Below are 56591 nucleotides of genomic sequence, written 5' to 3'. Positions count from 1 at the left end.
GACCGTCATGGTTCGCTACGATCGGGCCATGGAGTCGACGAAGCCGGAGAAGTCGCAGGAGCGGGCGCACCGCGTCGTCGTCCTCGCCCTCACCGGGCTGCTGCCCTTCGAGCTCGGCATCCCGCACCGGATCTTCGGGCGGGCCAAGGACCCGGCCGGGCGGCCGCTGTACGAGATCCTCACCTGCGGGCTCGAACCGGGGCCGGTGCGCACGGACGCCGACTTCGCGGTCCATGTCGAGCACGGCCCCGAACTGCTGGCCACCGCCGACACGGTGGTGGTGCCGGCCTCGTACGAGCTCGGCCCGGTGCACGAGGAGGGCCGGCTGAGCGAGGAGCTCGCGGCGGCACTCGCGCACATCCGGCCCGGCACCCGGCTGGTCTCCATCTGCACGGGCAGCTACGTCCTCGCCGCCGCCGGGTACCTGGACGGCCGCCCCGCCACCACCCACTGGGCCTCCGCCGAGCACTTCCAGCAGCTCTTCCCGGCCGTCCGGGTCGACCCGGACGTGCTCTACACCGACGACGGGGACGTGCTCACCTCGGCCGGCGTCGCCGCCGGTGTCGACCTGTGCCTGCACATCGTGCGCCGCGACCACGGCACGGCCGTCGCCAACGAGGTGGCCCGGCGGACGGTCGTACCGCCCCACCGGGAGGGCGGGCAGGCGCAGTTCATCGCGCGCCCGATGCCGGAGCCGCAGCTCGCCAGCACCACGGCGGCCCGCGCGTGGGTGCTGGACCGGCTGCACGAACCGCTCCGGCTGACCGACCTGGCCCGACAGGAGGCCATGTCGGTCCGGACCTTCACGCGCCGGTTCCGCGAGGAGTCGGGCGTCAGCCCCGGCCGGTGGATCGTCGGCCGGCGGGTGGAGCGGGCCCGGCAGCTGCTGGAGCAGACGGAGCTGCCGATGGAGCAGGTGGCGCGGGACAGCGGTTTCGGTACGGCCCAGTCGCTGCGCAAGCACGTGCAGGCGGCGCTGGGGGTGAGCCCGACGGCGTACCGCCGCACCTTCCGTACGGCAGGCGTGGCAGGCACGGCAGACGCGGCGGGTACCGCAGGTGCGGCGGGCGCGGTGGGTAACCTGCCATCTCCTGATGGGCCATCAGATGATGCCGGGGCCGTGCATTGACTTCTCCCGCCCCCCGCTCGTGAATGGCCCCCTGCGCCGGGCTCGGGCGCGCGGGAACCCAGGGGGCGGGCAGTGCTAACAGGGGCGCGCAAGCGGAGATGGTCGGCGGCCGTGGGCTTGGTCGTGCTGGCGGCCACGACCGGGGGCGCGCTCGGCGCACCCGCCGCCGCCGAGGGGGAGACGCCCCCGGGCCAGGTGGACTTCCCCACCCACTGCCCGGCACCCCAGGAGGCCGGGCTCCCGCCCGCGGACGGACCGACCACCGCGCGGATCGCCGTCGACAACCCGGCCCCACGGGTCGGCGACACCGTCACCGTCACCTACCAGGTGGTGCGCACCCCCGCCGGCAACCCGGTCGGCGGCGAACTCCCCGCCGACGTGCTGACCCCGACCGGCCGGATCGTGTTGGCCGGCGCGCAGAGCGGCGAGGTCACGGTGGTCGGGGCCAAACGCAACGACCCCGTCCCGGCGGGCGCGGCCCTCCCCGCCGTCACGATGACCGGCACCTTCACCGTCACCGCACCCGGCCAGACCACCCTCGCCCCGGGCGGTTACACCCTGCACACCAGCCACCTGCTGGACCTGGACACCGTCTGCACCGCCGACGCCGCGTCCGCCGCTCCCGTCGCCGCCCGCCTGACCGCGACCGAGCTGCCGACGGCCAACCTGCGCAGCGTCTTCCTCGGCGCCGCCCAGGGCAGGCCGGGCGCCAAGGTCGAGGTCACCGCCGCCGGCTTCCCGCCGGGCGCGGCCGTCACGGTCGCCGGGCGGGCCGGCGCCGCCGAGACCGCCGACCGGGTGAGCGCCACCGCCGACGAACGGGGCACCGCCCTGGTCGAGCTGCCCGTCACGGACAAGGCCACCACCGCGGTGATCGCCTACGAGGGCGCCGCCTGGTCGGCGCGCCAGGGCTCGGGCCCGGCGGCGTACACGGTCATCGACGCCGCCCCGGGGCCGGCCCCCGCCGTCCGGAAGGTCACGGCCACCGTCGAGTCGGGCGTCCTCGGCATGACCCAGACCGGCGAGGACATCACCCTCGGCGCCGTCCCGTACGGCGACGGCGGCGCCGCCCCCGGCCGGATCGGGACGGTCACCGTCACCGACGCCCGCGGTGGTCCGGCCGGCTGGTCCCTGATCGGCAAGGTCACCGACTTCACCGGACCCGGCGGGGTCCGCATCCCGGGCGCCTCCCTGTCCTGGACCCCGACGTGCGTGGCGGCGGCCGGCAGTCGCAGCGTCTGTACGGCGGGCAGCGCGGGCGTGGTCGGGCCGGAGGGGGCCCTCCTGGCCTCCACCCCCGACGCGGCGCCGGCCGGCGGCACCTTCACCGTCGACGCCACGGTGACCCTGCGGGTGCCGCCGTACACCCCGCCGGGCGCGTACACGGCGGTCCTGACCCTGACCCTGTCGTGACGGGCCGGACAGGACGGACGAGCCCACCGCTGCTCCGCCGTCTCCGGGGACTCCGCCCCGGACCCCGCGCATCGAACGTCGGCAGGGCTGTCTTCGGCGCCGCCCTGCTCGCCCTCGCCCTCGCCCCCGCCGGGACGGCGACGGCCGCCGACGACGGGCAGTGGTCCGTGTCGCCGGTCGCGAACACCGTCGGGCAGCGGCCCTCCTTCTACCTCGCCGCCGCGCCCGGCCGGTCCGTCGCCGACGCCGTCACCCTCACCAACCGCACCGACCGGCCCCGTACCTTCCGGCTGTACGTCGCCGACGCCTACAACACCGCCCGCGACGGAGGCTTCGCCGTGCGCGGCCCCGAGGAGCCGCGGCGGGCCACCGCCGCGTGGGCGAAGCTCGACCGGGAGCGCGTCACCGTCGCCGCCCACGGGTCGGTCGCCGTCGGCTTCACCCTCACCGTCCCCGACCGGGCGGAACCGGGAGACCACCCCGGCGCCGTCGTGGCCCTGGAGGAACGGCCGGCCGCCGCGAGGCCCGACGCCGGCCGGGGGATCGGCGTACAGCAGGCCGTCGCCGCCCGGCTGTACCTGCGGGTCACCGGCCCCACCGCCCCCGCCCTCACCGTCCGGGGCGTCACCGTGCGCCGTCGCGGCTCCGGAGCGGACATCTCGTACACGCTCACCAACATCGGCAATGTCACCCTCCGCCCCCGGGCCGGTCTCACCGCCACCGGTGTCCTCGGCCGCTCGCTCCTCGCCCGCGAGCTCGGCGGACTGCCCGCCGAGCTGCTGCCGGGTCAGGAAGTACGGCTCAGCGCCCGTTGGGAGGGCGCGCCCAGAGCGGAATGGGCCGAGGTCACCGTGCGCGCGCGGGCCGACGGAACCACAGCTCAGGGCCGTGCGGACCTCGCCGACCACCCCTCGTTCACGGCCGTGGCGGCCCTCGTCGCCGTGATCTGGTCGGCGCTGGGAGCCGCATCGGGGAGAATGGCCCGTATGAGCGATCGTTCCCCCGAGTCCACCGCCCCGCACCGTGCGGGGTTCGCCTGCTTCGTCGGCCGCCCCAACGCGGGGAAGTCGACCCTCACCAACGCACTCGTGGGCACCAAGGTCGCGATCACCTCCAACCGGCCGCAGACCACCCGCCACACCGTTCGCGGCATCGTGCACCGCCCCGACGCCCAGCTCGTCCTCGTCGACACGCCCGGCCTCCACAAGCCGCGCACCCTGCTCGGCGAGCGCCTCAACGACGTCGTACGGACCACCTGGGCCGAGGTCGACGTCATCGGCTTCTGCCTGCCGGCCGACCAGAAGCTCGGCCCCGGCGACAAGTTCATCGCCAAGGAGCTGGCGGGGATCAAGAAGACCCCCAAGATCGCCATCATCACCAAGACCGACCTGGTCGAGTCCAAGCAGCTGGCCGAGCAGCTCCTCGCCGTGCACCAGCTCGGCGCCGAGCTCGGCTTCGAGTGGGCCGAGATCGTTCCCGTCTCGGCCGTGGGCGACACCCAGGTCCAGCTGCTGGCCGACCTGATCGCGCCGCTGCTGCCGGAGAGCCCGCCGCTCTACCCGGAGGGCGACCTCACCGACGAGCCCGAGATGGTCATGGTCGCGGAGCTGATCCGCGAGGCCGCGCTGGAGGGCGTACGGGACGAGCTCCCGCACTCCATCGCCGTGGTCGTCGAGGAGATGATCCCGCGCGAGAACCGTCCGGCGGACCGCCCGCTGCTCGACATCCACGCCAACGTCTACATCGAGCGGCCGAGCCAGAAGGGCATCATCATCGGCCCGAAGGGCTCCCGCCTGAAGGAGGTCGGGATGAAGTCGCGCAAGCACATCGAGGCGCTGCTCGGCACCCCGGTCTTCCTCGACCTGCACGTGAAGGTCGCCAAGGACTGGCAGCGGGACCCCAAGCAGTTGCGCAAGCTGGGCTTCTGAGGCGGGCACGGCACGCCACGCCACGCCACGACGGAACGAACGACGACACGACGAACGGACGCCGCCCCGCAGGGGGCCGCGTCCGTTCGTCGTTCTGCCGTTCTGGTGTTCCGTCGTTCCGGCGCTCTGCCGTCGCGTTCGGCTACGCGGGCCGGCGCACCCGCACCACGTTGTCCGTACGGGTCCCGGGCGTGCCGTCGGGCTGGTTCTGGACCCGCTCGGTCTCCTCGGCCCGCAGTACCTCCCAGCCCGCCGTGATCGGCTCCAGCTGCGCGAGGACCTCCGCGGGCGTGGGGAAGTGCGCCTCCTCCCGCTCCTCCTGCCAGGGCGCCCAGCCCGCGTGACCGACCACCAGGAGGGTGCCGCCGGGTGCCACGGCCGAGGCGGCCGCGCGCAGGACGGCGTCCCGGGGGAAGTCCCCGTAGTTGTGCAGGAAGCAGGCCGAGACGAGGTCGAACTCCCCTTCCGGGAAGGACTCCGTCAGATCGTGCCGCGCGAAGGCGACCCGGTCCGCGACCCCGGCCTCCGCGGCGTGCTCGGCCGCGCGGCCGAGGGCGACCCCGGAGATGTCGGTCCCGGTGACCGTCCATCCGCCGCGAGCCAGCCAGACGGCGTCGGCGCCCTCCCCGCACCCGAGGTCCAGGGCCCGGCCGGGGGCGAGGGCGGACACCTCGTGCACCAGCATGGCGTTGGGCTCGCCGCTCCAGATCCGGTCGCTCTCCCCGTAGCGGCCGTCCCAGAACGCCTCGCCGGCGGGCGGTGCGTCCGCGGGGTAGTCGTGGGAGTGTGCGTGCGTGTGGGTGTGCTCGGTCATGGGTCCCTCTTCCAGTACGGGTGCCGGTACGGCCGATGCTCCGCCCGCCGAGGGACCTACGGCAAACTTTGTTGCCGACCTGGCAAAGAGCGGCGGATCACACCTCGGGTTCGGCGATCAGGGCCGTGGCGACGCGGCGGAAGCCGATGCGCGAGTAGACGCGGGCCACGTCCTCGTCGCCCGCCGAGAGGAAGACCGTACGGGCCCCGCGCTCCCGGGCCCGGGCGACGAGGGCGGCCGTGACCCCGAGGGCCAGGCCCTGGCGGCGGGCCGAGGGGAGGGTGCCGACGCCCACGACCTCCACGACGTCCCCGACCGGGTTGTACTGGCCGGCGCACAGCACCACGCCGTCCCGTACGGCCGCGGCCAGGGCCGTGGTGCCCGCCGCCAGCTTCCCGGAGACGCGCGCCCGGCCCTCCTCGGCCGCCGGCTCCGTCATCGCCGCCGCCAGTTCCGCGGGTCCGGCCTCGCCCACGGCCGTTCCCGGGGCCCCGAAGGCCAGGGCCGGGACCGTCACCGCGGCGGTCAGCAACGGGTCGTCGGCGTCGAGCAGCCGGACCTCCGGGTGCGGGGGAAGGGCCTCGGCCGCGGGGTCCAGGACCATCAGGGGGTGCGCGTGGACCCGTAGTCCCGCCGCCTCCACCGCCGCCCGGAGCGAGGGGCTGGTTTCGGCCACCCACTCGAAGGCCTCGGGCACCTTCAGCTCCCGTTGGCGCTCCCAGACCCGTTCCACGTCGGCCCGGGTCGCCTCGGTGCCGCCGAGCGTGGGCCGCGCGTAGTACGGCCAGCCCGTGCCCTCCTGGACGAAGAGGGTCAGCGGGCCGAAGTCCTCGGCGCGGGCACCGCCCACCCGCGGCACCGTGTCGTAGTACCGCTCCAGCTCGGACAGCGTCGAATCGATCATGTTGTCGGTCATTCGGCCATCCAAACAAAGCGGCGCCGACCGGGCACCTTCTTTCCTCAGGCACCCTCCTTCAGTACGCGTGAGATCAGTGCCCGTTGGGCGTCCGTCAGGTGCGGTTCCGCGCACGCCACCGTCCGACCGTCCACCGTGATCCGGTACGAGAAGCCGTCCCGTACCCGGTCCGCCGGGTCGGCGGGCGGGGCGGGCCGCAGCGCGAGCTGGGCCAGGGCCCGCCACTCGTCCTCGTCCGGCCGGCCCGCGGTGTCCATCTCGGCCCGGCGCTCGATGCCCGCGAAGCCGCCCGTCCGTATCACCTGAATGCGCATGGCAGCCCTCTACCCCGCGAGCGGGACACCCACCGCGGACCACGCCTTCTGGAGCGCCTGGTGCTCGGCGCCACCGTCCCCGTACCGGGTCACGGCCGCCGCCGTCGAGAGCCGCGCGAAGTCCGCGAAGTCCGCGTTCTCGGCGAGCTCCCCACCGGTCAGGGCGTCGTACCAGATCTGTCCGGCCCGCTCCCAGGCCTTGCCGCCCAGCTCGGTCGCCACGATGTAGAAGGCGTGGTTGGGGATGCCCGAGTTGATGTGGACGCCGCCGTTGTCGCTGTGGGTGTTCACGTAGTCGTCCATGGTGGCCGGCTGCGGGTCCTTGCCGAGCTCGTCGTCGTCGTACGCGGTGCCCGGCGCCTTCATCGAGCGCAGCGCGACGCCGGTGACATTCGGGCCGAGCAGCCCGGCCCCGATCAGCCAGTCGGCCTGCTCGGCGGTCTGCTCCAGCGAGTACTGCTTGATCAGTGAGCCGAAGACGTCGGACATCGACTCGTTCAGGGCACCGGACTGGCCGCGGTAGGTCAGGTTCGCCGTGTACTGGGTGACACCGTGGGTCAGCTCGTGCCCGATGACGTCCACCGACACGGTGAAGTCGAGGAAGAGGTCCCCGTCCCCGTCGCCGAAGACCATCTGCCGGCCGTCCCAGAAGGCGTTGTTGTAGTCCTCGCTGTAATGGACGGTCGCGTCCAGGGCGAGCCCGGCGTCGTCGATGGAGCGCCGCCCGAAGCCCTTGAGGAACAGTTCGTAGGTGGCCCCGAGCCCGGCGTAGGCGCGGTTGACGGTGGCGTCCTGGCTCAGCGGGCCGCCCTCGCCCCGGACCTTCTTCCCGGGCAGCCGGGTGCGGTGCTGGGCGTCGTAGATCGTCCGCTCCGGATCGTCGGAGGCCGTCACGGCGAGGGTGGGGACGACGCCCCGGACGGCGGTGACCCGGCGCCGGGTACGCAGCAGGGAGTCGCGTTCCAGGGTGCGCTGGGCGAGGTCGGCGCGGCGGGAGTCCTCGGAGCGGGCGGCCTTGTCGAGGAGGTGCGGCGGTACGACCGTGCAGAAGACGGGGTCGTGGCGGTGGGCGTGGGAGGCATCCATGCCGGAAATGTGGCAGTGGGTCATGACGCTGTCACTACCTGCGACCATGATTCATTCACTTGTCTGAAAGCGGTAACGCTGGATTGACGGAACAACCGGACCTGACGGGTGTGAACGAGGCTTGGCTCACATTTGGGGCAAATCGGACCCTCGGGTCTTGCATACTGAAACAGGTCCTCGCGCAACGGCGCGGCTCGGCTAGGCTCGGCCCATCATGCGTTTCGGGCTGCTTCTCCTTAGCTGCCGCGGCGAGGGTCTGTAGTCGTAGGCCGACCCCCTCCCCGCGGAGTTCGGTGTTGCGGTTTTCACTACCGCCGTCGGCCGTCCCAGCGAACTACACGCGGACACGCGAGGAGCCCAACGCCATGAGCCAGCAGCCTTTTGTCGGTCGCCCCACGCCCATCACGAACGCGACCCACACCCAGAAGACCTCCGGCATGCCGATCCACAAGTACGGCTCGTACGAGCAGGTGGACATCCCGGATCGCACCTGGCCGGACGCCCGCGTCAGCAAGGCCCCCCGCTGGCTCTCCACCGACCTGCGCGACGGCAACCAGTCGCTGATCGACCCGATGACCCCCGCCCGCAAGCGCGAGATGTTCGACCTGCTGGTGCGCATGGGCTACAAGGAGATCGAGGTCGGCTTCCCCTCCTCCGGCGAGACCGACTTCGCCTTCGTGCGCTCCATCATCGAAGAGGGCGCGATCCCGGACGACGTCACCATCTCCGTACTGACCCAGGCCCGCGAGGACCTGATCGAGCGGACCGTGGAGTCCCTGGTCGGCGCCAAGCGCGCCACCGTCCACCTGTACAACGCCACGGCCCCGACCTTCCGCCGGGTCGTCTTCCGCGGCTCCAAGGAGCAGATCAAGCAGATCGCCGTCGACGGCACCCGCCTGGTCATGGAGTACGCGGACAAGCTGCTGGGTCCCGAGACCACCTTCGGCTACCAGTACAGCCCGGAGATCTTCACCGACACCGAGCTGGACTTCGCCCTGGAGGTCTGCGAGGCCGTCTGTGACGTCTGGCAGCCGGCCGAGGGCCGCGAGATCATCCTGAACCTGCCCGCCACCGTGGAGCGCTCGACGCCGTCCACGCACGCGGACCGCTTCGAGTGGATGGCCCGCAACCTGACCCGCCGCGAGCACATCTGCATCTCCGTGCACCCGCACAACGACCGCGGCACCGCCGTCGCCGCCGCCGAACTGGCCCTGATGGCCGGCGCCGACCGCATCGAGGGCTGCCTGTTCGGGCAGGGCGAGCGCACCGGCAACGTCGACCTGATCACGCTGGGCATGAACCTGTTCTCCCAGGGCATCGACCCGCAGATCGACTTCTCGCAGATCGACGAGATCCGTCGCACCAGCGAGTACTGCAACCAGATGGAGGTCCACCCGCGCCACCCCTACGCGGGCGACCTGGTCTACACCGCCTTCTCCGGCTCCCACCAGGACGCCATCAAGAAGGGCTTCGACGCGATGGAGGCCGACGCGGCCGCCGCCGGCAAGACCGTCGACGACATCGAGTGGGCCGTGCCCTACCTGCCGATCGACCCGAAGGACGTCGGCCGCTCCTACGAGGCCGTCATCCGGGTCAACTCGCAGTCCGGCAAGGGCGGCATCGCCTACGTCCTGAAGAACGACCACAAGCTGGACCTGCCGCGCCGCATGCAGATCGAGTTCTCCCGGATCATCCAGGCCAAGACCGACTCCGAGGGCGGAGAGGTCACGCCGAAGGCGATCTGGTCGGTCTTCGAGGACGAGTACCTGCCCAACCCCGAGAACCCGTGGGGCCGCATCCAGCTGCGCTCCGGTTCGACGGCCACCGACAAGGACGGCACGGACACGCTGACCGTCGAGGCGGTCGTGGACGGTGTGGAGACGGTCCTGGACGGCACCGGCAACGGTCCGATCTCGGCCTTCTTCGACGCGCTGGCCGGCATCGGCATCGACGCCCGCCTGCTGGACTACACCGAACACACCATGAGCGAGGGCGCCTCCGCCGTGGCCGCCTCGTACATCGAGTGCGCGATCGACGGCCGTGTCCTGTGGGGCATCGGCATCGACGCCAACACCACCCGCGCCTCCCTGAAGGCGGTCATCTCCGCCGTCAACCGCGCGGGCCGCTGACCACTCGTACGTGAGCCCCGCCCCCCTTCCTCCGGGAAGGTGGGCGGGGCTTCGTCGTGCGGCTCAGCGGGCCAGGTAGCCCCCGTCCACCGGCAGGATCACGCCCGTCACGAACGAGGCCGCGTCCGAGGCCAGGAAGGCGATGACGCGGGCCACCTCCGCCGGCTCCCCGAGCCGGCCCATCGGGTGCGCCGCCTCGACCTCCGTCAGGTACTCCGGCCCGCCCGGCTCGTCCTTCAGCGCGATCACCCGCTCCGTACGGATGGTTCCCGGTGCCACCGCGTTGACCCGGATCCCGTGCGCCGCCCACTCCACCGCGAGGTGCTTGGTCAGCCCGGACGCCACGAACTTCGCGGGTCCGTACGCGGCCTGGCGGGCCTGCCCGGCCACCCCCGAGATCGACGACACGCAGACCAGGGCGCCACCGGGGCGCGGCTGCGCGGTCATCGCCTCGATGGCGTACTTGCAGGTCAGGAACATGCCGCGGCCGTCGACCGCCATGACGTGGTCCCAGTCCTCGGGACTGGTCTCCCGTACGTCGGAGAGGGGGAGCACCCCGGCGTTCGCCACGGCGACGTCCAGGCGCCCGTAGGCCTCGACGGCGGCCGTGACCATCGCGCGATTGGCCTGCGGATCGGCGACGTCACCGACGACCGCGGTGATCGCGTACCCCTCGCCGGCCAGTTCCGTACGCAGGGCCTCCACCCCGGGGCCGTCGATGTCGGCCGCGGTCACCCGGGCCCCGGACCGGGCCAGCAGCAGGGCCGTGGCCCGGCCGATCCCGCTCGCGGCGCCGGTGACCAGACAGGACTTCTCGTTCATGCGGCGAACCCTAGAGGGAGCGGGGAGCGGACGGGGGGACGCCGGGGACGCAGACCGGCCAAGTCCGGGGCGCGGGACATGTTGTCTTGTCACACGACTGACGCATCCTCATCGATGTGGCTAACATCACGCCAACCCGGCGATGTTGCCGGCAGGTTACGGAGGTGCGACGTGCTGCCAGTTCGGGGTGGGGACGGCCGGAAGCTGACGGTCTGGGGCACCCGTACCACCTGGAGCACCGTGGGCGACGGGGAGTTCTTCTGCCCGGCCTGCGGTGGCGACCGCAATTACCGCAGGCGGACCGGCAGGCGCCGGTTCACCGTCCTGGGGGTGCCGCTGCTGCCCCGCGGGCAGGCCGGTCCTGTCATCGAGTGCCAGGGCTGCCGCGCGCGCTTCGCCACCGACGTCCTGGACCACCTCACCACGACCCGGTTCACGGCCCTCCTGCGCGACGCCGTGCACACCGTGGCGCTGGCCGTGCTCACCGCGGGCGGGACGGCCTCGCGCAGCGCGCTGGAGGCCGCGGTGGGTGCCGTACGGGCCGCGGGCTTCCAGGAGTGCACCGAGGAGCAGCTGGAGTCCCTCGTGGAGGCGCTGTCCACGGACGAGGGGCGGCTCGGGCTGTACGACGTCCCGGAGTGCTGCGGGGCCGCGCTGTCGATAGAGCTCCACGAGGCACTGGAACCGCTGGCTCCGCACCTGGCCGGCCCGGGCCGCGAATCGATCCTGCTCCAGGGGGCCCGTATCGCGCTGGCGGACGGCCCGTACACCCCGGCCGAGCGCGAGGTGCTCGCCACGGTCGGCTCGGCGCTGCGGATCGACACGGACGAGGTGACCCGACTGCTGTCGGCGGTACGCGCTCCCTGAGGGGCCGTGTTCCACGGATCCACACGAGCGGCCCCGCGCGAATGCGTCGTGCGGGGCCCTTCCGTGTCCGACCCGTGGACCTCGGAGGGGTCCGTTCCGGCCGAAACGGCCCTCCGCGACGTAACGATCCGGCCTCACGGGGCCTGTTTCGGGACTGCGTGAACGTCATGTGAAGGCTGCGGGCGCACGCTCCGTGCCCGATGTGTCCACCAGTCGGACGGCCGGAACGGCGCCTTCGAGTGTGCCCCTTCGACGGCCGGCGAAGCCCATATCCGCACGTCATGGCGGATGTGTCGGACGGTCACGCGGCAGGAACGCCTGGCTCCGTGCCCCTGCGCGCATACCCCTGCCGAAGACTGCGCACCACTGGAGAAACCTACAGATCGGGCGGGCCTGAACGTCAACAGTTTGTCGAAGTCGACGATATGTGTGGCGCCCCCCACAGGCGTTCAATTCCGGTCACACGACAAGACGGCGCCGTTGACACAGCGCGGCTTCGATTCACCTCGACGTGAACGCACTGACAACCCTGGCGTACCAACGGGTTAGCGACCCACTACGCCCAGGGACAACCAGATCTCCTCTCACTTACCTACCTTGAAGGGCAAGGCTGAGATGGCACGTGTCGCCGCCCGGCTTTCCACCGACGGAGAGCAGAGCACGCACCCGGTCGACGAGGTGCTCCCCCTCCCCAAGCTCGCGCTGTACGGCTTCCAGCACGTACTCGCCTTCTACGCCGGCGCGGTGATCGTCCCGATCATCGTCGGCAACGCGCTGAAGCTGAGCCCTGAACAGCTGGTCTACCTGATCAACGCGGACCTCTTCACCTGCGGTATCGCCTCGATCATCCAGGCCTTGGGCGTCGGCCGGATCGGCGCGCGCCTGCCGCTGATCCAGGGCGTGACCTTCACCGCGGTCTCCCCGATGATCGCCATCGGCCTCGGGGCCGGCGGCGGTACCGCCGCCCTGCTGGTCATCTACGGCGCGGTGATCACCGCCGGTATCGCCACCTTCGCCTTCGCCTGGCTACCCGCCAAGGCGTTCCGGACGGTGATGCGGCTGTTCCCGCCGGTCGTGACCGGCACGGTGATCACGGTGCTGGGCATCGTCCTGATCCCGGTCGGCCTCAACGACGCGGCGGGCGGGCTCGGCAGCCCCGACTTCGGGGATCCGAAGAACTTCGCCTACGCCGGCGGCACGATGCTCTTCATCCTGATCCTGATGAAGATCGGCAAGCCGTTCCTCTCCAGCATCTCGATCCTCCTCGGCCTGGTCGTCGGCACCACCGTCGCCTTCCTGCTCGGCGACGCGAAGTTCGGCGACGTGGGCGACTCCGCGTGGATCGGCGTCACCACCCCCTTCCACTTCGGTGCCCCGAAGTTCGAGTGGTTCCCGATCGTCCTGATGCTCATCGTCATGCTGATCACCATGGTCGAGACGACCGGTGACACCTACGCCGTCGGTGACATCGTCGGCAAGGAGGTCGACAGCGAGACCGTGGCCCGCGCCCTGCGTGCCGACGGCGCCGCGACCGCCCTCGGCGGTGTCCTGAACTCCTTCCCGTACGTGGCCTTCGCCGAGAACGTCGGCCTGGTGCGGATGACGAAGGTGAAGAGCCGGTTCGTGGTGGTCGCCGCGGGTGTCTTCATGATCGTCCTGGGTCTGCTGCCCAAGGCCGCCGCGATCGTCGCCGCCGTCCCGCACGGAGTCCTCGGCGGCGCCGCCACCGTCATGTTCGCCATGGTCGCCCTGGCCGGTATCCAGACCCTGGCCAAGGTGGACCTGAAGGAGGAGAAGAACGCACTGATCGTCGGCGTCTCCCTCGCCTTCGCCCTGCTCCCCGCGACCGTCCCGGTCTTCTTCACCAAGCACATGGACCCGGACCTGTCCTCGCTGCTCAACAGCGGCGTGACGCTCGGTGCCACGGCCGCCATCGTCCTCAACCTGGTCTTCAACGGCCTGGGCAAGGAAGGCGCCCACGACGCCCCGAAGGTCGAACTGCCCGCCCAGGTGGCGGAGGCGGACAAGGAATCCGCGGCAGCCGTACCGGCTCAGGCGGGTGAGGGCGAAGCCGCCCGGACCCCGGCCTCCTGACCCTCCCAAGGGGTGACCCCGGCCGGGCCCCGCGCCCGGCCGGGGTCGCGGCCGTGCACGGCTGCGACACCGCGCCCGTGGCCGCGTCGCCGTACGGGACAATGGGCGCATGAGTCTGTTCCGCGACGACGGCATCGTGCTGCGCACCCAGAAGCTGGGTGAGGCGGACCGCATCATCACGCTGCTGACCCGCGGCCACGGCCGGGTGCGGGCCGTCGCCCGCGGGGTCCGGCGTACGAAGTCCAAGTTCGGCGCCCGGCTGGAACCTTTCTCCCACGCCGACGTGCAGTTCTTCGCCCGCGGCAGCGAACTGATCGGCCGCAGTCTGCCGCTCTGCACCCAGACCGAGATCATCGCCCCGTACGGCAACGGCATCGTCACCGACTACGCCCGCTACACCGCCGGCACCGCCATGCTGGAGACCGCCGAGCGGTTCACGGAGAACGAGGGCGAGCCCGCCGTGCAGCAGTACCTGCTGCTCGTCGGAGCCCTGCGCACCCTCTCCCGCGGCGAGCACGAGCCCCACCTCATCCTCGATGCCTTCCTGCTGCGCTCCCTCGCCGTCAACGGCTACGCGCCCAGTTTCGACGACTGCGCGAAGTGCGGCATCCACGGACCCAACCGGCACTTCTCCGTCGCCGCGGGCGGGGTCATATGCGGGGACTGCCGGGTGCCCGGCAGCGTCGTACCCTCATCTGAGGCCATCGCCCTGCTCAGCGCCCTGCTGACGGGCGACTGGGGGCATGCCGACGCGTGCGAGGCGCGTCACGTGCGGGAGGGCAGCGGGCTGGTCTCCGCCTATTTGCACTGGCATCTGGAGCGCGGGCTACGCTCCCTGCGATACGTCGAGAAATAGGAGCTGGACACATGGCACGACGCGGGATTCTGGGGCGCTCTCGCCGCGAGTACAAGGTTCCCGAGCCGCACCCGTCCGGCGCGGTCCCGCCGAAGATCCCCGGCGAGCTGGTCCCGAACCACGTGGCGATCGTCATGGACGGCAACGGCCGCTGGGCCAAGGAGCGCGGCCTGCCGCGCACCGAGGGCCACAAGGTCGGCGAGGGCGTCGTGCTCGACGTGCTCAAGGGCTGCCTGGAGATGGGCGTCAAGAACCTCTCCCTCTACGCCTTCTCGACGGAGAACTGGAAGCGCTCGCCCGACGAGGTCCGCTTCCTCATGAACTTCAACCGCGACGTCATCCGGCGCCGCCGCGACGAGATGAACGAGCTGGGCATCCGCATCCGCTGGGTCGGCCGTATGCCGAAGATGTGGAAGTCGGTCGTCCAGGAGCTCCAGGTCGCACAGGAGCAGACCGTCGACAACGACGCCATGACCCTGTACTTCTGCGTCAACTACGGCGGCCGCGCGGAGATCGCGGACGCGGCGCAGGCCATCGCCCGCGATGTCGCCGCCGGCAAGCTGGACCCGTCGAAGGTCAACGAGAAGACCTTCGCCAAGTACATCTACTACCCGGACATGCCGGACGTGGACCTGTTCCTGCGCCCGAGCGGCGAGCAGCGCACCTCCAACTACCTGCTCTGGCAGAGCGCGTACGCCGAGATGGTCTACCAGGACGTGCTGTGGCCCGACTTCGACCGCCGTGACCTGTGGCGGGCCTGCCTGGAGTACGCCCAGCGCGACCGCCGCTTCGGCGGGGCCGTCCCCAACCAGGGGGAGCCGGGCACCTCCGCCTGAGCGTCGTCTACGCTCCCGTGCCATGCACTTGGACGAAGATCACACGCAGCGGACGCAGGACACGGAGTCGGCCGTATTCGTGTACCTGCCGACGCTCGAGGACTTTCAGGGGGCCATCCGGGCCCGCGCCCGTAGGACGGGGGCGGGCCGGGTGGAGACGGCCCTGCCCCCGCTGCTCACGACCTGCCTGATGCTGGGATTCGGCGTGTCCCGCGGGTTCCTGCCGGTCGTCCTCGCGGTGAGCCTGGTGCTGGCACTGGGCGCCGGGCTGTTCGGCGCCGCGCGCACCCGGCGTGGCATGGCGCGCCGGCTCCACGCGGCGATGGCCACGTACGGGCAGTGCCGCACGGAGGTCGACGAGCGGGGCGCCGCGACCACGGGCGAGACCATGTCCTACACGGCCGACTGGAAGCTGTACACGCACTACACGGAGACCCCGGAGCTCTTCGTCCTGCTCGGGGGCCATCGCGCGAGCTGCCTCGCGCTGCTGCCGAAGCGGGGAGCCCAGGAGCCGGCCGACGTCGATCGGCTGCGGGGGATCCTCGACCGGAACCTGCGGAAGCTCTAGGCCGCCTAGCCGGCGGCCGCGCAGTCGGCGCAGGTGCCGAAGATCTCGACCGTGTGGGCCACGTTCACGTAGCCGTGCTCGGCCGCGATGGACTCCGCCCACTTCTCCACGGCCGGACCCTCCACCTCGACGGCCTTGCCGCACTTGCGGCAGACCAGGTGATGGTGGTGGTCGCCGGTGGAGCAGCGGCGGTAGACGGACTCGCCGTCGCTGGTGCGCAGGACGTCGACCTCGCCGGCGTCCGCGAGCGACTGGAGGGTGCGGTAGACGGTGGTCAGGCCCACGGAGTCGCCACGGTGCTTGAGCATGTCGTGGAGTTCCTGGGCGCTGCGGAACTCGTCCACCTCGTCCAGCGCCGCGGCGACCGCCGCCCGCTGCCGGGTGGATCGTCCTCGTACTGGCGCGGTATTCATCTCGCCAGGCGCAGTCGCCACCGGTTCCTCCTCGTATCGGCCTCGGCCCATTGTGCCAGGCGGCCGACCTTTCTAGACCTTCACATCGTCCCTCGTGCAGACCTCTTCGGTGGCGGCGCGGGCCGCCCGTGCCCGTCGCCTCGCCAGTGGCGTCGACACGGCCGTCGTCACGACGAAGACGCCGATGGCGAGCAGCACGATCGCCGCGCCGGAGGGTGCGTCGAGGTAGTACGTGGCGGTCACGCCGCTGAGCGAGACCAGCACGCCGATCAGCATGGCCAGCGACAGCGTCGCGGCGAAGCCCCGGGTGACCCGCTGGGCGGCCGCGACGGGGACCACCATCATGGCGCTGACCAGCAGCAGGCCCACGATCCGCATCGCCACCGTGACGGTGAGGGCGGCCGTGACGGCCATCAGGAGGTTCAGCGCCCGCACCGGCATGCCGGTGACCCGGGCGAACTCCTCGTCCTGGCTGATGGCGAACAACTGGCGGCGCAGTCCGACGGTGACGGCGAGGACGAACACGGCGAGGATCACCGCGGTCCAGACGTCCTGCGGCGCGACCGAGGTGATACCGCCGAAGAGGTAGCTGTTCAGGGTGGCCGTGGAGCCGCCCGCGAGGTGCATGATCATGATGCCGCCCGCCAGGCCGCCGTAGAAGAGCATGGCGAGGGCGACGTCGCCGCTGGTCTTCCCGCGGGAGCGGATGTACTCCATGCCGACCGCGCCGACGACGGCGACGACGGAGGCCATCCACACCGGGCTGGTGTTCAGCAGGAAGCCGAGGCCGACGCCGGTGAGGGCCACGTGGCCGATGCCGTCGCCGATGACCGCCTGGCGGCGCTGGACGAGGTACGTGCCGATCGCGGGCGCGGTGAGGCCGACGATGGCGGCTGCGATCAGGGCCCGCTGCATGAAGGCGTATTCGAAGAGGTCCATCAGCTCAGCAGTCCCGTCCGCAGGGGCTCGGCGTCGTGCGCCGCGTGGGGGTGTACGTGGTCGTGGCCGGGCAGCGCGTGCTGTCCCACGGCCTCCGGGGGCGGCCCGTCGTGGACCACACAGCCGTCGCGCAGGACGACGGCCCGGTCGATCAGGGGCTCCAGCGGGCCCAGTTCGTGCAGGACGAGCAGGAGGGTGGTGCCGAGGGCCTTCTGCGCGCGCAGGGCGTTCGCGAGGACCTCCTGGTTGGCGAGGTCCACGCCCGCCATCGGCTCGTCCATGATCAGCAGTTCGGGTTCGACGGCGAGCGCCCGGGCGATGAGCACCCGCTGGTGCTGGCCGCCGGAGAGGGCGTTGACCGAGGAGGAGGCGTACTGCTCCATGTCGAGCAGGGCCAGAGCGCGCTCGACCGCGGCCTTGTCGGCCTTGCGCAGGATCCCGAAGCGGGAGCGGGCCAGCCGGCCGGCGGAAACGACCTCGCGGACGGTGGCGGGGACCCCACCGGCCGCCGTGGTGCGCTGCGGGACGTACCCGATGCGCGACCACGAGCGGAAGCGCTTGAACTCGGTGCCGAAGAGGGACAGCTCGCCGTCGGTCAGGGGGACCTGGCCGACCACGGCGCGCACGGCCGTGGACTTGCCGGAGCCGTTGGCGCCGAGCAGGGCGACGACCTCGCCGGGTCGGACGGTCAGGTCGACGCCGCGCAGCACGGGGCGCGAGCCGAGCGAGGCCGTGGCCCCGCGCAGGGATATGACGGGCTGGTCCGCTGACTGTGCCGGCGTCGACTGCATGGCTCGCGCCTCCGTTGCTGCTGTCATCTACTTGGCTCCGAGCGCCTTCTGGAGGTTCTTCAGGTTGGACCGCATGACCTCGAAGTAGTCAGCGCCCTGGGACTTGTCGGTGATTCCTTCGAGCGGGTCCAGGACGTCGGTCCTCAGACCGGTGTCCGCCGCCAGGGTCCGGGCCGTCTTGTCGCTGGCCAGGGTCTCGAAGAACACGGTGGAGACATTCTCCTGCTTGGCGAGGCCCTGGAGTTCCTTCATCCGGGCCGGGCTCGGCTCGGACTCGGGGTCGACGCCGGAGATGGCCTCCTGGTCGAGGCCGTAGCGCTCGGCGAGGTAGCCGAAGGCGGAGTGGGTGGTGACGAAGGTCTTGGAGGCCGTGTTCTTCAGACCGTCCTTGAACTCCGAGTCCAGCGCGGTCAGTTTGCCGACCAGCTCGTCGGTGTTCTTCCTGTAGTCCGCGGCGTGCTCGGGGTCGGCCTTCTCCAGGGCGGCACCGACCCCCTTGGCGATCTCCGCGTACTTGGTGGGGTCGAGCCAGACGTGCGGGTCCCGGCCTGCCTCGCCGTGGTCGTGGTCATGGTCGTGTCCCTCGCCCTCGGCGTGGCCCTCGGCGCCGTGGTCGTGGCCGGCCGAGCCGTGGACCTTCAGCTCGGTCAGGGTCGCGGCGTCGACGACGTTCTTCACGCCGGACAGGGCGACGGCCTTGTCGACGGCGGGCTGCAGGCTCTTGAGGTAGACGACGACGTCGGCCTCGCCGAGCCGCCCGGTCTGCTTCGGAGTGATCTCCAGGTCGTGCGGTTCGACGCCGGGCTTGGTCAGGCTGTCGACCTTCACGTGGTCCTTGCCGATCTGCTCGGCGAGGAAGGCCATGGGGTAGAACGATGCCGTCACGCCGACCTTGCCGTCCTTGCCGCCGCCGGTGCCGGCAGCGGCTCCGGAGCAGGCGGTCAGGGCCGTGGCGCCGAGGGCGACGGCTCCGGCAAGGGCGGCGGTGGGTATGAGGCGGCGTACGTTCATGACATCCATTTTCATCAAAGATGGAAACGATTGTCAACAACCCAGGTGGGAGGCCCGGGGGGCCGGACCTGGAACGGGAACCGATTTGAAAGCGGGGGTGCGGGCGCCGGTAATCTAAAGACTTCGCCGTTCGTCCTCGTAATGAAGAGAGCACCGTGGCCGCCGACAAGATCGAAACCATCGTCAGCCTGAGCAAGCGCCGTGGCTTCGTTTTCCCGTGCAGTGAGATCTACGGCGGCTCCAAGGCCGCCTGGGACTACGGCCCGCTCGGTGTCGAGCTCAAGGAGAACATCAAGCGCCAGTGGTGGAAGGCCATGGTCACCGGGCGTGAGGACATCGTCGGTATCGACTCCTCCGTGATCCTGGCCCCCGAGGTGTGGGTGGCCTCCGGCCACGTCGCCACCTTCTCGGACCCGCTGACCGAGTGCACGTCCTGCCACAAGCGTCACCGCGCGGACCACCTTGAAGAGGCGTACGAGGCCAAGCACGGCCGTATGCCCGCCAATGGTCTTGCCGACATCAACTGCCCCAACTGTGGTGTGAAGGGCCAGTTCACCGAGCCCAAGCAGTTCTCCGGCATGCTGGAGACCCACCTCGGCCCGACCCAGGACACCGGCTCGAAGGCGTACCTGCGCCCCGAGACCGCCCAGGGCATCTTCACCAACTTCGCCGTGGTGCAGACCACTTCGCGCAAGAAGCCGCCCTTCGGCATCGCGCAGATGGGCAAGTCCTTCCGCAACGAGATCACTCCGGGCAACTTCATCTTCCGCACCCGCGAGTTCGAGCAGATGGAGATGGAGTTCTTCGTCAAGCCGGGCGAGGACGAGCAGTGGCAGGAGTACTGGATGCAGGAGCGGTGGAACTGGTACCGCGACCTCGGCATCCGCGAGGAGAACATCCGCTGGTACGACCACCCGAAGGAGAAGCTGTCCCACTACTCGAAGCGCACCGCCGACATCGAGTACCGCTTCAACTTCGGTGGTAACGAGTTCTCGGAGCTCGAAGGCGTCGCCAACCGCACCGACTACGACCTCAAGGCCCACTCGGCGGCCTCGGGTGCGAACCTCACCTACCACGACCAGGAGTCGGGTGAGCGCTACACCCCGTACGTCATCGAGCCGGCCGCCGGTGTCAACCGCGCCATGCTCGCCTTCATGCTCGACGCGTACAACGAGGACGAGGCCCCCAACGCCAAGGGCGTCATGGAGAAGCGCACCGTGATGCGCCTCGACCCGCGCCTGGCCCCGATCAAGGTCGCCGTCCTGCCGCTGTCGCGCAACGCGCAGCTGTCGCCGAAGGCCAAGGGCCTCGCCGCCGACCTGCGCAAGAACTGGAACATCGAGTTCGACGACGCGGGTGCCATCGGCCGCCGCTACCGTCGCCAGGACGAGATCGGTACGCCGTTCTGCGTCACCGTCGACTTCGACACCCTGGACGACAACGCGGTGACCGTGCGCGAGCGCGACACCATGAAGCAAGAGCGCGTCTCCCTGGACCAGATCCAGGCCTACCTCGGCAGCCGTCTGCTCGGCTGCTAGGTCCTGCCGTACGAAGACCGGTGGCCCGGTGCGCTCGCAGCGCACCGGGCCACCGGTCTTTTCGCGGGGTGGGGCGGGGTGGGGCGGGATGGGGTCAGGAGGTCGCCGCGGCCTCGGCGGCGCGGCGCTCTCCCTCGGCCTGGGACCGCTTCCCGTACAGGGCGGTCCATACGCCGAGCGCGCCCAGCACCACGTAGATCATGATCGGACTGACCACCACCATGGTCTTGGTGGGCAGTAGGTAGGCGAGGACGACGCGGACGAGGGCCTCGGCGACGTAGGTGACGCCCCACACCAGCGTCATCCGGTTCATGGTGGTGCGGAAGCCCTCGTACTGCCACAGGCCGTTCCACCAGGCGGTGCTCTCCGGGGTGCCGTCGGTGGCGAACTTACGGCCGAAGTAGAACATCAGCGGGCGCGGCGCGAGCAGCGTCCCGAGGCAGAGCAGCCCGAACAGCCCGGTGACCCCCGAGTCCTTGATGAGCAGGGCGCGGGCCGAGTGCGCGCCGACCAGCGAGACGACGGCGGTGATCACCAGGAACACCATGGTGACGACGGCGAACTCGTCGAGCTTGCGCCGCCAGGCCACGCTGATAACGCTGTCGAGCACCGGCCAGGCGCTGCTGATCAGCAGCGCGGAGAACTCGCTCATGCCGTGGTCCTCGGTCAGCACGTTGTACGTGATGATCGGCGCGACCACGTTGAGCCCGATGGTCAGGATCCAACCGAGGGCGGCCGCACCACCCGAGCGCTTCGGAGGTGCCGGCCGTGCGTCTTGAGTTGCTGGTGTGGACAAGATTCCCCCTGGGGCGTGCCTGATGACGTGCGGTAGGGGGACCGTAAGGACTTTGACGGGACGCGAACAACCCAGAAGGTCCAAAATGATCATCAAATCGTCCGGACCGACTGCTTCCGGATGCCGGCCGGCCCGCGTCAGGCGCGCAGACCCCGGAGCACGAGGGCGGTGACCGCCTCGAACTCTGTGATGATCGTCGGCGAGAGCCAGTCGGCCGCGTACTGCGGGTCGTGGAAGCGACCGGTGGCGTCGAACACCGCGCGGGCCGCCGCCGGTACGTCGTCGGCGGCGAGCGAGCCCGCCGCGACGCCCTCGGCGATGATCCGGCCCAGCTGGTCGATCAGCTCGGTCAGATGCGCGTCGACCACGCCGCTGTTCTCGGCGAGCAGCACGGTGTAGGTGGCGAACAGCTCCGGGTCGTCGCCCGCCTTGTGGCGCTTGGCCGCGAAGAGGGCCTCCAGCCACGCCTCCAGCTTGGAGGAGGCGCTCCCGGTGGGAGCCGAGGCGATCTCCTCCAGCATGACCACGCTCCTGGCGAGCCAGCGGTCCGTGACGGCCTCGCGCAGCGCCGCCTTCGACGGGAAGTGCCGATACACGCTGCCGTGGCTGACGCCCAGGGCGCGGGCCACGTCCACCACGGTCGCCTTCGTGGGACCGAAGCGGCGCAGCACCTCCTCGGTGGTCGCGAGGATGCGCTCGGGAGTCAGGGGCTCGGCAGCAGCGGGGGACATGGGTACGACCGTACCGTCAGCTCAGTGCTCACTGTCGAGGTGGGCCATCTGGGCCGCCGGATACCTCTCCCCGGCCGCCGAGCCCGCCGGGACGGCCTCCTCGACGGCGGCCAGGTCGGCGGCGTCGAGGGTGACGTTCATGGCACCCAGTGCCTCGGCGAGCCGGTCCCGACGCCGGGCGCCCACCAGCGGCACGATGTCGACCCCGTGCCGCGGTCCCTGCGCGAGCACCCAGGCGATCGCGGTCTGGGCGACGCTCACGCCCTTGCCCTCGGCCACCTTGCGCAGCGCGTCCACGAGGTCGAGGTTCCGGTCGAGATTGTCGCCCTGGAAGCGGGGGCTCATGCCGCGGAAGTCGCCCGGGGCCAGTGCGCGGTCTCGGGTGAAGTGGCCACTGATCAGGCCGCGGGACAGCACCCCGTACGCGGTGATCCCGATGCCGAGCTCGCGGGCGGTCGGCAGGATCTCGGCCTCGATGCCGCGGGAGATCAGTGAGTACTCGATCTGGAGGTCGGAGATCGGGGCCACGGCGGCGGCCCGGCGCAGGGTGTCGGCGCCGACCTCCGAGAGGCCGATGTGGCGTACGTGCCCCGCCTCGACCGCTTCGGCGATGGCTCCGACGGTCTCCTCGATCGGCACGTCCGGGTCCACGCGCGCGATCCGGTAGATGTCGATGTGGTCCCGGCCGAGCCGCTGGAGCGAGTAGGCCAGGAAGTTCTTGACGGCCTCCGGCCGGCCGTCGTAGCCGGTGAAGCCGCCCTCGACCGTACGCAGCGCGCCGAACTTGACGCTGGTCAGCGCCCGATCGCGGGCCTCGGCGGGGGCCGTGCGCAGGGCCTCGCTGATCAGCAGTTCGTTGTGCCCCATGCCGTAGAAGTCGCCGGTGTCCAACAGCGTGTGCGTGCCGTCGGGGGCGGCGTCCAGGTAGGCGTGGATGGTCGCGATGGATTCGGCGCGATCCGCCTCGCCGTAAAGGGCGGACATCCCCATGCAGCCCAGCCCGAGCGGGAAGACGGTGGGGCCGGTGCTGCCGAGGGTGCGGCGGTCGGTGGTCGCGCTGAAGGAGGTGTTCTCGTTCTTCGTCATGGAACGAGAATGGCATGACGAGTGACAGATTTCAATATCTGTCACTCGTCAGTGTCGGGATCCGGCGATATGGGTGGTGAGGGTGTCCGGCGACTCGGGCGGAGCCGGCCGCGCGCAGGACGAACGCCGCCCTCGACGGGGTGCGAGGGTCGAGAACGGCATCTTCACGGGTGCGTGTCGACCGCAGGCCGGTCGGCCGACCCGGCCGGCGGGACGGCCTTCAGCCGCGCGGCGAACCCGTCGTCGCCGGGGCGCCGGCCGACTCCTCCAGGGTGCGGGCGGTCCGCTCCGCCGTCGCCCGGGCCCACGCGCCGCTCGTCGCCGCGCCCACGATCAGGACGAGCAGCCCGCAGATCGTGATGATCCACCAGGCCGGCTGGGCCGCCCCGGAGAAATCGGAGCCGTTCGCCAGCCCGGCCGCGAGCACCGAGCCGATCACCGCCACGCCCAAGGTGCCGCCGGTCTGCCGGCTGGTGGAGGCGATGGCGGCCGCGACCCCGGCCTGGGAGCGGGGCATCCCGGACACCGCCGTATTGGTGATCGGCGCGTTCACCATGCCGAAGCCCAGCCCGAACAGCATGTACCCGGCGAACAGCAGCGGGTTGGACGTCTCGGCCTCGAACAGGGCGAACAGCAGCCCGCTCGACGCCATCGCCACGCCCGCGATCAGCAGGCAGATCCGCGGCCCACGACTGCCCACCAGCCGCCCGGCCAGCGGCGCGAAGAGCACGGTCAGGCCGGCCATCGGCAGCATGTAGAGCCCGGCGTGCAGGGCGCTGAGCCCCCGTACGTCCTGGAGGTACAGCGTGTTCAGGAAGAGGAAGCCGGCCAGCCCGGCGAAGGCGCTGATCGCGATCACGGTCGAGCCGCTGAAGGGCGCGCTCCGGAAGAACCGGAGATCGATCAGCGGCTCCTTGCAGCGGGGCTCGTGGATCAGCAGCCCCAGGAACGCCGCGACGGCCACCACCGCGCACCCCATGATCAACGGCGAGCGCCAGCCGGCGGCCGGGGCCTCGATGATCCCGTACGTCAGACTGCCCAGCAGGGCGATGACCAGCACCTGGCCCAGTGGGTCCGGGCGGCGCGGCCGGGCCGCCCTGGACTCGGTGATGTGCCGCAGGGTCAGCACCAACGCCGCCAGACCGATCGGCAGGTTGATCAGGAAGATCGAGCGCCAGCCCACGGAGTCCACCAGCACCCCGCCGATCAAGGGGCCGGCCGCCATGGAGATGCCCCCGACCGCACCCCACACACCGATGGCCCGGGCCCGCTCCGCGGGATCGGTGAAGGTGTTGGTGATGATCGACATCGCCACGGGGTTGAGCATCGCGCCGCCGACCGCCTGGACCATCCGGAAGACGATGAGCCAGTTGAGGCTGGGAGCCAGCGAGCAGAGCAGCGAGCCGCCGGTGAAGGCCACCAGACCGGCGACGAACACCTTGCGGCGCCCGATCCGGTCCGCCGTCGAGCCCGCGAGCATCAGCAGCGAGGCCAGCACCAGGGTGTAGGCGTCGATGCTCCACTGCAGCCCCGCGACCGAGGCGTCCAGGTCGCGGCGCATCGAGGGCAGCGCGACGTTGAGCACGGTGTTGTCGAGACTGACGATCAGCAGGCTCATGCAGCAGATCGCGAGGACGAGCGTGCGCTGCCGGGGACTCGGCTCGATCATGCGCCGATGCTACGTCCCCCTCACCCCCTCGGCATGCGGGACAATGGGCGGATGACCACGCTCCCTCCGCCGCTCGCGATCGGCCCGCACACCGTGCAGCCCCCGGTGGTGCTCGCACCCATGGCCGGCATCACCAATGCCCCGTTCCGTACCCTCTGCCGGGAGTTCTCGGGCGGCAAGGGGCTGTTCGTGAGCGAGATGATCACGACCCGCGCCCTGGTCGAGCGCAACGAGAAGACCATGCAGCTGATCCACTTCGACGAGACCGAGAAGCCTCGCTCGATTCAGCTGTACGGGGTGGACCCGACCACGGTCGGCAAGGCGGTCCGCATGATCGTCGAAGAGGACCGCGCCGACCACATCGACCTCAACTTCGGCTGCCCCGTCCCCAAGGTGACCCGCAAGGGCGGCGGCTCGGCCCTCCCGTACAAGCGCAACCTGCTGCGCGCGATCCTGCGCGAGGCCGTCGCGGGCGCCGGTGACCTGCCGGTCACGATGAAGATGCGCAAGGGCATCAACGACGAGCACCTCACCTACCTCGACGCGGGCCGCATCGCCGTCGAGGAGGGCGTCACCGCCATAGCCCTGCACGGCCGGACCACCGCCCAGCACTACGGCGGCACCGCCGACTGGGACGCCATCGCGCGGCTCAAGGAGCACGTGCCGGAGATCCCCGTGCTCGGCAACGGTGACATCTGGTGCGCCGAGGACGCGCTGCGCATGGTCCGCGAGACCGGCTGCGACGGCGTGGTCGTGGGCCGTGGCTGCCTGGGGCGGCCGTGGCTGTTCAACGACCTGGTGGCGGCCTTCGAGGGGCGCCCCGAGGACTTCCACAAGCCCACCCTGCGCGAGGTGGCCACCACCATGCACCGCCACGCCCAGCTGCTGGGGGAGTGGATCGGCGACGAGGCGCGCGGGGTGATCGACTTCCGTAAGCACGTGGCCTGGTACCTCAAGGGCTTCTCGGTGGGCTCGGAGATGCGCAAGAAGCTCGCCGTCACCTCCTCCCTGGCCGAGTTGGACGCTCATCTGAGCGAGCTCGATCTGGATCAAGCATGGCCGGACAGCGCGGACGGGCCTCGCGGTCGGACGTCCGGAAACAACCGAGTTGTCCTGCCGGACGGCTGGCTGAAGGACCCGTACGACTGCGCGGGTGTGAGCGAGGACGCTGAACTGGACACCTCCGGAGGCTGACAAATCGCCCTCCGTGGTGCGTGATATACGCCACGCATGGGAAGGGTTTCGCTCAGATGAGCACAGAAGTCACGGGTAAGACTTTCAAAGGGTGGCACTGGGTGCCACCCTTTGTGCGTTCAATACTTGAATGCAAATGTATCGATGATCGCTCATCCGAGCGTGATCAGGCCTCAGAAGGCCCCTCACCCTTCGGGATGTGAAGGCTGTTCGTACTTTCTGATTACCCATGAGTTACTTTCGATCTGCTGGCGCACGGGTGGTTACAGCCGTATGACGACCAAGTGGACGTACCCAGAAGCCTTCGATCTGGGTATGTTCCTGGCCGTCAGGGCAGCCACCGAGCCTCGAGGAGTCGAGACCCGTGTCGGAAAACAAAGATCAGAAGTTCGTCTACGACTTCACCGAGGGCAACCGCGACCTCAAGGACCTTCTCGGCGGCAAGGGTGCCAACCTCGCCGAGATGACCAACCTGGGTCTGCCGGTCCCTCCCGGCTTCACCATCACCACCGAGGCCTGCAAGGTCTACCTCGAGAGCGGCACGGCCCCCGCCGAGCTGCGCGAAGAGGTCAGCGCCCACCTTGCGGCCCTCGAGGCGAAGATGGGCAAGAAGCTCGGACAGTCGGACGACCCGCTGCTGGTCTCCGTGCGCTCCGGTGCGAAGTTCTCGATGCCCGGCATGATGGACACCGTCCTGAACATCGGTCTCTCCGACGACTCCGTGAAGGGCCTCGCCTCCCAGGCCGGTAACGAGCGCTTCGCGTGGGACTCGTACCGCCGCCTCATCCAGATGTTCGGCAAGACCGTCCTGGACGTCGACGGCGAGCTCTTCGAGGAAGCCCTCGACGAGGCCAAGGCCGCCAAGAAGGTCACCGTCGACACCGACCTCGACGCCGCCGACCTGAAGAAGCTGGTCACCCGCTTCAAGAAGATCGTCGCCAAGCAGGCCGGCCGCGACTTCCCGCAGGACGCCCGCGAGCAGCTCGACCTCGCCGTCGAGGCCGTCTTCAACTCGTGGAACACCGACCGCGCCAAGCTCTACCGCCGCCAGGAGCGCATCCCCAGCGACCTGGGCACCGCGGTCAACGTCTGCTCCATGGTCTTCGGCAACCTGGGCCCCGACTCCGGCACCGGCGTCGCCTTCACCCGCGACCCCGCCAGCGGTCACGCCGGCGTGTACGGCGACTACCTGCAGAACGCCCAGGGCGAGGACGTCGTCGCGGGTATCCGCAACACCGTGCCGCTCGCGGACCTGGAGGCCATCGACAAGGCCTCGTACGACCAGCTCATGACGATCATGACGACGCTGGAGACCCACTACAAGGATCTCTGCGACATCGAGTTCACCATCGAGCGCGGCCAGCTGTGGATGCTCCAGACCCGTGTCGGCAAGCGCACCGCCGGCGCCGCCTTCCGCATCGCCACCCAGCTCGTGGACCAGGGCCTGATCGACGAGGCCGAGGCCCTCCAGCGGGTCAGCGGCCACCAGCTCGCGCAGCTGATGTTCCCGCGCTTCGACGAGGGCGCCAAGACCACCCTGCTCGGCCGCGGCATCGCCGCCTCCCCGGGCGCGGCGGTCGGCAAGGCCGTCTTCGACTCGTACACGGCCGTCAAGTGGTCCCGCTCCGGCGAGAAGGTCATCCTGATCCGCCGCGAGACCAACCCGGACGACCTGGACGGCATGATCGCCTCCGAGGGCATCCTGACCTCGCGCGGCGGCAAGACCTCGCACGCCGCCGTCGTCGCCCGCGGCATGGGCAAGACCTGTGTCTGCGGCGCCGAGGAGCTCGACGTCGACACCAAGCGCCGCCGCATGACGGTCGGCGAGACGGTCATCGAAGAGGGCGACGTCGTCTCCATCGACGGCTCCACCGGCAAGGTCTACCTCGGTGAGGTACCCGTCGTACCGTCCCCGGTCGTCGAGTACTTCGAGGGCCGCATGCATGCCGGCGCCGACGACGCCGACGAACTCGTCGCCGCCGTGCACCGGATCATGGCCTACGCGGACCGCGTCCGCCGCCTGCGGGTGCGCGCCAACGCCGACAACGCCGAGGACGCGCTCCGTGCCCGCCGCTTCGGCGCCCAGGGCATCGGCCTGTGCCGCACCGAGCACATGTTCCTCGGCGAGCGCCGTGAACTCGTGGAGCGACTGATCCTCGCGGACACCGACGAGGAGCGCGAGGCGGCACTCAGTGCCCTCCTCCCGCTGCAGAAGAAGGACTTCGTCGAGCTCTTCGAGGCGATGGACGGCCTGCCCGTCACCGTCCGCCTCCTGGACCCGCCGCTGCACGAGTTCCTGCCCGACATCACCGAGCTGTCGGTCCGCGTCGCCCTCGCCGAGTCCCGCAAGGACCCCAACGAGAACGACCTGCGCCTGCTCCAGGCCGTGCACAAGCTGCACGAGCAGAACCCGATGCTGGGTCTGCGCGGCGTCCGTCTCGGCCTGGTCATCCCCGGCCTGTTCAAGATGCAGGTCCGGGCGATCGCCGAGGCCGCCGCCGAGCGCAAGAACGCCAAGGGCGACCCGCGCGCCGAGATCATGGTCCCGCTCGTCGGCACCGTCCAGGAGCTGGAGATCGTCCGCGACGAGGCCGACGCGGTCATCGCCGAGGTCGAGGCCGCCACCGGCACCGAGCTCAAGCTGACCATCGGCACGATGATCGAGCTGCCGCGCGCCGCGCTGACCGCCGACCAGATCGCCGAGGCCGCGCAGTTCTTCTCCTTCGGCACGAACGACCTGACCCAGACGGTGTGGGGCTTCTCCCGCGACGACGTCGAGGCCAGCTTCTTCACCGCCTACCTGGAGAAGGGCATCTTCGGGGTCTCGCCCTTCGAGACCATCGACAAGGACGGCGTCGGCTCCCTCGTGCGCCACGCGGCCAAGCTGGGCCGGGCCACCCGACCCGACCTCAAGCTCGGCGTCTGCGGCGAGCACGGTGGCGACCCCGAGTCCGTCCACTTCTTCCACGAGGTCGGCCTCGACTACGTCTCCTGCTCGCCCTTCCGGATTCCGGTGGCGCGCCTGGAGGCCGGCCGCGCCGCCGCCGAGGCGAAGGGCAGCGACAGCCGCTGACCCCTGGCCCGCCAAGGGCCCCATAGACCGCGCCTGTCCCCGGGTTCCCTGACTGCCCGGGGGCGGGCGCGCCTATTTTTGTTGTTCAACAAATCTTTACGCCAGCAGGCGGTGGACGGATCCCCACCCGTCCACCGCCGCTGTCATTCTGCCGGGCACGTCGGCGCTTCCCGGTGCGACCGACCGCCAGGCCCCGCAAAGCCCCCCACGGCCTTCGCGGAGCGTTTCGGTCGCACCGGAGTGTGCCCGGCGGAGTACAGGATTTCGGTTGTCACGCCCCCGCCGAAAGGGGTTTCAACTGTGGCCGAAAGGGCGTGGTGACAACGTGTGACGGCGTGCATACTCATGGGGCGGGGGGATTGCGGTTGCACAGGTGGGGGTTCGGTGCTGCGTATCCATTTCACTGGAGTGGACCTGGCACGCGTACGGATGGCAGGGCGTCCCGATGCGTTGTGGGAAACGATTCTCAGCTTTCATCGCTTAAGAGACCGGCGCGATGCCCGGTTGTTCGGTGAATGGCGTACGGAAACCCGGAGCAGGTTGAATAGTGAAACACGCACGCTCGGTATGCTCATACCGAGTCGCGGTTATTTCCCCGATTTCTTGACCCCTGTGGAGGGGCAGTACGGGTGGGACCTGGGCCTCGACGCGCTGCGCGGGATCCGTCCCGAGCGCATGCGGCGCGAGCTGCAGTTGCTGGGCGCCGGGGCGCCGATGACGCCGCGGCTACGGGAGTTCATGGACGGCGGTGACAAGCAGCTGCCGCGGCTCATGGGCGAGCTGCGGGCGTACCACCGGGCCGCCGTGGAGCCGTACTGGACGCATATCCAGGCCCAGATCGAGGCCGAGCGCGCCGCGCGCGGTCGGGCCCTGCTGGACGGCGGCGCGGACGAGCTGCTGGACTCGCTGCCGCCGATGCTGCGCTGGCGGGCTCCGGTGCTGGAATGCGATTACCCGGTGGACCGGGACGTACGGCTGCGGGGGCGCGGGCTGCTTCTCCAGCCCTCCTTCTTCTGCCGACGCACCGCGGTGACCCTGCACGATCCGGAGCTGCCGCCGGTGCTGGTCTACCCGGCCGCCGCGCAGCTGGCCTCGGCGCCCGCGGGCGGGGAGGCGGCCCGGCCGGTGGAGGAGCAGCGCCAGCGCACGCTGGGCAAGCTGGTGGGGCACACGAGGTCGGTGGTGCTGCGGGCCATAGGGGACGGGGCGACCACCAGCGAGCTGGCCCGCCGGGCCGGGGTCTCGCTGGCCTCGGCGAGCCAGCACGCCTGCGTGATGCGGGAGGCGGGGCTGGTGACCACGCTGCGGCGGGGGAACGCGGTGCTGCACACCGTGACGCCGCTGGGGGCCGCGCTGCTGAAGGGTGGGGCGGTGGCGTCGTGAACGCGGCCGCCGCACCCCTGCGGGGTTGCCCGTGGGGGTGCGGCGGTTGTGCGGGTGCCGGTCCGTTGCGGGGGCGCTGCCCCCGAGCCCCCGCGCCTCAAACGCCGGCGGGGCTGGAGAGGCCGGCGGGGCTGGGGAGAGCGGGGCTGGGAGGGTCAGGTGCGGAAGGGGCCCGTGACCTCGTAGGTGATGCCGCCCGAGGAGCTTCCGCTCGTGCCGCGCTGGCTGGAGAAGTAGAGGCGGTTGCCGGCGGGGGAGAAGGCGGGGCCGGTGATCTCGGAGGAGGACTGGCCGGTGATCCGCAGGAAGGGCGCCACCACGTCGTCCGGGGTGATCACACAGATCTCCATGTTGCCGCCGTCCTCGGCGACGTACAGGTCGCCGTAGGAGGACCCGGTGACGTTGTCCACGCCGGTCAGCGGGGCCGCGCCGCCGGGCACGAGCGAGTCGTCGTAGGCCAGCTCGTACGTGCTGTTGGTGAGGTTCAGCTGCCAGACCCGGTTGTCGCCCTTCGTGGTGAACCAGACGGTGTCGTTGGCGTAGTGGCAGCCCTCGCCGCCGTTGAACTTCTTCGAGCCCGAGACCTGGCTGCGGGTCGCGGTCGGCGACCCGTCCGGGTCCGGGACGTTCTGCCAGGTGAAGGAGCCCGAGGTGGCGGTGCCGGCCTTCAGGACCTGGAGGGTGCCGGAGGAGAGGTTGCCCCAGGTGGTCGGGATGAAGCGGTAGAAGCAGCCGCTGGTCTCGTCCTCGGTCAGGTAGATGACCTGGCGCACCGGGTCGGCGGCGGCCGCCTCGTGCTTGAACCGGCCCATCGCGGGGCGCTGCACGGCCGCGTTCACCCCGTACGGGTCGGTCTCGTAGACGAAGCCGCGGTCGACCTCCTCGCAGGACAGCCAGGTGTTCCAGGGGGTCTTGCCGCCCGCGCAGTTCTGCCGGGTGTTGGAGAGGATCCGGTAGGCGCCGGTGACGGTGCCGGAGGAGTTGAACTTCACCGCGCTCGCGCCGCCGGAGGGGTTGATCTCCGAGTTGGACACGTAGATCCAGCCCGAGCCGTCGACGAAGCAGGCACCGCCGTCAGGAGCGCTGTGCCAGGTGTACGAGGTACCGCTGACGGTCTGGCCCGAGCGGGCGATGACCCGGCTGGAGAAGCCGCTGGGGAGCATGAGGCCGTTGGCGTCGGCCGCGCCGAGCGCCCCGTACGGGCCGGCACCCGGCTGGGCGGGGGCGGCGTAGGCGGCCCCGTGCATCAACGTGCCGCCGAAGGCGGCGGCCGACGAACCGATCACCGCACCGCGCAGGAAGGTACGACGTTCCACGGTCACTCCTGTGGGAGGAAGGCCCCGCGGCCGGTCGGACGCGGGGGCGCACGCGTCGAGGAACCTAGGAGCCGCCAGTTGCCGTGGCCCCAACTCCCCATGACGCATGAGCGACCGCTTGACGGACACTTCCCTGACCTGCGGTTTCGTGGTCAGAAAAGAAAAATCGAAAAAACTTCGTGGGGGAGCGATGAGTTTCCGGGGGACCCGGGGTCTACCTCTCGACAGCAACGAGCAGTACCGAGCAGTACCGAGAGAAGAGAGACCTCGATGTCCGCCACCATGATCTTCGTCAACCTGCCGGTCAAGGACCTGGACGCCAGCAAGACCTTCTGGAGCAAGCTGGGCTACTCCTTCAACGCCCAGTTCACCGACGAGAACTGCGCCTCGATGGTCATCAGCGACACCATCGTCGCGATGCTCCTGACCGAGGCCCGCTACAAGGACTTCACCCACAAGGAGATCGCGGACGCCACGAAGACGTCCGAGGTGCTGATCTGCCTGAGCGCCGAGAGCCGCACCGCGGTCGACGAGCTGGTGGACGGGGCCCTGGCGGCCGGCGCCACCGAGCCCCGCCCCGCCCAGGACCACGGCGTCATGTACGGCCGCGCCTTCGACGACCTCGACGGGCACACCTGGGAGATCATGTGGATGGACCCGTCGATGGTCCAGAGCTGATCACGCGCCACCCCGCGGTACGCCAGGTCGTACGGTCACGAGGTCATGAGGTCACCAGGTCACGAGGTCACGAGGTCACGGCGGTTCGCACCGGGTAGGTCCGGACCGCCGTCTCCTCGTCGTCCAGGCAGCGCCCCGACTCCAGGTCGAAGCGCTGCTTGAGCAGCGGGGAGGCCACGAAGGGTCGCCCTCCGGCCGTCCCCACCAGCCCGCGCGAGAGCACCTGCGCGCCGGTGAAGGGGTCCTGGTTGCCGATGGCGTACGGGCGCCCCGCGCGGTCGACGAACACCGCGGCCTGGCTCCCGTCCGGCAGCAGCGCCGCCACCCCGCGCCCGGGGATGAGCGCGGACAGCTCGCACACCGTCAGCCAGCCCTGCGCCACCTTCAGTTCCACGGTCATCGGACGGGTCCTCCTATGGTCAGGACGGCCAGGTCGGGCTTGACCTGGTCACGCTCCGGGACGAACTTCACGGTCGGGTCGGGGGCGCCGGGCGCGTTGACGAAGGACACGAACCGGCGCAGCCGCTCCGGGTCCTGGAGCGTCTCGGCCCACTCGTCCCGGTAGTGCGCCACGTGGTCGGCCATCAGGGCCTCCAGCTCCGCGCACAGCCCGAGCGAGTCGTGCACGACCACGTCCCGCAGGTGGGCCAGGCCCCCCTCCAACCGCTCCAGCCAGGTAGAGGTCCGCTCCAGCCGGTCCGCGGTGCGGATGTAGAACATCAGGAACCGGTCGATCAGTCGGACCAGTTCCGCGTCCGACAGGTCCTGGGCCAGCAGGTCGGCGTGGCGCGGGGTGGCCCCGCCGTTGCCGCCCACGTACAGGTTCCAGCCACTCGCCGTCGCGATGACGCCGAAGTCCTTGCTCTGCGCCTCCGCGCACTCGCGGGCGCAGCCGGAGACCGCCGACTTGAGCTTGTGCGGGGAGCGCAGCCCCCGGTAGCGCAGCTCCAGGTCGATGGCCATCCGGACGCTGTCCTGGACCCCGTAGCGGCACCAGGTCTGCCCCACGCAGGACTTCACCGTGCGCAGCGCCTTCCCGTACGCGTGCCCGGACTCGAACCCGGCGTCGACGAGCCGCGCCCAGATCCGCGGGAGCTGGTCCACGCTCGCCCCGAAGAGGTCGATCCGCTGCCCGCCGGTGATCTTCGTGTAGAGGCCGAAGTCGCGGGCCACCTCGCCGATCACGATCAGCTTGTCGGGGGTGATCTCGCCGCCGGGGATGCGCGGGACGACCGAGTAGGAGCCGTTGCGCTGCATGTTCGCGAGGAAGTGGTCGTTGGTGTCCTGGAGGGCGGCCTGCTCCCCGTCCAGGACGTAGCCGCTCGCGCCGAGGGTCGGGGCGAGTGAGGCGATGATCGAGCCGACGGTGGGCTTGCAGACCTCGCAGCCGTCGCCGCCCCGGGCCGCCGGGCGGCCGTGCCCGTCGAGGATCTCCCGGTACGAGGTCAGCCGGCGGGTGCGGACGATCTCGTAGAGCTCGGCGCGGGTGAAGGGGAAGCAGCCGCACAGTCCCTTGTCGGTGGCGGCGGGCAGCAGCTGTCCGATCACCTTGACGCAGCTGCCGCAGCCGGTGCCCGCCTTGGTGCACTTCTTGACCTCGGCGAGGGTGGCGCAGGCGGCGATGGCCTTCTTGGTGACGTTGTGGCAGGAGCAGATCACCGCGTGGTCGGGGAGCGAGGACGGGCCGAGCGCGACCGGGGCGCCGACCCCGGCGGGCAGCACCAGCTGCTCGGGGGACACGGGCGGGACGCTTCCGGTGAGCGGGCGCAGCAGGCCGTAGGAGTCCGCGTCGCCGACCAGCACCCCGCCGAGGAGGACGCCGTCGGGGGAGACGACCAGCTTCTTGTAGATCCCGGAGCGGGAGTCGGACCAGACGACGTCGAGGCTGTCCGGGGTGGTGCCGTGGGCGTCGCCGAAGGAGGCCACGTCCACGCCGAGGAGCTTGAGCTTGGTGGAGAGGTCGGCTCCGGTGAATTCCTTCTCGCGGCCGAGCAGATCGTCGGCGGCCGTCTCGGCCATCTCGTAGCCGGGCGCGACCAGTCCGTAGACGCGGCCGTCGACGGCGAGGGCGCACTCGCCGATGGCGTAGACGTGCGCGTCGGAGGTACGGCAGCGGGCGTCGACCGCGATGCCGCCGCGCTCGCCGACGTCGAGTCCGGCGTCGCGGGCCAGCTGGTCGCGGGGGCGGACGCCGGCGGAGAAGACGACGAGGTCGGTGTCGACGACCGAGCCGTCGGACAGCCGCATGCCGCTGACGTGGCCGTCCTCGCCGGTCACCACCTCCTGGGTGCCGACGCCGGTGTGGACGGTGAGCCCCATGGACTCGATGGTGCGCAGCAGGGCGGCGCCGCCGCCCTCGTCGACCTGTACGGGCATCAGGCGCGGGGCGAACTCGACGACGCGGGTGGCCAGGCCCAGCCCCTGGAGGGCGCCGGCGGCCTCCAGCCCGAGGAGACCGCCGCCGACGACCGCGCCGGAGCTCCTGGTCTTCGCGTACTCCTCGATCGCGAGCAGGTCCTCGATCGTGCGGTAGACGAAGCAGCCGGGGGCGTCCTTGCCCGGGACCGGTGGCACGAAGGGATAGCTGCCGGTGGCCAGCACCAGGACGTCGTACGGGAACACCTGCCCGGATCGGGAGGTGACCGTACGGGCGGCCCGGTCGATGTGCTCGGCGGGGTCGTCGAGGTGGAGGGCGATGCCGTGCTCCGCCATGAACCCGGCGGGCGTCATGGACAGGTCCTCGGCGGTGCTGCCGGAGAAGTACGAGGTCAGGTGCACGCGGTCGTAGGCGGGCCGGGGCTCCTCGCAGAGCACGGTGATCCGGTGCGTGGCGGTGGCTCCGCGCTCGGCGAGTGCTTCGAGGTAGTGCTGGCCGACCATGCCGTGCCCGATGAGCACGATCGTGGGCAGGGGCTCGGTCATGTCAGTGGCCTCCGTCGTCGGTGAGCAGGTGGAACAGGTCGTGCGGTGGTTCCTCGCCCTCCCAGGTGCGGGCGAGGGCCCCCACGGTGGAGAGCTCGCCGAGCAGTACGCCGCCGACGAGGCGGTCGCCCCGCAGGACGACCTTGCGGTAGGTGCGGCGGGTGGCGTCGGCGAGGCGGACCACGTCGTCGCCGGGCCGGGGGGTGGTCTCGCCGAAGGCGGCGAGATCGAGGGAGCGGTCCGCGTCGGTGGTGAGGGTGAGGCGGGTGAGGGCGCGGGTGCCGGTGTACCGCGCGGGCTCGCCGGTGAGGACCGCGGCCAGGGTGTCGGCCTGTTCCAGGGCGGCGCCCGCGAGGCCGTACACCTGGCCGGCGTGCTCGGCGCAGTCGCCGACGGCGTGGATGCGGGGGTCGCTGGTGCGGAGGTGGTCGTCGACCACGATGCCGGTGCGGACGTCCAGCCCGGCGGCCCGGGCGAGGCCGACGCGGGGACGTACGCCGCAGGCGAGGACGACGAGGTCGGCGTCGAGGCGGTAGCCGTCGGCGAGTTCGACCCCGGTGACCTTGCGCGGAGTTTCCGTTCCGCCCCGCCGTTTCCCGGGCTCCGCCCGGACCCGGTCCTCGGACGCCGGACGGGCCGAAGAACCAGCCCCGCCGGCGTTCGAGGCGCGGGGTCCGGGGCGCAGCCCCGGCAGCGGACCCGCGGGCGACCCCGTCGTGAGCAGGCCGCGGACCCGGCATTCCGTGTGGATCTCGACGCCGAGGTCGGTCAGGTGCGTGTGGAGCAGGGCGGAGGCGTCCGCGTCCAGCTGGCGTTCCATCAGGCGCTCGCCCTGCTGCGCCAGGACCACCTGCGCGCCCCGCGCGGCGAGCGCACGGGTCGCCGAGACGCCCAGCAGGCCCCCGCCGATCACCACCACGCGTGTCCCCGGCCCTACGGCCGCCGACAGGGCCAGGCAGTCGTCCATCGTGCGGAAGGCGTGCACCCCGTCCGGGAGGTCCCGTCCCTCCGGTTCGAACAGTCCGCGCAGCGGCGGGAGCACCGCGTTCGAACCGGTCGCCAGCACCAGCGTGTCGTACCGGGCCACCGTGCCGTCGTCGCAGTGCACGGCCCGCTCGTCGCGGTCCACGCGCACCGCCCGGACCCCCCGCCGCAGCGCCGGGCCGGGTGCCGGCAGGGCCGTCACCTCCGGTGCGTACCGGCCCGCGAGGACCTCGGCGAGCAGGACCCGGTTGTACGGGACGTGGGTCTCCTCGCCGAGGACGGTCACCGCCGCGGCCGGGCCGAGCCGCTGCGCGAGCCGTAGGCCCGCGAGGCCGCCGCCGATCACCACCACACGCTTGTCCGAGGTCATGCCACGAGCGTGCGGGGCCGCTGTTTCCCCACGACATCGCCTCTGTTACCCGGACGGAACGCCGACCTCAGCGCCGGGGTTAAGGGTCGGTGAGGCTTTCCTCAAGGCGGCCTTAAGGATCATCAGGGCCGCCGTCCGCGCCCTTAGCGTGCTCCGTATGCGAGATGCGGCGGTGCGGGTGAGGGGCGGGATGTCGGCCGGTGCGGGGGTGGTGACCCTGCTGTGGGCGGCGCAGGTACGGCCCTCGGCCCGGCCCGACGCGCTGTTCGCCACCGCCGCGCACCTGTCCGGCCTGCTCGCCGGTTACGGGGTCCTGGTGCTGCTGTTCCTGATGGCCCGGGTACCCGCCGTGGAGCACGGGGTCGGCGTCGACCGGCTCGCCCGCTGGCACGCCTTCGGCGGCCGGTACGTCCTGCTGCTCGTCTTCGGGCACGGGCTCTTCGCCCTGCTCGGCTATGCCGTGCACGAGGGTACCGACGTGGTCTCCGCCGTCTCGGAGCTGCTCGGCTACCCCGCGCTCGCCGCCGCCGCGGCCGGGACCGTCCTCCTGGTCGCGGTCGGCGTGACCTCCGCCCGGGCGGTACGCCGCCGGGTGCCGCACGAAACCTGGCGCGGGGTGCACCTGCTCGTCCACCTGGCCGCCGCCCTCGCCTTCGGGCACCAGCTCGCGGGACCCGATCTGGCCGCGGTCGGCTGGTTCTGGGCGCTCGCCCACAGTGTGGTCGCCGTCCTGCTGGTCTGGTACCGCGCCGTGGTCCCCGTTCGGCAGGCCCTGCGGCACGCGCTACGGGTCGCGGACGTCCGGGTCGAGGGGCCCGGGGTGGTCTCCGTCGTCATGTACGGGCAGCACCTGGCGGAACTGCGCGCGGAGCCGGGCCAGTTCCTGCGCTGGCGGTTCCTCCAGCGGCGGCTGTGGCACACGGCCCTGCCGTTCTCGCTGTCCGCGCCGGTCCGCGGCAACGCCCTGCGGATCACCGTGAAGGGGCTCGGCGGCCACTCCCGGCGGATCCGCCGGCTGCGTCCCGGGACGCGGGTGCTGGCCACCGGGCCGTTCGGCGCACTCACCGCCGCCCGGCGGACCAGGCCCAAGGTGCTGCTGATCGCGGGCGGGGTCGGGATCACCCCGATGCGGGCCCTGTTCGAGACGCTGCCCGGGGGCCCCGGGGACATCACGCTGCTCTATCGGGCAGGAGCCGAGGAGCACCTCGTGCTGCGGGCCGAGCTGGAGGCCATCGCCGCCGAGCGGCAGGCCGGTCTGCACTATCTGCTCGGGCCGTCCGGCGCGGCCTACGATCCGCTGGCCCCGCAGGCGCTGACCGACCTGGTGCCGGACCTGGCCGAGCACGACGTGTACCTGTGCGGGCCGCCGGGGATGGCCGAGGCGACCCGGGCCGCGCTGCTGCGGGCCGGGGTGCCGGCCGGTCGTATCCATGTCGAGTGCTTCAGCTTCTGAGCCGCGCACCCCGCACCCCCCTTGCCTGTCCTTCCCGCGTTCCTCCGAGGAGTCACCGCCCCATGCGTCACCCGTTGCACGTCGCCTTCCCCGTACCTGCCGGCGCCGAGGCTCCGGTGGCGGCGGTGGCCCGGCATCGCAAGCCGCGGCGCCCCTCGCCGGTGCGGGCAGCGCTGGCCGCGTTGGCCTCGGTACCGCCCGCGCGGCGGCTGGCGGCGGGGTTGGGGGCGGCCGGTGTGCTGGCCGCGAGCGTGCTGACGGCGGTCGTGGACCCGGCGGCTCCGGTGGCCCCGGACCGGGTGCCGGCCAGGCAAAGCTCAACCTTTGCGCAACTTTCCGGAGATTGATGCCCACTGCACCCAACAGCTCCATAAGGTCGGGTCGTGCCTGACATATCAACGACCATGATCGTCGTCCTGTGCGTGGCCGCGGCCGCCGCCGGTTGGATCGACGCGGTGGTGGGCGGCGGCGGTTTGCTGCTCCTGCCCGCGCTCCTGCTCGGACTGCCGAACGCCCATCCCGCCACCGTCCTCGGGACCAACAAGGCCGTGGCCATCGTCGGAACCGCCGGGGCGGCCGTGACCTACGCCCGCAAGGCCCCGGTGGACGTGAAGCTGGCGGTCCGCATCGGCCTGGCCGCGCTCGCCGGCTCGATGGGTGGTGCCGCGCTCGCGGGGGGCATCAGCAAAGACGCCCTCCGCCCGCTGATCATGGTGGTCCTCGTGATCGTCGCGGGTGTGGTGATCTTCAAACCGGGCTTCGGCACCGCCCCCTCGACCGCGCCCGTCAGCCGGCAGCGGGTCCTGCTCGCCATCGGGCTCGCGGGCCTGGGCATCGGCTTCTACGACGGCCTCATCGGGCCCGGCACCGGCACCTTCCTGGTGCTCGCGCTCACCGCGCTGCTCCACCTCGACCTGGTCACCGCCTCCGCCACCGCGAAGATCGTGAACTGCTGCACCAACGCCGGGGCACTCGCGATGTTCGCCTACCAGGGCATGGTGCTGTGGCAGCTGGCCGCGCTGATGGCGGTGTTCAACCTGGCCGGCGGGATGATCGGGGCTCGTATGGCGCTCAAGAAGGGCAGCGGCTTCGTCCGCGGCGTGCTGCTGACGGTGGTGGGTGCGCTCGTGCTCAAGCTCGGCATCGAGCAGTGGGGCTGACCGGCCCGACCATCCCTAGTACGTCCCGGTGAGGTGCGCGAAGACCACCACGTTGCCGCGGTAGCCCGTGCGGGGCGAGAAGCCGCCGCCGCAGGTGATCACCCGTAGCTCGGCGCGCGCCGAAGGCCCGTACACGCGGGTGTCGGGGAAGGCCTTGGCGTCGTAGACCTCGACCGCGTGGACCGTGAACACCGCCGTACGGCCGTCCGCGCGCGGGATCTCGATGGAGGCACCGCGGCGCAGCGCGCCCAGGTCGTAGAAGACTCCCGGCCCGACGGCGTCGTCCACGTGCCCGGCGATGACGGCCGTGCCGGTGGCGCCCGGTGTGGTGCCGTCGCGGTACCAGCCGGCCAGGTCGCGCCGGCCCGGCGGGGGCACTTCGAGGCTGCCGCGCCGATCCAGGCCGAGCCCGGTCAGCGGGGCGTCGACCCGGATGGAGGGGATCCGGATCCGGGCCGGTGGGGAACCGGTCAGCGGGGCGATACCGGGGCCCACCACGCCGGCGGCGGTCAGTGACTCGGCGGGGGAGGGCAGCGGCGGCCCGACGGGTTCACGCGAACCGCTGGTCACGAGCCAGATGCCGACGCAGGCGGCGAGCGCGACGAGTCCGCCGTGGCGGGCGGTGGGGGTACGGGCGACCAGGTTCGCCGCCCACCCGGGGCGCGCTCCGGTTCCGGGGCGGTCGCCGTCGGTGGGCCGGTGCTGCCGGTCGCGGCCTCGCGCGTCACCGAAATCGCCACCCATGCGTACCCCCTCGGCTTCCGTTTCGGGGTGACTGGCCGTCGCCCGGCCCCGCGAACGGGGGGACCTCGCGGGGCGGGCGACGGGGGACGGTACCGGTCGGACCGCGGCCGGAGCCGCGGTGGGCGTCCGTCAGCTCCGCGTGCCGCTCGCCCGGCGACGCAGGAGCCAGGTACCGCCGACGGCGGCGGCGGCCAGTACGGCCACCCCCGCCGCGATCTTGGTGGGGTCGGTGGTGGTGGTCGTGCCACCGCCCACCCCGGTGTTGACGTGGCCCTGCGGGCCGCGTTCGGTGACGATCAGGTCTCCGGTGGCGAACTTGCCGTTCGCGCAGGTCACGCCGATGCCGAAGGTCCCGCCGCGGGTGGCGTGGGCGATCTGGAACTGCCCCACGACCACCTCCTTGTGGGGTCCCGGGACCAGCTTGAACCGGCCGCCGCCCACCGTGGTGGCATCGCCGTCCGCGTGACTGCCACTGCCGCAGGCGGTGGTGTTCACGGTGACGGTGGCGCCGGGGGCGGCGGACTTGGGCCACACCTCCAGCGGCGCGAAGTCCCCGGGGGCGAAGCCCACCACGCCGAGTTCCGCGGCGGCGACGGCGCCGGCGACCGGCCCGGCGAACGCGACGGCGGTCAGCGCGGTCGCGGTCAGCAGGTGTGCGGTACGTCGGCGCATGGGGACTCTCCTGGAGACACGGGGTCGTGTTCCCGAGGAAACCCGGCCCGCCCGCCGCGCGCCTGCTGATGTTCCGTCAGGTATGCCTTCCCGTGGTCCACCGGCGGATCGTCGCCGCAGGTCAAGCCGGTGCTGCGGCCATCGGAGCGCCTCGCGCCGTCCGGGTGAAGCCCCCCGCCCGGGAGGCCGTGCGACAGCGGTGCGTACGGTGGTCGAGCGCGGGAGGGGCACGAGGTCCGGCCCGTCCGCGCACCGCCGCGCCGCATCCCAGGGAGGGCCCGTGACATCGGTCGAACGGCTGTCGGAGCCGAGCGATCCGCTCCCGTTCTTCGTCTACGGAACCCTGCGCCCGGGCGAGGTCAACCACGACCTCTTCCTGCGCGGCCGCACGGCTTCGGAGGAACCGGCCGTCCTCCCGGACGCGGCGCTCTACGAAGGCCCCGGATACCCGTACGCGATCCACCACCCCGGCGCCGCGGTCGTCGGCGAGCTGATCACGGCGGCGCCGGGTGCCTACGGGCGGCTGCTGGCCGAGCTGGACCGGTTGGAGGAGTACGGGGGGCCGGGCCGGCCGGGGAACATGTACGACCGGATCGCCCGCCCGGCCCTGCGTCCCGACGGGACCACGGTCCGCGCCTGGGTCTATCTGGCGGCCCCACTGATCGCCCGTGAGCTGCGGGAGTCGGGCACGCGGATCCCCGGCGGCGACTGGTTCGGGCGCCGGCGAGGCTGACGGAGGCGGGCTACAGCCCCTCGGCGCCGCGGTTGCGCAGCCGCCGACCGTACTGCTGGAGCACCCACAGCTCCTCCTGGACGGCCGCCAGTTGCTCCGGCGGAGCCTGCGGGCCCAGCCGCGACAGCGTGCCCTGGATCTCGTGGACCCGGCGGTCCACGGCGCGCAGCCGCACCTGCACCAGCTGGACCCCCGCGTACATCTCGTCCACCGTCTTCGCGTGGATGGCCTCGACCGCCAGTTCCGTGACGAGCGCGCGCACGGTGTCGTTCGGGGCGGCCTCACGGACCCGCGCCAGGTAGTCGTCCGCGCCGAGCGAGGCACCGCCCGCGTCCAGGATCGCCTGGCGCACGGCCGCGTAGGGCGGGGCGGTGAACTCGTCCATCCCGTACGCGTCGAAGGCCGGGGAGACCAGGGCCGGCCGCTGGAGGGCGAGCTTCAGCAGCTCGCGCTCGGTGCGGTGGGCCGGGCTGCGCAGGTTCAGCGCGGGGCCCCCGGCCGGCTGGGCGGCGGGCGCGGGGACGTCCTCGTAGGACGAGCGGCCCCGCTGCGGCTTCCCGCCGGTCCGGCCGCCCTGCGGTCCGTCGCCCTGGCCGCGCTCGCGGGCCCAGCGCGCCAGCTGGGCGACCCGCTTGACCACGAACTGCTCGTCGCGGATGCCCAGCATGCCCGCCAGCTGGACCGCCGACTCGTGCTGGATCGCGATGTTCTTGATGTTGGCGACCACGGGCGCCGCCTCGTCCAGCGCGGCCGCCCGGCCCGCCGGGTTCTCCAGGTTGTGCCGGGCCACGATGTGCCGCAGCGCGAACTCGAACAGCGGCGTGCGGGCCTCCACCAGGCCGGACACGGCCGCGTCGCCCTGGGCCAGACGCAGGTCGCACGGGTCCATGCCGCCGGGGGCGATGGTGATCGAGGTCTCCGCGGCGAACTTCTGGTCGTCCTCGAAGGCCCGCAGCGCGGCCTTCTGGCCCGCTGCGTCGCCGTCGAACGTGAAGATCACCTCGGCGGTGGCGTTGTCCATCAACAACCGGCGCAGGATCTTGATGTGGTCCCCGCCGAAGGCGGTGCCGCAGGTGGCGATCGCGGTGGTGACGCCGGCCAGATGGCAGGCCATCACGTCCGTGTAGCCCTCGACGACCACGGCCCGGGAGGTCTTCGCGATCTCCTTCTTGGCCAGGTCGATGCCGTACAGCACCTGGGACTTCTTGTAGATCGCGGTCTCGGGGGTGTTCAGGTACTTCGGGCCGTTGTCGTCGTCGCGCAGCTTGCGCGCGCCGAAGCCGACCACCTCGCCGCTGATCTCGCGGATGGGCCACATGAGCCGGCCGCGGAAGCGGTCGATCGGCTTGCCGCTGCGGCTGTCCTGGGCGAGCCCGGAGGTGATCAGTTCCTTGTCGGTGAAGCCCTTGCCGCGCAGGAAGCGGGTCAGGTGGTCCCACCCGGCCGGGCTGTACCCCACGCTGAAGTGCGCGGCCGCGGCCTGATCGAAGCCGCGCTCCGCCAGGAACTTGCGGCCGATCTCCGCCTCGGGGCTGCCGAGCTGGTCGACGTAGAACTGGGCGGCGGCCTTGTGCGCCTCGACCAGCCGGATGCGGTCACCGCGGCCGCTGGTGCCGGCGGTGTAGCCGCCCTCCTCGTACCGCAGGGTGATGCCCGCCAGGCCGGCCAGGCGCTCGACCGCCTCCGAGAAGGAGAGGTGGTCGATCTTCATGACGAAGTCGAGGGTGTCCCCGCCCGCCTGGCAGCCGAAGCAGTGGTAGAGCCCCTTGCTGGGGCTGACCTGGAAGGAAGGGGACTTCTCGTCGTGGAAGGGGCACAGGCCCTTGAGGTTGCCGCCGCCCGCGTTCCGTAGCTGGAGGTACTCGGAGACCACGGCGTCGATCGGGACCGCGTCCCGTACCGCCTTCACGTCGTCGTCGTTGATCCGTCCTGCCACCCGTGAAGTCTACGGCCGGGCGCCGGCAATTCGGTCAGGCCCCCTGGCCCCCTACCAAGGAGTCGAGCGGAATGGACGGGTCCGCCAGTGCCTCGCGGTTGACCGGGGTCTTCGACCTGATCAGGGCCTGGATGTGCTCGGTGACGTCCCACACGTTCACGTTCATCCCGGCCAGGACCCGTCCCTCCGACAGCCAGAAGGCGATGAACTCCCGCTTGCCCGCGTCCCCGCGGATCAGCACCTGGTCGTAGCCGCCGGCCGGCGCGTACCCCGAGTACTCCAGACCCACGTCGTACTGGTCCGAGAAGAAGTACGGCACGCGGTCGTAGCCGACCTCCTGGCCCAGCATCGCCCGAGCGGCGGCCGGGCCGCCGTTCAGCGCGTTGGCCCAGTGCTCGACCCGCAGCCGGGTCCCCAGCACCGGGTGGTGGGCGGCGGCCACGTCCCCGACCGCGTAGACGTCCGGGTCGGAGGTGCGCAGGGAGGAGTCCACCGCGATCCCGCCGCCGTGCTCCCGGTCGACCAGCGCCAGCCCGGCGGTCTCGGCGAGCGCGGTCCGCGGGGCGGCGCCGATCGCGGAGAGCACCGCGTGCGCCGGGTGCTCCTCCCCGTCGTCGGTACGGGCCGCCAGCACCATGCCGTCGTGCCCCACGATCTCGGTCAGTCGCGCCCCGAAGTGGAAGCGCACCCCGTGATCGCCGTGCAGGTCCGCGAAGAGCCGGCCGATCTCCGGGCCCAGCACCGCGTGCAGCGGCGTGGCCTCCGGCTCGACGACGGTGACCTCCGCGCCGTAGCCGCGGGCCGCGGCGGCCACCTCCAGCCCGATCCACCCGGCGCCCGCGATGAGCAGGTGCCCGTTGTCCCGGCCGAGCCCGGCCAGTACGCCCTTGAGCCGTTCGGCGTGCGCGAGGCGCCGCAGGTGGTGCACCCCGGCCAGGTCGGTGCCGGGGATGTCCAGGCGGCGCGGCTCGGCGCCGGTGGCCAGCAGCAGCTTGTCGTAGTGCAGGACGGTGCCGTCGCCGAGGACCACCTTCTTGGCGTCCCGGTCGAGGTGGACCGCGGGCTGGCCGAGGTGCAGCTCGATGTCGGAGGCCGCGTACCAGGAGGGCTCGTGGACGAAGACGCTCTCCCGTTCGTCCTTGCCGGTCAGATAGCCCTTGGACAGCGGGGGCCGTTCGTAGGGGTGGTCGCGCTCGTCGCCGATCAGGATCACCCGCCCCGTGAACCCCTCGGACCTCAGCGTTTCGGCCGCCTTTGCCCCGGCGAGCCCTGCGCCGACGATGACGAATGTCCGGTGTGCGTCGACCACCTGATGCCTCCTCATAACCTCTCCGCCACATGCGACCACATGCGAGCGTCCCGCACCGAGCCTGCCGCGTGAAGGGGGAGTGGCTCGATCAGCTCACCTTTCGGCGCGTCGGCCGCGCCGGGTGAGGCGTGCGTGAAGGGAACGGGCGGATGCGTCGGTGAGGCACGCGATCTGGTCGATGACCGCCCGCTTCCTGGCCTTGTCGTCGGGGGCCGCGTCGAAAATGGCCCGGAACTGCGGGTCCAGCCCCTCGGGCGCGCGGGCGCTCAGCGCCTCCGCGAGTTCGGCCAGGACGATGCGTTGGTCGGCGCGGATCCGTTCCTGCTCGTCGCGCTGCATCACGTACAGGTCGGCGACCGCCTTGAGCACCGCGCACTCGTTGCGCGCCTCGCGCGGGACCACCAGCTCCGCGCCGTACCGGGTGAGACGGCCGGAACCGTACGCCTCACGGGTGGCCCCCTCGGCGGCCAGGCAGAACCGGCCGATGAGCTGGCTCGTGGCGTCCTTCAGCCGGGACTGGGCGAGGGCCGAACCGTCGTACCCGTGCGGCCACCACTCCTGCTCCATCAGACGGTCGAGGGCGGTCCGCAGTTCCTCGGGCGCGGTGTCGGCGGGGACGTACCGGCCGATGGCCACCTGCCAGATCGCCGCGCGCTCGGGCTCGGCGAAGAGCATGTTGGGGTCGAGGTGGCCGGCGTGCAGGCCGTCCTCGAAGTCGTGGACGGAGTACGCGACGTCGTCCGCCCAGTCCATGACCTGGGCCTCGAAGCACTTGCGGTCCGCGGGGGCGCCGCGCCGCAGCCAGTCGAAGACCGGCAGGTCGTCCTCGTACGCGCCGAACTTCACCGAGTCGGGGTCCGTGGGGTGGTCCCCGCGGGCCCACGGGTACTTGGTGGCGGCGTCCAGGCAGGCCCGGGTGAGGTTGAGACCGACGCTGACGAGCTCCCCGCTCGTCGGGTCGGGCACGAACCGCTTGGGCTCCAGGCGGGTCAGCAGGCGCAGCGACTGGGCGTTGCCCTCGAAGCCGCCGCAGTCCTTGGCGAACTCGTTGAGCGCCTCCTCGCCGTTGTGGCCGAAGGGCGGGTGGCCCATGTCGTGGGAGAGGCAGGCGGCTTCGACGAGGTCGGGGTCGCAGCCGAGCGCGGCGCCGAGCTCCCGCCCGACCTGGGCGCACTCCAGGGAGTGGGTGAGGCGGGTCCGGGGACTGGCGTCCCAGTCGTAGGAACGGGTGCCGGGGGTGACGACCTGGGTCTTCCCCGCGAGGCGGCGCAGCGCGGCCGAGTGCAGTACACGGGCGCGGTCGCGCTGGAAGGCGGTCCGGCCGGGTCGTTTGTCGGGCTCGGCGGCCCAGCGTTCGGTGTCGGCCGCGTCGTAGAGGTCGCGCTGGTCGTCGGTGAGGGCGTGCGTGGTGCCTTCCATGCAAAGACGGTAACCGGAACAACTGACAAACCGGGATCAGGCGGAGAGGAGTTCCGGCCGCGCCAGGTCGACGGGCCGGGCGCGGGCCTCGTCGTAGCGGTGCAGCACGAGCCGGGCCAGGGCCGGGTGGTCGCCCAGCGGGGCGGCGGCGAGGCCGGGCGCCGCCGCGGCGGTCTGGGTGGCGAACCGGCCGGGAGCGGCGAAGTACGAGGCCACGGCGATCCGGTGGTGACCGCGGGCGGCGAGGGCCCGGATCGCCTCGGGGGCGCTCGGCGTGGCGGCACAGGCGTAGGCGGCGGTCACAGGGACGCCGCCGAGGCGTTCGGAGAGCTGGGCGGCGGTGCGGCGGGTGTCGGCCGCGGAGTCCCGGTCGCGTGAACCGGCGGCGGCCAGTACGACGGCCGAACCGGGGGCCGGGGTCCAGCCGGCCTCCAGCAGCCGCTCGTACAGGGCCTCGACGAGCAGCGGGTGCGGGCCCAGCGGGGCGGCGACCCGGGTGAACAGGTGGCCGGCCCGGGCGGCGGCAGCGGGGAGATCACGCTTGACGTGGTACCCGCGACCGAACAGCAGCGGGACGAGCACGGCCGAGCCGGACAGCTCGCCCAGGGTGTCGTCGAGCAGCGGCGCGTTCAGCTCGATGTGACCGAGCCGGACGTCGAGCCGGGGGCGGAGTTCGCGGACGCGTTCGAGGAGGGCGCGTGCGGTGTGCAGGGCGCGCGGGTCACGGCTGCCGTGGGCCACGGCGACAAGGGTGGGCTGCATGGGCGGACTCCGGGTCGGCGCAGGCCGCTGAGCTGGGTGCCCAGCTGGCGGGTGATGCGGCCGAGCAGCTCGGCCGTGCTTTCGAAGGGAAGAGCGGGAAACTCGGGAGGGTGCACCGGCTCCGTCATGGATCGATCCTCCGCGCCGGAGGTTGCCGGTGCGTTGCGCCCGGATGACGGGTCTTTGCCATGTGCTCACAGGGCGTTCGGTAGGGCTGTTCGGGGCGGGCGCGGCCGCCGGCGTACCCGCCGAAGGTCGGCGCCGGTGAACCGCACGGCCCTGGTACGCGTCCTGACCAGCGGATGAGCAGTCGAGACACCTGGGGATGGATGATGCGCCGACCGCGCCTGCCGCGCCTGCCGCGAGTCGAGTGGAGCCGGGTCGTGGTGGCGCTGCGCGCCGTACGGACCCGGCGGGTGGCCGTGCAGACCGTCATGGCGGGCTGCGTCCTGGCGCTGCTGCCCTCGGCGTGGATGCACGCGGTGGCCGCCGACCGGCTGCGGACCACGGCCGACGCGCCCGCCGCCGAGGTGGCCGTGGTGTTCGGCGCGGGCCTGTTGGGGAGTCGGCCGACCCCGTACCTCGCCGACCGGCTCGACGCCGCCGCCGAGCTGTACCGCACCGGCAAGGTCAAGGTCGTGCTGGTCACCGGGGACAACAGCCGCACCGAGTACGACGAACCCGACGCGATGCGGAAGTACCTCACCGCGCACGGGGTGCCGGACCCGAAGATCGTCAGCGACTACGCGGGCTTCGACACCTGGGACTCCTGCGTGCGGGCCAAGGAGATCTTCGGCGTGGAGCGGGCCGTGCTGGTCACCCAGGGCTTCCACATCCGCCGGGCCGTCGCCCTGTGCCAGGCGGCCGGCCTGGACTCGTACGGGGTCGGGGTGGCCGACGTGCACGACGCCACCTGGTACTACGGCGAGACCCGCGAGGTCTTCGCGGCGGGCAAGGCGGCGCTCGACGCGGCCTTCAAGCCGGCCCCGCACTTCCTGGGACCGAAGGAGGAGGGGGTGTCGCGGGCCCTGGCCGCTCTGGCAGACTGACGCGACGCCGGTTATGCCGATTAGTCATATGCCGGTCAGTCCGTACGAGCGTCAGGGGTGTGGAACCGTGGCTGTTGTGGATCTGAGCGGCAAGGTCGTCGTCATCACCGGTGGAGCCCGCGGTCTCGGCGCCGCGGCCGCGCAGGCCGTCGTGGACGGCGGTGGCCGGGTGCTGATCACCGACGTGCTGGAGGCGGAGGGTGCCGAGACGGCCGCGAAGCTCGGCGGCGCCGCGCGTTTCGTCCGGCACGACGTGACGAGCGAGGCCGACTGGCAGACCGCCCTGGAGTACGCGGTCGCCGAGTTCGGCCGCATCGACGGCCTGGTGAACAACGCGGGCATATCCGCCGGCCAGTTCCTGGAGCACGAGAGCGTCGAACACTTCCGCCGGGTCGTCGAGATCAACCTGGTCGGCGTGTTCATCGGCATCAAGACAGCGATCCCGCTGCTGCGCGCGAACGGCGGCGGGTCCATCGTCAACATCTCCTCCGCCGCCGGTCTGACCGGTCTTGCGCTCACCGCCGGGTACGGGGCCTCCAAGTGGGGCGTGCGCGGCCTGTCGAAGATCGGCGCGGTGGAGCTCGCCGAGGCCGGGATCCGCGTCAACTCCGTCCACCCCGGCATGACGCTGACCCCGATGACCGCCCCGATCGGCATCCAGGCGGGCGAGGGCAACTACCCCGGCGCCCCGCTCGGCCGCGTCGGCGTCCCCGAGGAGATCGCCGCGGCCGTCGCCTTCCTGCTCTCCGACGCCGCCGGCTACATGACGGGCGCCGAACTCGCCGTCGACGGCGGCTGGACCGCGGGCCTGACGGTGAAGTACCTGACGGGACAGTGATCTTCCCCGCCGCCCCCCTCCGACGCCCCACCGCGACCGCCGTCAATTCAGGTGCCGCGGGCGGGACGACGGGCTACGGTCCCACCCTGTGGAACAGGACACCCGAAACGGCACCGCACCCCTCGTACGCGACGTCCTTCCCGTCCTGACGGCCGAACTCGTACGGCTGCTGGAGGAGGAGGGCGAGCGTGAACTCGCCATCTGCGCCCATGACCTCCGCATCGTTGCGGACTGCGGCTGCGGCGACGACTTCTGCCAGAGCTTCTACACCGAACCCCGCCCGCACGGGCCCTACGGTCCGGGCCACCGCAACGTGTGCCTCGTCGTGGACCGCGGGTACCTGATCCTCGACGTCGTCCACGGACGGATCATGTTCGTGGAGGTCCTCGATCGGCCCGAGCTGCGGCCCGCCCTCACCGCAGCCCTCGCGGCGGCCCGGGCCGCCGCCTCACCGACGCCGCCGACCGGCGCTGAGGCGTAGCACCCCGGGCCGTAACGCGGGGCGGCGGCCCGTGTAACACCGGCGGCGCACGCTGGGGGTATGCGCACCTCCGACTCCGCCACCGACACGCACTGCCCGTACTGCGCCCTGCAGTGCGGCATGAGGCTCCGCCCCGAACCGGGCGGCGCCCCCGTGGCGGTGGAGGAGCGGGCCGACTTCCCCGTCAACCGGGGCGCGCTGTGCGGCAAGGGACGCACCGCCCCCGCCGTGCTCTCCTCCCGGGTGCGCCTGACCCGGCCGCTCGTCCGCACCCACGCCGGGCAGCTGGAGCCGGCCACCTGGGAGGAGGCCCTCGACGCCGTCGCCGAGGGCCTCGCCCGCACCGGCCGCACCCACGGCCCGGACGCCGTCGGGGTCTTCGGCGGCGGCGGGCTCACCAACGAGAAGGCCTACGCGCTCGGCAAGTTCGCCCGGGTCGCCCTGCGCACCTCGCAGATCGACTACAACGGCCGCTTCTGCATGTCCTCGGCCGCCGCCGCCCATCAGCGGGCCTTCGGCCTCGACCGCGGGCTGCCCTTCCCGCTGGCGGACATCCCGCGCACCGGCTGCGTGATCCTCGTCGGCTCGAACCTGGCCGAGACCATGCCGCCCGCGCTGCGCTACCTCACCGAGCTCAAGGCGAACGGCGGCACGCTGATCGTCATCGACCCGCGCCGCACCCGCACCGCCGAACAGGCCGACCTGCACCTCGCCCCGCGCCCCGGCACCGACCTCGCCCTCGCGCTCGGCCTGCTGCACCTGATCGTCGCGGAAGGCCGGACCGACGAGGAGTTCATCGCCGCCCGCACCACCGGCTGGGAGGAGGCCAGGGCCGCCGCCATGGCCCACTGGCCGGAGCTGGTCGAACGCATCACCGGGATACCGGTGCCCAGGCTCCGTGAGGCCGTGGCCATGTTCTGCGCCCCGGAATCCGCCATGGTCCTCACCGCCCGGGGCCCCGAGCAGCAGTCCAAGGGCACCGACACCGTCGGCGCCTGGATCAACCTGTGCCTGGCCACCGGCCGGGCCGGCCGCCCGCTGTCCGGCTACGGCTGCCTCACGGGGCAGGGCAACGGTCAGGGCGGTCGCGAGCACGGCCAGAAGGCCGACCAGCTCCCCGGCTACCGCAAGCTCACCGACCCGGCGGCCCGCGCCCACGTCGCCGGCGTCTGGGGCGTCGACCCCGACAGCCTCCCCGGCCCCGGCCGCAGCGCCTACGAACTCCTCGACGCCCTCGGCACGGACGTGAAGGCCCTCCTCCTGATGGGCTCGAACCCGGTGGTGTCCGCCCCCCGCGCCGGACACGTAGAGGACCGCATCCGCTCCCTGGACTTCCTCGCGGTGGCCGACGTCGTCCTCTCCGAGACCGCGGCCCTCGCGGACGTGGTCCTCCCCGTCACCCAGTGGGCGGAGGAGACCGGCACCACCACCAACCTGGAGGGCCGCGTCCTGCTCCGCCGCCGGGCGCTGACCCCGCCGCCGGGAGTCCGCAGCGACCTGGACGTCCTGCACGGACTAGCCGCCCGCCTCGGCGTCGAGAAGGGCTTCCCCACCGAGCCGGAGGAGGTCTTCGAGGAACTGCGCCGCGCCTCGGCCGGCGGCCCCGCGGACTACTCGGGCATCACCTACGCCCGGATCGAAGCCGAACAGGGCGTCTTCTGGCCCTGCCCCGAGAGCCCCGAAGGATCGGAGGCCTCCGGGGAATCCGAGCGATCCGGGGGATCCCCGGGCACCGAGCGCCTCTTCCTGGACCGCTTCGCCACCGACGACGGCCGGGCCCGCTTCGTCGCCGTCTCCCACCGCGACGCCGCCGAGGTCCCCGACGCGGACTACCCGCTGCTGCTGACCACCGGCCGGGTGGTCGCCCAGTATCAGTCCGGCGCCCAGACCCGCCGGGTGGACGAGCTCAACGCGGCCGCCCCCGGCCCCTTCGTGGAACTCCACCCACGGCTCGCCGCCCGGATCGGCGTGGTCGACGGCAGCCCGCTCGCCGTGACCTCCCGCCGCGGCCGAGCCGTCGCCCCGGCCCGCATCACCGACACCATCCGGGCGGACACGGTCTTCATGCCCTTCCACTGGCCGGGCGAGGGCCGCGCCAACACCCTGACCAACCCGGCCCTGGACCCCACGTCCCGGATGCCGGAGTTCAAGGTCTGCGCGGTCCGGGTCGAGCCCGCCTGAGCCTCAGGCGGTCCGGCCGTCGAAGGTCGGCGCCGGCGCCGCCGGCAGCCGCTCGGCCAGGGACCCGGCGGATCCGGAGACCCCCGGGTGGTCGGCCCGGAAGGTGTCCCCGAGTCGGCCCGGCCCGAGCGGGCGACGCCCCGTGCCACCACGTCCGGCGCGCTACGCCGGGCGGCTCGCCAGGCCGGGCGCACGGCCCCGTCCACGGCCGCGTCCTACGCGCTCGTTCCGGTCATGCCCGCACCCCTTCGTCGATCCACCCGTCGTCCACCGACAGGTCGCTGTCGTACAGCACGAACTCCCGCTCCTGTGAACGGACTTCGTACCCGGCGGCACGGAGCGCGGCGACCAGCCCGTCGCAGGCCGCACCCGCCTCCGCCGCCGTGCCGCGCCACCGTTGGGTCACGAACCGTTCGTGCGCGCCCCCGGACAGGACGCGGCGGGTGTTCCAGGACAGGTGGGCGCCGTGCGGGACGACCAGGCACTCCAGGGCCGCGCGGTCGAAGTCCGCCGGCAGCAGCAGCTTGAGGTGGTGCTCGAAGTAGCCGCCGCCCGGGCCGGGGGACTCCGTGGTCCACGGGACCGTCTCCACCTTGACCCGCACCGGGTCGAAGCCGGCCGCCCGCAGTCGTGGCACCAGGCGCTCGTGGCCCGTGCGGTCCGGCAGGGTCAACATCGGCTGGGACACCATCCGACCGCGGGCCGGCAGGATGTGCGTCACCTTCAACTCCCGTGCCCCGGCCCGGCCCAGGCGTCGAGGCGCGCCAGCTCCACCGCGTCCGCGCAGCGCACCGTCACATGGGTCTCGTACTCCGACATGGAGTCGATCATCTCGGACATGCGTCCGATCCGCATCGGCGTTCCCGCCGGGGGGTAACCATGCGGTCACGCACCGGACTCAGAAAGTGCTCGCACGCCCCTCGTGGCCGCGATGTGTCGTACCCCACACTGAGGTGCGGTGCCCCCGTCCTCGGAGCCCTGGAGGTCGCCCCCGTGCAGACCCGGACCCTGACCGTGAACGTGAGCGAGTCCTCGGAGGCCAAGGCCGTGGACGAAGAGCCCGAGGTACTGGAGCTGATCGAGCCGGTGCCCGTGCCGCGCAGGCGCAGCAGCAGCGACAGCGGAGGCGGAGCGGGCCCGTCCGCCGACCTGTTCCGGCAGTACCTCCGCGAGATAGGCAGGATCCCGCTGCTCACCGCCGCCGAGGAGGTGGACCTGGCGCGCCGCGTCGAAGCCGGCCTGTTCGCCGAGGAGAAGCTCGGCAACACCCCCGACCTCGACTCCCAGCTCGCCCTCGACCTCGACAAGCTCGTCGTCATGGGGCGGATGGCCAAACGCCGACTCATCGAGTCGAACCTGCGACTCGTCGTCTCCGTCGCCAAGCGGTACGTGGGCCGCGGGCTCACCATGCTCGACCTCGTGCAGGAGGGCAACCTCGGGCTGATCCGGGCCGTGGAGAAGTTCGACTACGCCCGCGGCTACAAGTTCTCCACCTACGCCACCTGGTGGATCCGGCAGGCGATGTCCCGAGCCCTCGCCGACCAGGCCAGGACCATCCGCGTACCGGTCCACGTCGTCGAACTGATCAACCGGGTCGTCCGCGTGCAGCGCCGGATGCTCCAGGAGCGCGGGTACGAGCCCACGGCCGAAGAGGTCGCCGTCCACCTGGAGTTGACCCCGGAGCGGGTCCTGGAGGTGCTCCGCCTCGCCCAGGAACCGGTCTCCTTGCACGCCCCGGTCGGCGAGGAGGACGACGTCGCGCTCGGCGACCTCATCGAGGACGGGGACGCCGCCTCACCCGTGGAGTCGGCCGCCTTCTTCCTGCTGCGCGAGCACCTGGAAGCGGTGCTGTCCACCCTCGGCGAGCGCGAGCGCAAGGTCGTGCAGCTGCGGTACGGCCTCGCCGACGGGCGGCCCCGCACCCTGGAGGAGATCGGGCGGATCTTCGGCGTGACGCGCGAGCGGATCCGCCAGATCGAGTCCAAGACCCTCAACAAACTGCGCGACCACGCCTTCGCGGACCAGCTCCGCGGCTATCTGGACTGACGGACCACCGGAAAAGGGGGCGCCCCGCCAGGCGCCCCCGCTCCGCTGTCCGGGGCCCGACGGCTACGGGTGCGCGGGCTCGTGGGAATCGGTCAGCGGCCGGCTCATCCAGACGTCGTCGACGTAGACCCCGTCCAGCAGGAACTCCTGCGGCAGGACGCCGACCTCCGCGAAGCCGCACCGCCGGTAGAGCTGCCGCGCCGGCTCGTTGTGGCCGAGCACGCGCAGGTTCATCCGGCGGGCACCACCGGCCCGCGCGGCGGCGCAGGCCGCCTCGACCAGGGCCTGTCCGACTCCGCTGCCGCGGGCGGACGCGAGGACGGCCAGCCCCTGGATGTGACGGACGTGCCGATTGGTTTCGAGCGGGCTCGCCGGGGCCTGGGCGATGTACCCGACGACCTGCTGTCCGCGTTCCGCGACGAGGTAGCTCTCCACGGGATGCCGCTCGTCGAAGACGGCCGCGTCCGCCGGGCGCTCGGGGCCGGGTTCGCTCACCCGCGACCACGTCGAGCGGAACAGCTCCGATATCTCGCGTTCATCCGCCGCCCGCGCAGGGCGTATCACCACGTCCGATGCCATCCCGTCATGCTAACGACGGCGGAGGGGCACCCGCGTACGTGACCCGTACCCGAATGCCCCTCCGCCGTGCGACGTACAGGACCGCTGCCCCAGGCCGTCTAGTCGACCTCGGCCACCGCCTGCGCGAACTGCGCCGCGTACAGCCGGGCGTACGCCCCGCCCGAGGCCAGCAGCTCCTCGTGCGTGCCCTGTTCCACGATCGAACCGCTCTCCATCACCAGGATCACGTCCGCGTCGCGGATCGTGGACAGCCGGTGCGCGATGACGAAGGACGTACGGCCACGCGCGAGGCGTGCCATCGCCTTCTGGATCAACACCTCGGTACGGGTGTCCACCGAGCTCGTCGCCTCGTCGAGCACCAGGATCACCGGCTCCGACAGGAACGCCCGGGCGATGGTGATCAGCTGCTTCTCGCCCGCGCTGACGCCCGCGCCCTCGTCGTCCAGCACGGTGTCGTAACCGTCCGGCAGGGTGCGGATGAACCGGTCCGCGTGGGCGGCCCGCGCGGCCTCCTCGACCTCGGCGCGCGTGACCGCGCGCGAAGCACCGTAGGCGATGTTCTCCGCGATCGTGCCGCCGAACAGCCAGGTGTCCTGGAGCACCATGCCGATGCCGTCGCGCAGTTCCTCGCGGGTCATCTTCGCGATGTCCACCCCGTCGAGGGCGATCTCCCCGCCCGTGACCTCGTAGAACCGCATCAGCAGATTGACCAGCGTGGTCTTGCCGGCGCCCGTCGGGCCGACGATCGCGACCGTGTGGCCGGGCTCGACGGACAGCGACAGGTTCTCGATCAGCGGCCTGTCCGGCTCGTACCGGAAGGCCACCTTGTCGAAGGTGACCTGACCGCGCCGCTCCTGCGGACGCTCCGGAACCACGGCGTCCGGCTCCTGCTCCGGCGCGTCCAGCAGCTCGTACACCCGCTCCGCCGAGGCGACCCCGGACTGCACGAGGTTCGCCATCGAGGCGACCTGCGTCAGCGGCATCGAGAACTGCCGCGAGTACTGGATGAAGGCCTGCACGTCACCGATCGACAGGGTGCCGGAGGCGACCCGGAGCCCGCCGACGACGGCTATCAGCACGTAGTTGATGTTCGAGATGAAGAACATCACCGGCTGCATGATGCCGCTGACCAGCTGTGCCTTGAAGGAGGCCCGGTACAGCGCCTCGTTCTGCTCGGCGAAGACGGCCGCGGACTCCCGCTGCCGGCCGAAGACCTTGACCAGGCTGTGGCCCGAGTACATCTCCTCGATGTGGGCGTTGAGCGCGCCGGTCGCCTTCCACTGCGCCACGAACTGCGGCTGCGACTTCTTGCCGATCTTCGCGGCGACGAAGATCGACAGCGGTACGGTCACCAACGCGACCAGCGCCAGCAGCGGCGAGATCCAGAACATCATCACGAGCACGCCGACGATGGTCAGCAGCGAGTTCAGCAGCTGGCCCATCGTCTGCTGGATCGTCTGGCCGATGTTGTCGATGTCGTTCGTGGCCCGGCTGAGCACCTCGCCGCGCTTCTGCTGGTCGAAGTACGACAGCGGCAGCCGCGACAGCTTCGCCTGCAGCTCCTCGCGCATCCGGTAGACCGTGCCGTTCATGACGTGGTTCGACAGCCTCGTCGCGACCAGCATCAGCAGGCCGGCCAGGGTGAAGACCACCAGCGCCCAGATCGCGACGACCCCGACGGCGCCGAAGTCGATGCCCTGCCCCGGGGTGAAGTCGCTCCCGGCGAGCATGTCCGCCATGCCGTCCTGACCCCGGGCGCGCAGGCCGTCCAGCGCCTGCTGCTTGGTGGTCCCGGCCGGCATCTCGCGGCCGACGATCCCCGCGAACACGAGGTCGGTGGCCTCACCGAGGATCTTCGGGCCGACCACCGCGCAGCCGACACTGCCGACGACGGCCGCGACCATGCCCCAGATCTTGGCCCGGTCGTACGCGAGCTGCCGCAGCAGTCGCTTGCCCGAGCCCTTGAAGTCCATGGACCGCTGGGCCGGCCCCATCATCATCCGTCCTCCGGGCCCGCTCATGCGGCCTCCGCCTCCGTCAGCTGGGAGAGCACGATCTCCCGGTAGGTCTCGTTGTCGGCCATCAGCTCGTGATGGCGTCCCTCACCCACGACCTGGCCTTCGTCGAGGACGATGATCCGGTCGGCGTCCCGGATCGTGGAGACCCGCTGGGCGACGATGACCACGGTCGCGTCCTCGGTCTCGCGGGCGAGCGCCGCGCGCAGCGCCGCGTCCGTCGCGTAGTCCAGGGCCGAGAAGGAGTCGTCGAAGAGGTAGATCTCCGGGCGCTGCACGAGCGCGCGGGCGATGGCCAGACGCTGGCGCTGGCCGCCGGAGACATTGGTTCCGCCCTGGCTGACAGGGGCGTCCAGGCCACCCTCCAACGCGGAGACGAACTCCCTGGCCTGGGCCACCTCCAGCGCCTGCCAGAGCTCCTCGTCGCTCGCGCCCGGGCGCCCGTAGCGCAAGTTGGAGGCGATGGTTCCGGAGAACAGGTAGGGCTTCTGCGGCACCATGCCGACCGTCCTGGCCAGCAGGTCCGGGTCGAGTGCGCGGACGTCCTC

Annotated in this window: 49 protein-coding genes and 1 pseudogene (1 of these 50 running past the window's edge); 23 read left to right on the top strand and 27 right to left on the bottom strand. The window is 71.6% G+C overall.

Annotation, left to right across the window (positions count from 1 at the left end):
* The first annotated feature begins 28 nt into the window (after positions 1–28).
* From BCL76_RS08210 to era, 3 genes are all read left to right on the top strand, one after another.
* A complete protein-coding gene (locus BCL76_RS08210) occupies positions 29–1129 on the top strand; it encodes a GlxA family transcriptional regulator (protein ID WP_109778916.1) in 1101 nt (366 codons plus the stop codon).
* 117 nt (positions 1130–1246) lie between these two features.
* Positions 1247–2542, top strand: a complete 1296-nt coding sequence (locus tag BCL76_RS08205; protein ID WP_109778915.1) for a beta-xylosidase — start codon at positions 1247–1249, stop codon at positions 2540–2542.
* A 977-nt stretch (positions 2543–3519) separates the two neighbouring features.
* Positions 3520–4470 carry a GTPase Era gene (era, locus tag BCL76_RS08200; protein WP_030384631.1) on the top strand — a complete coding sequence of 317 codons (951 nt, stop codon included), beginning with the start codon at positions 3520–3522 and terminating at the stop codon, positions 4468–4470.
* Between the two features lie 142 nt (positions 4471–4612).
* On the opposite strand, the gene BCL76_RS08195 is transcribed toward era, so the two are convergent.
* From BCL76_RS08195 to BCL76_RS08180, 4 genes are all read right to left on the bottom strand, one after another.
* On the bottom strand, positions 4613–5284 hold the full coding sequence (locus BCL76_RS08195; protein ID WP_258309436.1) for an SAM-dependent methyltransferase: 672 nt from the start codon (positions 5282–5284) through the stop codon (positions 4613–4615).
* 97 nt (positions 5285–5381) lie between these two features.
* Positions 5382–6200 carry a GNAT family N-acetyltransferase gene (locus BCL76_RS08190; protein WP_258309435.1) on the bottom strand — a complete coding sequence of 273 codons (819 nt, stop codon included), beginning with the start codon at positions 6198–6200 and terminating at the stop codon, positions 5382–5384.
* A gap of 44 nt (positions 6201–6244) precedes the next feature.
* Positions 6245–6514: a protealysin inhibitor emfourin gene (locus BCL76_RS08185; protein ID WP_109778816.1), complete on the bottom strand. Its 270-nt coding sequence runs from the start codon at positions 6512–6514 to the stop codon at positions 6245–6247.
* Positions 6515–6523: 9 nt separating this feature from the next.
* Complete coding sequence (locus BCL76_RS08180) at positions 6524–7600, bottom strand: M4 family metallopeptidase (RefSeq protein WP_109778913.1); 1077 nt, start codon at positions 7598–7600, stop codon at positions 6524–6526.
* A 365-nt stretch (positions 7601–7965) separates the two neighbouring features.
* On the opposite strand from BCL76_RS08180, the gene leuA reads away from it, so the two are divergent.
* Positions 7966–9729 carry a 2-isopropylmalate synthase gene (gene leuA / locus BCL76_RS08175; RefSeq protein WP_109778815.1) on the top strand — a complete coding sequence of 588 codons (1764 nt, stop codon included), beginning with the start codon at positions 7966–7968 and terminating at the stop codon, positions 9727–9729.
* A gap of 63 nt (positions 9730–9792) precedes the next feature.
* Here leuA and BCL76_RS08170 read toward each other — a convergent pair whose 3' ends face one another.
* The gene (locus BCL76_RS08170) at positions 9793–10551 is read right to left on the bottom strand and encodes an SDR family NAD(P)-dependent oxidoreductase (RefSeq protein WP_109778814.1); all 759 of its coding nucleotides are present in this window, start codon (positions 10549–10551) and stop codon (positions 9793–9795) included.
* 171 nt (positions 10552–10722) lie between these two features.
* Between BCL76_RS08170 and BCL76_RS08165 the strand changes: the two genes are divergently transcribed.
* The 5 genes from BCL76_RS08165 to BCL76_RS08145 all read left to right on the top strand — a co-directional run bounded on the left by BCL76_RS08165 (position 10723) and on the right by BCL76_RS08145 (position 15772).
* On the top strand, positions 10723–11418 hold the full coding sequence (locus BCL76_RS08165; protein ID WP_030757458.1) for a TerB family tellurite resistance protein: 696 nt from the start codon (positions 10723–10725) through the stop codon (positions 11416–11418).
* A gap of 615 nt (positions 11419–12033) precedes the next feature.
* Positions 12034–13512, top strand: a complete 1479-nt coding sequence (locus BCL76_RS08160) for a nucleobase:cation symporter-2 family protein (RefSeq protein ID WP_258309433.1) — start codon at positions 12034–12036, stop codon at positions 13510–13512.
* A 109-nt stretch (positions 13513–13621) separates the two neighbouring features.
* Positions 13622–14368, top strand: coding sequence for a DNA repair protein RecO (recO, locus tag BCL76_RS08155; RefSeq protein WP_109778813.1), 747 nt, complete (start codon positions 13622–13624; stop codon positions 14366–14368).
* Positions 14369–14379: 11 nt separating this feature from the next.
* The gene (locus tag BCL76_RS08150) at positions 14380–15204 is read left to right on the top strand and encodes an isoprenyl transferase (protein WP_109778812.1); all 825 of its coding nucleotides are present in this window, start codon (positions 14380–14382) and stop codon (positions 15202–15204) included.
* Between the two features lie 22 nt (positions 15205–15226).
* Entirely contained in the window at positions 15227–15772 is a 546-nt protein-coding gene (locus BCL76_RS08145) for a hypothetical protein (protein ID WP_109778811.1), read from the top strand.
* Positions 15773–15777: 5 nt separating this feature from the next.
* On the opposite strand, the gene BCL76_RS08140 is transcribed toward BCL76_RS08145, so the two are convergent.
* Genes BCL76_RS08140 through BCL76_RS08125 form a run of 4 tightly spaced genes read right to left on the bottom strand, consistent with a single transcriptional unit; the run spans position 15778 to position 18935 of the window.
* Complete coding sequence (locus BCL76_RS08140) at positions 15778–16206, bottom strand: Fur family transcriptional regulator (RefSeq protein WP_078626133.1); 429 nt, start codon at positions 16204–16206, stop codon at positions 15778–15780.
* A gap of 51 nt (positions 16207–16257) precedes the next feature.
* Positions 16258–17124 carry a metal ABC transporter permease gene (locus BCL76_RS08135; protein ID WP_109778810.1) on the bottom strand — a complete coding sequence of 289 codons (867 nt, stop codon included), beginning with the start codon at positions 17122–17124 and terminating at the stop codon, positions 16258–16260.
* Entirely contained in the window at positions 17124–17915 is a 792-nt protein-coding gene (locus BCL76_RS08130) for a metal ABC transporter ATP-binding protein (RefSeq protein WP_109778809.1), read from the bottom strand. Before BCL76_RS08130 ends, BCL76_RS08135 begins: the two co-directional genes overlap by 1 nt.
* Positions 17916–17942: 27 nt before the next feature.
* A complete protein-coding gene (locus BCL76_RS08125; RefSeq protein WP_109778808.1) occupies positions 17943–18935 on the bottom strand; it encodes a metal ABC transporter substrate-binding protein in 993 nt (330 codons plus the stop codon).
* Positions 18936–19081: 146 nt separating this feature from the next.
* Here BCL76_RS08125 and BCL76_RS08120 point away from each other — a divergent pair, with 146 nt between their 5' ends.
* Entirely contained in the window at positions 19082–20464 is a 1383-nt protein-coding gene (locus BCL76_RS08120; protein WP_033224702.1) for a glycine--tRNA ligase, read from the top strand.
* Positions 20465–20558: 94 nt separating this feature from the next.
* On the opposite strand, the gene BCL76_RS08115 is transcribed toward BCL76_RS08120, so the two are convergent.
* From BCL76_RS08115 to BCL76_RS08100, 4 genes are all read right to left on the bottom strand, one after another.
* Positions 20559–21164 carry a VC0807 family protein gene (locus BCL76_RS08115; protein ID WP_258309431.1) on the bottom strand — a complete coding sequence of 202 codons (606 nt, stop codon included), beginning with the start codon at positions 21162–21164 and terminating at the stop codon, positions 20559–20561.
* Between the two features lie 233 nt (positions 21165–21397).
* Positions 21398–21991 carry a TetR family transcriptional regulator gene (locus tag BCL76_RS08110; RefSeq protein ID WP_109778806.1) on the bottom strand — a complete coding sequence of 198 codons (594 nt, stop codon included), beginning with the start codon at positions 21989–21991 and terminating at the stop codon, positions 21398–21400.
* Positions 21992–22012: 21 nt separating this feature from the next.
* Positions 22013–23077, bottom strand: coding sequence for an aldo/keto reductase (locus tag BCL76_RS08105; protein WP_109778805.1), 1065 nt, complete (start codon positions 23075–23077; stop codon positions 22013–22015).
* 220 nt (positions 23078–23297) lie between these two features.
* Positions 23298–24746 (bottom strand): MFS transporter, encoded by a 1449-nt coding sequence (locus tag BCL76_RS08100; protein WP_109778804.1) that lies wholly within the window; start codon positions 24744–24746, stop codon positions 23298–23300.
* Positions 24747–24779: 33 nt separating this feature from the next.
* Between BCL76_RS08100 and dusB the strand changes: the two genes are divergently transcribed.
* The 3 genes from dusB (at position 24780) to BCL76_RS08085 (ending at position 30396) form a co-directional block, all read left to right on the top strand.
* Positions 24780–25940: a tRNA dihydrouridine synthase DusB gene (gene dusB / locus BCL76_RS08095; RefSeq protein WP_109778803.1), complete on the top strand. Its 1161-nt coding sequence runs from the start codon at positions 24780–24782 to the stop codon at positions 25938–25940.
* 364 nt (positions 25941–26304) lie between these two features.
* A complete protein-coding gene (gene ppdK, locus BCL76_RS08090) occupies positions 26305–29013 on the top strand; it encodes a pyruvate, phosphate dikinase (RefSeq protein ID WP_109778802.1) in 2709 nt (902 codons plus the stop codon).
* Positions 29014–29397: 384 nt separating this feature from the next.
* Positions 29398–30396 (top strand): ArsR/SmtB family transcription factor, encoded by a 999-nt coding sequence (locus BCL76_RS08085; RefSeq protein ID WP_030757497.1) that lies wholly within the window; start codon positions 29398–29400, stop codon positions 30394–30396.
* A 155-nt stretch (positions 30397–30551) separates the two neighbouring features.
* On the opposite strand, the gene BCL76_RS08080 is transcribed toward BCL76_RS08085, so the two are convergent.
* A complete protein-coding gene (locus BCL76_RS08080) occupies positions 30552–31712 on the bottom strand; it encodes an alkaline phosphatase PhoX (RefSeq protein WP_109778801.1) in 1161 nt (386 codons plus the stop codon).
* Positions 31713–31982: 270 nt separating this feature from the next.
* Here BCL76_RS08080 and BCL76_RS08075 point away from each other — a divergent pair, with 270 nt between their 5' ends.
* Positions 31983–32390, top strand: a complete 408-nt coding sequence (locus tag BCL76_RS08075; RefSeq protein ID WP_109778800.1) for a VOC family protein — start codon at positions 31983–31985, stop codon at positions 32388–32390.
* Between the two features lie 67 nt (positions 32391–32457).
* On the opposite strand, the gene nirD is transcribed toward BCL76_RS08075, so the two are convergent.
* From nirD to BCL76_RS08060, 3 genes are read right to left on the bottom strand one after another with little or no spacing between them, the layout of a single operon-like run.
* Complete coding sequence (gene nirD / locus BCL76_RS08070) at positions 32458–32790, bottom strand: nitrite reductase small subunit NirD (RefSeq protein WP_109778799.1); 333 nt, start codon at positions 32788–32790, stop codon at positions 32458–32460.
* Positions 32787–35312 carry a nitrite reductase large subunit NirB gene (nirB, locus tag BCL76_RS08065; protein ID WP_109778798.1) on the bottom strand — a complete coding sequence of 842 codons (2526 nt, stop codon included), beginning with the start codon at positions 35310–35312 and terminating at the stop codon, positions 32787–32789. The genes nirD and nirB overlap by 4 nt, the downstream gene beginning before the upstream one ends.
* Position 35313: 1 nt before the next feature.
* Positions 35314–36666, bottom strand: coding sequence for an NAD(P)/FAD-dependent oxidoreductase (locus BCL76_RS08060; protein WP_109778797.1), 1353 nt, complete (start codon positions 36664–36666; stop codon positions 35314–35316).
* Positions 36667–36823: 157 nt separating this feature from the next.
* On the opposite strand from BCL76_RS08060, the gene BCL76_RS08055 reads away from it, so the two are divergent.
* The 3 genes from BCL76_RS08055 (at position 36824) to BCL76_RS08050 (ending at position 39279) form a co-directional block, all read left to right on the top strand.
* Positions 36824–38119: a ferredoxin reductase family protein gene (locus BCL76_RS08055; protein ID WP_109778912.1), complete on the top strand. Its 1296-nt coding sequence runs from the start codon at positions 36824–36826 to the stop codon at positions 38117–38119.
* Between the two features lie 62 nt (positions 38120–38181).
* Positions 38182–38466 carry a hypothetical protein gene (locus BCL76_RS38480; RefSeq protein ID WP_146228342.1) on the top strand — a complete coding sequence of 95 codons (285 nt, stop codon included), beginning with the start codon at positions 38182–38184 and terminating at the stop codon, positions 38464–38466.
* 36 nt (positions 38467–38502) lie between these two features.
* Complete coding sequence (locus BCL76_RS08050; RefSeq protein ID WP_109778796.1) at positions 38503–39279, top strand: sulfite exporter TauE/SafE family protein; 777 nt, start codon at positions 38503–38505, stop codon at positions 39277–39279.
* A gap of 15 nt (positions 39280–39294) precedes the next feature.
* Here the strand turns inward: BCL76_RS08050 and BCL76_RS08045 are convergent, their stop codons facing one another.
* Together BCL76_RS08045 and BCL76_RS08040 are read right to left on the bottom strand one after the other, a co-directional pair.
* Positions 39295–40023, bottom strand: a complete 729-nt coding sequence (locus BCL76_RS08045; RefSeq protein WP_109778795.1) for a class F sortase — start codon at positions 40021–40023, stop codon at positions 39295–39297.
* Between the two features lie 129 nt (positions 40024–40152).
* Complete coding sequence (locus BCL76_RS08040) at positions 40153–40695, bottom strand: hypothetical protein (RefSeq protein ID WP_258309428.1); 543 nt, start codon at positions 40693–40695, stop codon at positions 40153–40155.
* Positions 40696–40975: 280 nt separating this feature from the next.
* On the opposite strand from BCL76_RS08040, the gene BCL76_RS08035 reads away from it, so the two are divergent.
* Entirely contained in the window at positions 40976–41428 is a 453-nt protein-coding gene (locus BCL76_RS08035; RefSeq protein ID WP_258309427.1) for a gamma-glutamylcyclotransferase family protein, read from the top strand.
* 10 nt (positions 41429–41438) lie between these two features.
* Here BCL76_RS08035 and dnaG read toward each other — a convergent pair whose 3' ends face one another.
* The 4 genes and pseudogenes from dnaG to BCL76_RS08015 all read right to left on the bottom strand — a co-directional run bounded on the left by dnaG (position 41439) and on the right by BCL76_RS08015 (position 46982).
* The gene (dnaG, locus tag BCL76_RS08030; RefSeq protein ID WP_109778793.1) at positions 41439–43364 is read right to left on the bottom strand and encodes a DNA primase; all 1926 of its coding nucleotides are present in this window, start codon (positions 43362–43364) and stop codon (positions 41439–41441) included.
* 34 nt (positions 43365–43398) lie between these two features.
* Positions 43399–44673 (bottom strand): NAD(P)/FAD-dependent oxidoreductase, encoded by a 1275-nt coding sequence (locus tag BCL76_RS08025; RefSeq protein ID WP_109778792.1) that lies wholly within the window; start codon positions 44671–44673, stop codon positions 43399–43401.
* Positions 44674–44766: 93 nt separating this feature from the next.
* Positions 44767–46092: a deoxyguanosinetriphosphate triphosphohydrolase gene (locus tag BCL76_RS08020; RefSeq protein ID WP_109778791.1), complete on the bottom strand. Its 1326-nt coding sequence runs from the start codon at positions 46090–46092 to the stop codon at positions 44767–44769.
* Between the two features lie 36 nt (positions 46093–46128).
* Positions 46129–46982 (bottom strand): annotated as a pseudogene (locus BCL76_RS08015) (sirohydrochlorin chelatase).
* Between the two features lie 204 nt (positions 46983–47186).
* On the opposite strand from BCL76_RS08015, the gene BCL76_RS08010 reads away from it, so the two are divergent.
* The 4 genes from BCL76_RS08010 to BCL76_RS07995 all read left to right on the top strand — a co-directional run bounded on the left by BCL76_RS08010 (position 47187) and on the right by BCL76_RS07995 (position 51403).
* A complete protein-coding gene (locus BCL76_RS08010; RefSeq protein WP_109778910.1) occupies positions 47187–47903 on the top strand; it encodes a SanA/YdcF family protein in 717 nt (238 codons plus the stop codon).
* 28 nt (positions 47904–47931) lie between these two features.
* On the top strand, positions 47932–48741 hold the full coding sequence (locus BCL76_RS08005) for a glucose 1-dehydrogenase (RefSeq protein ID WP_109778789.1): 810 nt from the start codon (positions 47932–47934) through the stop codon (positions 48739–48741).
* An 88-nt stretch (positions 48742–48829) separates the two neighbouring features.
* Positions 48830–49222, top strand: coding sequence for a hypothetical protein (locus tag BCL76_RS38845; protein ID WP_181382465.1), 393 nt, complete (start codon positions 48830–48832; stop codon positions 49220–49222).
* A gap of 60 nt (positions 49223–49282) precedes the next feature.
* The gene (locus BCL76_RS07995; RefSeq protein ID WP_109778788.1) at positions 49283–51403 is read left to right on the top strand and encodes a molybdopterin oxidoreductase family protein; all 2121 of its coding nucleotides are present in this window, start codon (positions 49283–49285) and stop codon (positions 51401–51403) included.
* Between the two features lie 232 nt (positions 51404–51635).
* Here BCL76_RS07995 and BCL76_RS07990 read toward each other — a convergent pair whose 3' ends face one another.
* Positions 51636–52124 carry a hypothetical protein gene (locus BCL76_RS07990; protein WP_258309426.1) on the bottom strand — a complete coding sequence of 163 codons (489 nt, stop codon included), beginning with the start codon at positions 52122–52124 and terminating at the stop codon, positions 51636–51638.
* 158 nt (positions 52125–52282) lie between these two features.
* Between BCL76_RS07990 and BCL76_RS07985 the strand changes: the two genes are divergently transcribed.
* Positions 52283–53449: an RNA polymerase sigma factor gene (locus BCL76_RS07985; protein ID WP_375137891.1), complete on the top strand. Its 1167-nt coding sequence runs from the start codon at positions 52283–52285 to the stop codon at positions 53447–53449.
* A gap of 63 nt (positions 53450–53512) precedes the next feature.
* Here the strand turns inward: BCL76_RS07985 and BCL76_RS07980 are convergent, their stop codons facing one another.
* From BCL76_RS07980 to BCL76_RS07970, 3 genes are all read right to left on the bottom strand, one after another.
* On the bottom strand, positions 53513–54028 hold the full coding sequence (locus BCL76_RS07980) for a GNAT family N-acetyltransferase (protein ID WP_109778787.1): 516 nt from the start codon (positions 54026–54028) through the stop codon (positions 53513–53515).
* 98 nt (positions 54029–54126) lie between these two features.
* Positions 54127–56049: an ABC transporter ATP-binding protein gene (locus BCL76_RS07975; RefSeq protein ID WP_109778786.1), complete on the bottom strand. Its 1923-nt coding sequence runs from the start codon at positions 56047–56049 to the stop codon at positions 54127–54129.
* Positions 56046–56591, bottom strand: the 3' end of a protein-coding gene (locus BCL76_RS07970) for an ABC transporter ATP-binding protein (protein ID WP_109778785.1). 1188 nt of this gene lie beyond the right edge of the window; only the last 546 of its 1734 coding nucleotides appear in the window; the start codon falls outside the window, past its right edge; the stop codon is at positions 56046–56048. The genes BCL76_RS07975 and BCL76_RS07970 overlap by 4 nt, the downstream gene beginning before the upstream one ends.

The organism is Streptomyces sp. CG 926 (assembly GCF_003148825.1).
In the GTDB taxonomy this organism is placed as follows: domain Bacteria; phylum Actinomycetota; class Actinomycetes; order Streptomycetales; family Streptomycetaceae; genus Streptomyces.
The sequence above is the reverse complement of the archived record's forward strand: the minus strand, read 5'-3'. Positions and strand labels throughout refer to the sequence as shown.

Bases quoted from the DNA above. Each gene is read 5' to 3' on its own strand.
- BCL76_RS38480 (WP_146228342.1), top strand. From the start codon at position 38,182: ATGCGTCACCCGTTGCACGTCGCCTTCCCCGTACCTGCCGGCGCCGAG.
- era (WP_030384631.1), top strand. From the start codon at position 3,520: ATGGCCCGTATGAGCGATCGTTCCCCCGAGTCCACCGCCCCGCACCGT.
- BCL76_RS08005 (WP_109778789.1), top strand. From the start codon at position 47,932: ATGCCGGTCAGTCCGTACGAGCGTCAGGGGTGTGGAACCGTGGCTGTT.
- BCL76_RS08180 (WP_109778913.1), bottom strand. From the start codon at position 7,600: ATGGATGCCTCCCACGCCCACCGCCACGACCCCGTCTTCTGCACGGTC.
- BCL76_RS08150 (WP_109778812.1), top strand. From the start codon at position 14,380: ATGGCACGACGCGGGATTCTGGGGCGCTCTCGCCGCGAGTACAAGGTT.
- nirB (WP_109778798.1), bottom strand. From the start codon at position 35,312: ATGACCGAGCCCCTGCCCACGATCGTGCTCATCGGGCACGGCATGGTC.
- BCL76_RS07980 (WP_109778787.1), bottom strand. From the start codon at position 54,028: ATGGCATCGGACGTGGTGATACGCCCTGCGCGGGCGGCGGATGAACGC.
- BCL76_RS08055 (WP_109778912.1), top strand. From the start codon at position 36,824: ATGCGAGATGCGGCGGTGCGGGTGAGGGGCGGGATGTCGGCCGGTGCG.
- BCL76_RS08185 (WP_109778816.1), bottom strand. From the start codon at position 6,514: ATGCGCATTCAGGTGATACGGACGGGCGGCTTCGCGGGCATCGAGCGC.
- recO (WP_109778813.1), top strand. From the start codon at position 13,622: ATGAGTCTGTTCCGCGACGACGGCATCGTGCTGCGCACCCAGAAGCTG.
- BCL76_RS08190 (WP_258309435.1), bottom strand. From the start codon at position 6,200: ATGACCGACAACATGATCGATTCGACGCTGTCCGAGCTGGAGCGGTAC.
- BCL76_RS08135 (WP_109778810.1), bottom strand. From the start codon at position 17,124: ATGGACCTCTTCGAATACGCCTTCATGCAGCGGGCCCTGATCGCAGCC.
- BCL76_RS08060 (WP_109778797.1), bottom strand. From the start codon at position 36,666: ATGACCTCGGACAAGCGTGTGGTGGTGATCGGCGGCGGCCTCGCGGGC.
- BCL76_RS07985 (WP_375137891.1), top strand. From the start codon at position 52,283: ATGCGGTCACGCACCGGACTCAGAAAGTGCTCGCACGCCCCTCGTGGC.
- BCL76_RS08195 (WP_258309436.1), bottom strand. From the start codon at position 5,284: ATGACCGAGCACACCCACACGCACGCACACTCCCACGACTACCCCGCG.
- nirD (WP_109778799.1), bottom strand. From the start codon at position 32,790: ATGACCGTGGAACTGAAGGTGGCGCAGGGCTGGCTGACGGTGTGCGAG.
- leuA (WP_109778815.1), top strand. From the start codon at position 7,966: ATGAGCCAGCAGCCTTTTGTCGGTCGCCCCACGCCCATCACGAACGCG.
- BCL76_RS08130 (WP_109778809.1), bottom strand. From the start codon at position 17,915: ATGCAGTCGACGCCGGCACAGTCAGCGGACCAGCCCGTCATATCCCTG.
- BCL76_RS08170 (WP_109778814.1), bottom strand. From the start codon at position 10,551: ATGAACGAGAAGTCCTGTCTGGTCACCGGCGCCGCGAGCGGGATCGGC.
- BCL76_RS08105 (WP_109778805.1), bottom strand. From the start codon at position 23,077: ATGACGAAGAACGAGAACACCTCCTTCAGCGCGACCACCGACCGCCGC.
- BCL76_RS08040 (WP_258309428.1), bottom strand. From the start codon at position 40,695: ATGCGCCGACGTACCGCACACCTGCTGACCGCGACCGCGCTGACCGCC.
- BCL76_RS08160 (WP_258309433.1), top strand. From the start codon at position 12,034: ATGGCACGTGTCGCCGCCCGGCTTTCCACCGACGGAGAGCAGAGCACG.
- BCL76_RS08010 (WP_109778910.1), top strand. From the start codon at position 47,187: ATGCGCCGACCGCGCCTGCCGCGCCTGCCGCGAGTCGAGTGGAGCCGG.
- BCL76_RS08100 (WP_109778804.1), bottom strand. From the start codon at position 24,746: ATGATCGAGCCGAGTCCCCGGCAGCGCACGCTCGTCCTCGCGATCTGC.
- BCL76_RS08125 (WP_109778808.1), bottom strand. From the start codon at position 18,935: ATGGATGTCATGAACGTACGCCGCCTCATACCCACCGCCGCCCTTGCC.
- BCL76_RS07975 (WP_109778786.1), bottom strand. From the start codon at position 56,049: ATGAGCGGGCCCGGAGGACGGATGATGATGGGGCCGGCCCAGCGGTCC.
- BCL76_RS08210 (WP_109778916.1), top strand. From the start codon at position 29: ATGGAGTCGACGAAGCCGGAGAAGTCGCAGGAGCGGGCGCACCGCGTC.
- BCL76_RS08075 (WP_109778800.1), top strand. From the start codon at position 31,983: ATGTCCGCCACCATGATCTTCGTCAACCTGCCGGTCAAGGACCTGGAC.
- dusB (WP_109778803.1), top strand. From the start codon at position 24,780: ATGCGGGACAATGGGCGGATGACCACGCTCCCTCCGCCGCTCGCGATC.
- BCL76_RS08045 (WP_109778795.1), bottom strand. From the start codon at position 40,023: ATGGGTGGCGATTTCGGTGACGCGCGAGGCCGCGACCGGCAGCACCGG.
- BCL76_RS08110 (WP_109778806.1), bottom strand. From the start codon at position 21,991: ATGTCCCCCGCTGCTGCCGAGCCCCTGACTCCCGAGCGCATCCTCGCG.
- BCL76_RS07995 (WP_109778788.1), top strand. From the start codon at position 49,283: ATGCGCACCTCCGACTCCGCCACCGACACGCACTGCCCGTACTGCGCC.
- BCL76_RS08020 (WP_109778791.1), bottom strand. From the start codon at position 46,092: ATGGAAGGCACCACGCACGCCCTCACCGACGACCAGCGCGACCTCTAC.
- BCL76_RS08145 (WP_109778811.1), top strand. From the start codon at position 15,227: ATGCACTTGGACGAAGATCACACGCAGCGGACGCAGGACACGGAGTCG.